Annotated in this window: 54 protein-coding genes and 2 pseudogenes (1 of these 56 cut by a window edge); 48 read left to right on the top strand and 8 right to left on the bottom strand. The window is 59.8% G+C overall.

From position 1 onward, the window contains the following. The 3 genes from F591_RS27625 to F591_RS0108340 form a co-directional block, all read left to right on the top strand. Window positions 1-335, top strand: partial view of a CidA/LrgA family protein gene (locus F591_RS27625; protein WP_019534141.1) — the 3' portion only. The gene continues 58 nt to the left of window position 1, outside the view; only the last 335 of its 393 coding nucleotides appear in the window; the start codon falls outside the window, past its left edge; the stop codon is at window positions 333-335. Further along, complete coding sequence (locus F591_RS0108345; protein WP_019534140.1) at window positions 332-1,024, top strand: LrgB family protein; 693 nt, start codon at window positions 332-334, stop codon at window positions 1,022-1,024. The genes F591_RS27625 and F591_RS0108345 overlap by 4 nt, the downstream gene beginning before the upstream one ends. A 112-nt stretch (window positions 1,025-1,136) precedes the next feature. Further along, complete coding sequence (locus tag F591_RS0108340) at window positions 1,137-1,346, top strand: hypothetical protein (protein WP_019534139.1); 210 nt, start codon at window positions 1,137-1,139, stop codon at window positions 1,344-1,346. A gap of 112 nt (window positions 1,347-1,458) precedes the next feature. Here F591_RS0108340 and F591_RS0108335 read toward each other — a convergent pair whose 3' ends face one another. Beyond that, window positions 1,459-2,364 carry a carotenoid biosynthesis protein gene (locus tag F591_RS0108335; protein ID WP_019534138.1) on the bottom strand — a complete coding sequence of 302 codons (906 nt, stop codon included), beginning with the start codon at window positions 2,362-2,364 and terminating at the stop codon, window positions 1,459-1,461. 745 nt (window positions 2,365-3,109) lie between these two features. On the opposite strand from F591_RS0108335, the gene F591_RS0108330 reads away from it, so the two are divergent. The 18 genes and pseudogenes from F591_RS0108330 (at window position 3,110) to F591_RS0108245 (ending at window position 21,336) form a co-directional block, all read left to right on the top strand. After that, window positions 3,110-5,359: a DEAD/DEAH box helicase gene (locus tag F591_RS0108330; protein WP_019534137.1), complete on the top strand. Its 2,250-nt coding sequence runs from the start codon at window positions 3,110-3,112 to the stop codon at window positions 5,357-5,359. A 59-nt stretch (window positions 5,360-5,418) separates the two neighbouring features. Further along, window positions 5,419-5,571 (top strand): annotated as a pseudogene (locus tag F591_RS0108325) (DapH/DapD/GlmU-related protein); the annotation flags it as partial. Window positions 5,572-5,577: 6 nt separating this feature from the next. Continuing rightward, the gene (locus F591_RS27620; RefSeq protein ID WP_019534135.1) at window positions 5,578-7,329 is read left to right on the top strand and encodes a ribonuclease H-like domain-containing protein; all 1,752 of its coding nucleotides are present in this window, start codon (window positions 5,578-5,580) and stop codon (window positions 7,327-7,329) included. Window positions 7,330-7,404: 75 nt separating this feature from the next. After that, entirely contained in the window at window positions 7,405-8,214 is an 810-nt protein-coding gene (gene mutM, locus F591_RS0108315; protein WP_026326464.1) for a bifunctional DNA-formamidopyrimidine glycosylase/DNA-(apurinic or apyrimidinic site) lyase, read from the top strand. A gap of 19 nt (window positions 8,215-8,233) precedes the next feature. Continuing rightward, entirely contained in the window at window positions 8,234-9,073 is an 840-nt protein-coding gene (locus F591_RS0108310; RefSeq protein WP_019534133.1) for a deoxyribonuclease IV, read from the top strand. Further along, window positions 9,070-9,411: a cyclic-phosphate processing receiver domain-containing protein gene (locus F591_RS0108305; protein ID WP_019534132.1), complete on the top strand. Its 342-nt coding sequence runs from the start codon at window positions 9,070-9,072 to the stop codon at window positions 9,409-9,411. The genes F591_RS0108310 and F591_RS0108305 overlap by 4 nt, the downstream gene beginning before the upstream one ends. Window positions 9,412-9,459: 48 nt before the next feature. Next, the gene (locus F591_RS0108300) at window positions 9,460-10,218 is read left to right on the top strand and encodes an ABC transporter ATP-binding protein (RefSeq protein WP_040741313.1); all 759 of its coding nucleotides are present in this window, start codon (window positions 9,460-9,462) and stop codon (window positions 10,216-10,218) included. Continuing rightward, on the top strand, window positions 10,218-11,297 hold the full coding sequence (locus F591_RS0108295; protein WP_019534130.1) for an SAM-dependent methyltransferase: 1,080 nt from the start codon (window positions 10,218-10,220) through the stop codon (window positions 11,295-11,297). The genes F591_RS0108300 and F591_RS0108295 overlap by 1 nt, the downstream gene beginning before the upstream one ends. An 86-nt stretch (window positions 11,298-11,383) precedes the next feature. Next, the gene (locus F591_RS0108290; protein WP_019534129.1) at window positions 11,384-11,851 is read left to right on the top strand and encodes a DinB family protein; all 468 of its coding nucleotides are present in this window, start codon (window positions 11,384-11,386) and stop codon (window positions 11,849-11,851) included. Between the two features lie 394 nt (window positions 11,852-12,245). After that, entirely contained in the window at window positions 12,246-13,367 is a 1,122-nt protein-coding gene (locus F591_RS27615; RefSeq protein WP_019534128.1) for a P-loop NTPase family protein, read from the top strand. Further along, window positions 13,354-14,619 carry a TadA family conjugal transfer-associated ATPase gene (locus tag F591_RS0108280; RefSeq protein ID WP_019534127.1) on the top strand — a complete coding sequence of 422 codons (1,266 nt, stop codon included), beginning with the start codon at window positions 13,354-13,356 and terminating at the stop codon, window positions 14,617-14,619. Before F591_RS27615 ends, F591_RS0108280 begins: the two co-directional genes overlap by 14 nt. Beyond that, a complete protein-coding gene (locus F591_RS0108275) occupies window positions 14,579-15,535 on the top strand; it encodes a type II secretion system F family protein (protein WP_019534126.1) in 957 nt (318 codons plus the stop codon). The genes F591_RS0108280 and F591_RS0108275 overlap by 41 nt, the downstream gene beginning before the upstream one ends. A 23-nt stretch (window positions 15,536-15,558) precedes the next feature. Continuing rightward, complete coding sequence (locus tag F591_RS0108270; protein ID WP_026326462.1) at window positions 15,559-16,419, top strand: type II secretion system F family protein; 861 nt, start codon at window positions 15,559-15,561, stop codon at window positions 16,417-16,419. Between the two features lie 21 nt (window positions 16,420-16,440). Next, on the top strand, window positions 16,441-16,665 hold the full coding sequence (locus tag F591_RS0108265) for a Flp1 family type IVb pilin (RefSeq protein WP_019534124.1): 225 nt from the start codon (window positions 16,441-16,443) through the stop codon (window positions 16,663-16,665). Then, a complete protein-coding gene (locus tag F591_RS0108260; RefSeq protein WP_245581001.1) occupies window positions 16,637-17,716 on the top strand; it encodes a hypothetical protein in 1,080 nt (359 codons plus the stop codon). The genes F591_RS0108265 and F591_RS0108260 overlap by 29 nt, the downstream gene beginning before the upstream one ends. Window positions 17,717-17,805: 89 nt before the next feature. Further along, a complete protein-coding gene (locus tag F591_RS0108255) occupies window positions 17,806-20,025 on the top strand; it encodes a hypothetical protein (RefSeq protein WP_019534122.1) in 2,220 nt (739 codons plus the stop codon). A 121-nt stretch (window positions 20,026-20,146) separates the two neighbouring features. After that, complete coding sequence (locus F591_RS0108250; protein ID WP_019534121.1) at window positions 20,147-20,809, top strand: TadE/TadG family type IV pilus assembly protein; 663 nt, start codon at window positions 20,147-20,149, stop codon at window positions 20,807-20,809. After that, window positions 20,806-21,336 (top strand): A24 family peptidase, encoded by a 531-nt coding sequence (locus tag F591_RS0108245; protein WP_019534120.1) that lies wholly within the window; start codon window positions 20,806-20,808, stop codon window positions 21,334-21,336. The genes F591_RS0108250 and F591_RS0108245 overlap by 4 nt, the downstream gene beginning before the upstream one ends. A gap of 64 nt (window positions 21,337-21,400) precedes the next feature. On the opposite strand, the pseudogene F591_RS33520 reads toward F591_RS0108245, so the two are convergent. Further along, a pseudogene (locus F591_RS33520) lies at window positions 21,401-21,607 on the bottom strand (hypothetical protein). A 133-nt stretch (window positions 21,608-21,740) separates the two neighbouring features. On the opposite strand from F591_RS33520, the gene F591_RS0108240 reads away from it, so the two are divergent. Further along, entirely contained in the window at window positions 21,741-23,531 is a 1,791-nt protein-coding gene (locus tag F591_RS0108240; RefSeq protein WP_019534119.1) for a DUF6382 domain-containing protein, read from the top strand. 126 nt (window positions 23,532-23,657) lie between these two features. Then, window positions 23,658-23,948 carry a Dabb family protein gene (locus tag F591_RS0108235; protein WP_019534118.1) on the top strand — a complete coding sequence of 97 codons (291 nt, stop codon included), beginning with the start codon at window positions 23,658-23,660 and terminating at the stop codon, window positions 23,946-23,948. Between the two features lie 10 nt (window positions 23,949-23,958). Here F591_RS0108235 and F591_RS0108230 read toward each other — a convergent pair whose 3' ends face one another. From F591_RS0108230 to F591_RS0108225, 3 genes are all read right to left on the bottom strand, one after another. Continuing rightward, a complete protein-coding gene (locus F591_RS0108230; RefSeq protein ID WP_026326460.1) occupies window positions 23,959-24,393 on the bottom strand; it encodes a hypothetical protein in 435 nt (144 codons plus the stop codon). Between the two features lie 108 nt (window positions 24,394-24,501). Beyond that, window positions 24,502-24,726 (bottom strand): hypothetical protein, encoded by a 225-nt coding sequence (locus tag F591_RS32665; RefSeq protein ID WP_083935380.1) that lies wholly within the window; start codon window positions 24,724-24,726, stop codon window positions 24,502-24,504. A gap of 162 nt (window positions 24,727-24,888) precedes the next feature. Beyond that, entirely contained in the window at window positions 24,889-25,227 is a 339-nt protein-coding gene (locus tag F591_RS0108225) for an ASCH domain-containing protein (protein ID WP_019534116.1), read from the bottom strand. Between the two features lie 86 nt (window positions 25,228-25,313). On the opposite strand from F591_RS0108225, the gene F591_RS0108220 reads away from it, so the two are divergent. The 11 genes from F591_RS0108220 to F591_RS0108170 all read left to right on the top strand — a co-directional run bounded on the left by F591_RS0108220 (window position 25,314) and on the right by F591_RS0108170 (window position 36,532). Next, the gene (locus F591_RS0108220) at window positions 25,314-26,399 is read left to right on the top strand and encodes a M42 family metallopeptidase (RefSeq protein ID WP_019534115.1); all 1,086 of its coding nucleotides are present in this window, start codon (window positions 25,314-25,316) and stop codon (window positions 26,397-26,399) included. Between the two features lie 6 nt (window positions 26,400-26,405). Further along, window positions 26,406-28,331, top strand: coding sequence for an ABC-F family ATP-binding cassette domain-containing protein (locus F591_RS0108215; RefSeq protein ID WP_019534114.1), 1,926 nt, complete (start codon window positions 26,406-26,408; stop codon window positions 28,329-28,331). Window positions 28,332-28,534: 203 nt separating this feature from the next. Then, the gene (locus F591_RS0108210) at window positions 28,535-30,148 is read left to right on the top strand and encodes an ABC-F family ATP-binding cassette domain-containing protein (RefSeq protein WP_019534113.1); all 1,614 of its coding nucleotides are present in this window, start codon (window positions 28,535-28,537) and stop codon (window positions 30,146-30,148) included. Window positions 30,149-30,275: 127 nt separating this feature from the next. Beyond that, entirely contained in the window at window positions 30,276-30,596 is a 321-nt protein-coding gene (locus tag F591_RS31935; RefSeq protein WP_019534112.1) for a thioredoxin family protein, read from the top strand. A gap of 28 nt (window positions 30,597-30,624) precedes the next feature. Then, window positions 30,625-31,011, top strand: coding sequence for a kinase-associated lipoprotein KapB (kapB, locus tag F591_RS0108200; RefSeq protein WP_019534111.1), 387 nt, complete (start codon window positions 30,625-30,627; stop codon window positions 31,009-31,011). A gap of 23 nt (window positions 31,012-31,034) precedes the next feature. Further along, the gene (locus F591_RS0108195; protein ID WP_019534110.1) at window positions 31,035-32,432 is read left to right on the top strand and encodes a sensor histidine kinase; all 1,398 of its coding nucleotides are present in this window, start codon (window positions 31,035-31,037) and stop codon (window positions 32,430-32,432) included. Then, window positions 32,425-33,120, top strand: a complete 696-nt coding sequence (locus F591_RS0108190; protein ID WP_019534109.1) for a response regulator — start codon at window positions 32,425-32,427, stop codon at window positions 33,118-33,120. The genes F591_RS0108195 and F591_RS0108190 overlap by 8 nt, the downstream gene beginning before the upstream one ends. A gap of 99 nt (window positions 33,121-33,219) precedes the next feature. After that, window positions 33,220-34,296: a Gfo/Idh/MocA family protein gene (locus F591_RS0108185; protein WP_019534108.1), complete on the top strand. Its 1,077-nt coding sequence runs from the start codon at window positions 33,220-33,222 to the stop codon at window positions 34,294-34,296. A gap of 9 nt (window positions 34,297-34,305) precedes the next feature. Continuing rightward, complete coding sequence (locus F591_RS0108180; RefSeq protein ID WP_019534107.1) at window positions 34,306-34,962, top strand: trimeric intracellular cation channel family protein; 657 nt, start codon at window positions 34,306-34,308, stop codon at window positions 34,960-34,962. Between the two features lie 2 nt (window positions 34,963-34,964). Continuing rightward, window positions 34,965-35,477 (top strand): hypothetical protein, encoded by a 513-nt coding sequence (locus F591_RS0108175; protein WP_019534106.1) that lies wholly within the window; start codon window positions 34,965-34,967, stop codon window positions 35,475-35,477. 326 nt (window positions 35,478-35,803) lie between these two features. Further along, on the top strand, window positions 35,804-36,532 hold the full coding sequence (locus tag F591_RS0108170) for a YhcN/YlaJ family sporulation lipoprotein (RefSeq protein WP_019534105.1): 729 nt from the start codon (window positions 35,804-35,806) through the stop codon (window positions 36,530-36,532). A gap of 106 nt (window positions 36,533-36,638) precedes the next feature. Here F591_RS0108170 and F591_RS0108165 read toward each other — a convergent pair whose 3' ends face one another. After that, on the bottom strand, window positions 36,639-36,953 hold the full coding sequence (locus F591_RS0108165; RefSeq protein WP_026326458.1) for a winged helix-turn-helix transcriptional regulator: 315 nt from the start codon (window positions 36,951-36,953) through the stop codon (window positions 36,639-36,641). 108 nt (window positions 36,954-37,061) lie between these two features. Here F591_RS0108165 and F591_RS0108160 point away from each other — a divergent pair, with 108 nt between their 5' ends. The 12 genes from F591_RS0108160 (at window position 37,062) to F591_RS0108105 (ending at window position 49,938) form a co-directional block, all read left to right on the top strand. Next, window positions 37,062-37,547 (top strand): acyl-CoA thioesterase, encoded by a 486-nt coding sequence (locus tag F591_RS0108160; RefSeq protein WP_019534103.1) that lies wholly within the window; start codon window positions 37,062-37,064, stop codon window positions 37,545-37,547. 135 nt (window positions 37,548-37,682) lie between these two features. Further along, window positions 37,683-38,471, top strand: a complete 789-nt coding sequence (locus F591_RS0108155; RefSeq protein ID WP_019534102.1) for a TIGR00266 family protein — start codon at window positions 37,683-37,685, stop codon at window positions 38,469-38,471. A gap of 57 nt (window positions 38,472-38,528) precedes the next feature. Beyond that, window positions 38,529-38,801 carry a hypothetical protein gene (locus F591_RS0108150; RefSeq protein ID WP_019534101.1) on the top strand — a complete coding sequence of 91 codons (273 nt, stop codon included), beginning with the start codon at window positions 38,529-38,531 and terminating at the stop codon, window positions 38,799-38,801. 144 nt (window positions 38,802-38,945) lie between these two features. Next, window positions 38,946-40,679 carry a sensor histidine kinase gene (locus F591_RS29490; protein WP_019534100.1) on the top strand — a complete coding sequence of 578 codons (1,734 nt, stop codon included), beginning with the start codon at window positions 38,946-38,948 and terminating at the stop codon, window positions 40,677-40,679. After that, window positions 40,676-42,226, top strand: coding sequence for a response regulator (locus F591_RS0108140; protein ID WP_019534099.1), 1,551 nt, complete (start codon window positions 40,676-40,678; stop codon window positions 42,224-42,226). Before F591_RS29490 ends, F591_RS0108140 begins: the two co-directional genes overlap by 4 nt. A 327-nt stretch (window positions 42,227-42,553) precedes the next feature. After that, window positions 42,554-43,279 (top strand): ABC transporter ATP-binding protein, encoded by a 726-nt coding sequence (locus F591_RS0108135; protein ID WP_019534098.1) that lies wholly within the window; start codon window positions 42,554-42,556, stop codon window positions 43,277-43,279. After that, on the top strand, window positions 43,263-44,306 hold the full coding sequence (locus F591_RS0108130) for an efflux RND transporter periplasmic adaptor subunit (protein WP_245581000.1): 1,044 nt from the start codon (window positions 43,263-43,265) through the stop codon (window positions 44,304-44,306). The genes F591_RS0108135 and F591_RS0108130 overlap by 17 nt, the downstream gene beginning before the upstream one ends. A gap of 26 nt (window positions 44,307-44,332) precedes the next feature. Further along, window positions 44,333-47,233: an ABC transporter permease gene (locus F591_RS0108125; protein WP_019534096.1), complete on the top strand. Its 2,901-nt coding sequence runs from the start codon at window positions 44,333-44,335 to the stop codon at window positions 47,231-47,233. A 16-nt stretch (window positions 47,234-47,249) separates the two neighbouring features. Next, on the top strand, window positions 47,250-48,143 hold the full coding sequence (locus F591_RS0108120; protein WP_019534095.1) for an ATP-binding cassette domain-containing protein: 894 nt from the start codon (window positions 47,250-47,252) through the stop codon (window positions 48,141-48,143). Between the two features lie 96 nt (window positions 48,144-48,239). Continuing rightward, a complete protein-coding gene (locus F591_RS0108115; protein WP_019534094.1) occupies window positions 48,240-48,731 on the top strand; it encodes a metallophosphoesterase family protein in 492 nt (163 codons plus the stop codon). 24 nt (window positions 48,732-48,755) lie between these two features. Further along, complete coding sequence (gene ytxJ / locus F591_RS0108110) at window positions 48,756-49,097, top strand: bacillithiol system redox-active protein YtxJ (protein ID WP_019534093.1); 342 nt, start codon at window positions 48,756-48,758, stop codon at window positions 49,095-49,097. Window positions 49,098-49,125: 28 nt separating this feature from the next. Beyond that, window positions 49,126-49,938 carry an alpha/beta hydrolase gene (locus F591_RS0108105; protein WP_019534092.1) on the top strand — a complete coding sequence of 271 codons (813 nt, stop codon included), beginning with the start codon at window positions 49,126-49,128 and terminating at the stop codon, window positions 49,936-49,938. A 27-nt stretch (window positions 49,939-49,965) separates the two neighbouring features. On the opposite strand, the gene F591_RS0108100 is transcribed toward F591_RS0108105, so the two are convergent. Then, a complete protein-coding gene (locus F591_RS0108100) occupies window positions 49,966-55,095 on the bottom strand; it encodes an AAA family ATPase (protein ID WP_019534091.1) in 5,130 nt (1,709 codons plus the stop codon). Between the two features lie 74 nt (window positions 55,096-55,169). Beyond that, a complete protein-coding gene (locus F591_RS0108095; RefSeq protein ID WP_019534090.1) occupies window positions 55,170-55,604 on the bottom strand; it encodes a MarR family winged helix-turn-helix transcriptional regulator in 435 nt (144 codons plus the stop codon). A gap of 241 nt (window positions 55,605-55,845) precedes the next feature. Between F591_RS0108095 and F591_RS0108090 the strand changes: the two genes are divergently transcribed. Both F591_RS0108090 and F591_RS0108085 read left to right on the top strand, forming a co-directional pair. Continuing rightward, window positions 55,846-56,751, top strand: a complete 906-nt coding sequence (locus F591_RS0108090; RefSeq protein ID WP_019534089.1) for a TIGR01777 family oxidoreductase — start codon at window positions 55,846-55,848, stop codon at window positions 56,749-56,751. Beyond that, the gene (locus tag F591_RS0108085; RefSeq protein WP_019534088.1) at window positions 56,748-57,059 is read left to right on the top strand and encodes a hypothetical protein; all 312 of its coding nucleotides are present in this window, start codon (window positions 56,748-56,750) and stop codon (window positions 57,057-57,059) included. The genes F591_RS0108090 and F591_RS0108085 overlap by 4 nt, the downstream gene beginning before the upstream one ends. Window positions 57,060-57,258 lie beyond the last annotated feature (199 nt).

Genomic DNA, 57,258 nt, shown 5'->3' with positions numbered 1-57,258 from the left:
AATCCGGACTGCAATTGCCGATTCCGGCCAATGTGCTCGGAATGCTGCTGTTTACGGCGGCTTTGTTCTTGAAATGGGTCAAGCTGGAATGGGTGGAGGAGGCCAGCGCTTTTCTCATCCGGCACATGCTGTTGTTTTTTGCGCCTTTTGTTGTCGGCACGATGGTATTTTTTCCTTATATCGGCGAGCATGCGCTGCAAATCATCGCTTCCTTGCTGTTGAGCACCTTCGGGGTGTTGCTTACGACAGGCTGGTCGGCTAAAGCTGTCGACGCCGCATTCGGCAAGCGGCGGCCCGGGAAAAATACAGGGGCGAAGGAGGATATTTCGGGATGAGCTTATCCGAGCTGGTGCATGAGCCGCTGTTCGGCGTGACGTTGACCGTAGCGGCATACGCCGCGGCGCTGAAGCTGCATGAACGATGGCCGCGCATTCATCCGCTGTTTGCCGCCTCCGCCGCCATCGTCGTCCTTTTGCTGGCGAGCGGAATTCCCTACGAATCATACCGGATCGGCGGAGATTATATCACCTTTATGCTCGGTCCGGCGACAGTGGCGCTGGGCGTGCCGCTGTACAAAAACGCCGCCCGCGTCCGCTGCCACGCTGCGGCTATTCTTGCCGCCGTCACGACCGGATCGGTCAGCGCGATCTTGCTGTCGGCCGCTCTCGTCTGGAGCCTCGGCGGCTCTATGGAGCTGATCATCACGATGATGCCGAAATCGGTCACTTCGCCCATCGCCCTCGAAATTTCGCGTCAGGCCGGCGGCATTCCCGAGCTGACGGCTGTGTTGACCGTGCTGACCGGACTGATCGGCAGCATGTTCGGGCCGGCGCTGCTGAGAGCGGCCGGCGTCCGCGACGATATCGCGCTTGGGGCGGCGATCGGCACTGCCGCGCACGGTATCGGCACCGCCCGCATCATGCGCGACTCGGAGCAGGCCGGAAGCGTCGGCGGCTTTGCGATGGGCGTCGCGGCCATCGTCACTTCGCTGCTCTTCATTCCGCTGTATGCTTGGCTGCAATAAGCCCTAAGCCCCGCAAGGCTTGCTCCCTCTCCAAAGGCAGGCCATGCATGAAACGGAACGAAACAGGCAATGATACAATCCGTGTTTCATAGCAGGCACAGGAGGGATCGGCATGGATTTCACCAGTCAGGATATCGCCGTCATTGAGCAAGCTTTGCAAATGGCCGCACGATCGATGGGTGACGAGTCTAAGGCGCGTCCGTTTTGTGAGGTACTATTGAAACTGAAGGCGAAGGCCGCGGCCGCAGAGGCTCTGTTCGACAAGTCGGCCGAGCGCGACGGCTTTCGTTTCGATTATGACGATTCAGCAGTCATCTACTAACAGACAGTCCGAACAACTGCAATGCCAGCCTTTTGGCAGCCGAACGAGACCCGGCTCCAGGCCTGAAGAGGAGCCGAACGGGTCTTGTTCGCGTTTGCGGCTATTTCCGGATTTAACGCGGTCGCGGCCGGGCGCCGCGGGCTTCGCTTCGCACCGACCGGCGTTTCCACAGAAACAGCAGCGCGAGCAAGGCGGCGTTCAGCGCGGCCGCCCCCCACAGTCCCGAACGAAGAGCCAATGTCAAAAACATCGATTCGGCCGTAACCAGAAGCAGCGATGGAATCAAGGGCGTTCCTGTCGCAGCGCGCTTCCCGGCTTCGAAATATTCGTCATGCACATAGTTGACGATGCTCAAAATTAGCAGGGCGGCAATCCACCAGCACACCAAATTGCTGATCGGAATCGCATACGAAGCCGCGGCCCCTTCCGCGCTTCCGCCGGCCGGCAGCTGAGACAAGGTCTCGCGCCGCTTCTGGCCTGCCGCCGGAGCGAGCAGCAAAGCGAGCGCTACCGCCATCGTCGCTCCCCACAGCGCGGGCAGCAGAAACAGCCGCGTTCTGCGGTTGCGGCGCTCGCGCAGCATGCGCCGCTTGTCCGGCGATTGCGACTGCGCCAGCGTCATGCCTTGCCACAGCGAAGGATCGGAGCGGACCGGGGCCAGCGCTTTGGCGATGACTAGCAGCATGCACCAGGCAAGCGGAACTGCCAGCGGCACGCCGAAGACGAGCGGCGCGAACGAGGGACTGTAGCCGTAAGGGCCGAAGCCGTATCCTGTATGAACGCCGATCCACTCTGCCGCATACGACAAGCTGCCGCAGACGACGAATAAGACGAGCGCCTGCCGGATGCCGTACTGCGATACATACCAGAGCAGCGCCGTTACGCCTCCCAAAATAAAGCAAACGCTGCTGGCCCACTCCAGCCACAATGCCGCGTGGATGACGGCCGCCAGGGCGAAGCCGCCTACGAACGAGAACGAATACAGGACGGTCAGCGGCGAAAGCCAGCGGATCAGCATGGCGCATGCCGCTCGTCTGCGCCAAGCGGTTTCAAGCCGGTGCCAAGCGGCGCCGATTCGGCGCCGAGCCGGACGAGGCCGCATGGCTTGGCCTGTCTGCCGCTTCGGGCGGTTCGCTTCCGGGGAACAGTCATACAGATCACCTCGACGAATGGGGTAGTCGATGAGCCGGCCGCACCTTCCGCCTGTTAATCGCCCAACCGTTACCGTTATTGCAGGCGCTTTTCGGCCGGCCCGTCTGGCAGAACTTGTACGGAAATGCCGTCAATCTATGTATATAGGCCATCCGGACGAATGATACGAAAATTATCGTAAAAAAGACCTTGCCTTCGGCAAGATCCTTTAATGGTGCAAACCTAAACATTGCTGCAGGGGGAAGCTTAGCCGGCGGCCCCGTGCTTCGTGTTAACGCAGCCCCTCCCCGGGCACATGGGCCGGCCCGCTCTCCGATCATCTGGTTGGCCGCCTCTCCCCGGGCTCAACCCTCTCGTTTTAGACCTGTAAAGGATTTAAACTTTCTGATATTGAAAGAAAAACGTCTATCGAAGTCCATTCAAGGATGAGCGACCGCGGCTTAGCGGTTGTTTTTCTTGGTACAGCAAGTCGCACTTCGCTTTATCGCTTTAGCGAAGTTAAACTTTCAGTAACGAACAAATAGCCGGGGGCTTTATTAATCCGCGCTTGAAGTTTATAATGGGGGGAACAGCAGTTCTCAGTTTGGTTTTCGCAGTTTGGAGAGGATACGATGTTTCGCAAAAAGTCGTTAGCCCAATTCATCGAAGAGTTGAAAGGGCATGAGCATATCGTGCATTGGCACGAGGTTGAACCCCGGGAGGCGAGGTTGCGGCCGATGCCGGACAGCGTGGACGGGCGCATTCAAGCGGCTCTGTCCAAGCGCGGCATCAAGCAGCTGTACACCCATCAATATTCCGCCTACGAAACGGTGCGCAAGGGGGAGCATATCGTCGCCGTTACGCCGACCGCTTCCGGCAAAACGCTGTGCTACAACCTGCCCGTGCTGCAGGCGATCGCCGAAGACGACAGCAGCCGCGCGCTGTACTTGTTTCCGACCAAGGCGCTGGCGCAGGATCAGAAGAGCGAGTTGAACGAAATCATCGCCGAGATGGGCATCGATATCAAAAGCTACACTTACGACGGCGACACGTCTCCGGCGATTCGCCAGCTCGTCCGCAATGCCGGGCATATCGTCATCACGAACCCGGACATGCTGCACTCCGCGATTCTGCCGCATCATACGAAATGGGTCAGCCTGTTCAGCAATTTGAAATATATTGTCATCGACGAGCTTCATACATACCGCGGCGTGTTCGGCAGCCATGTGGCCAATGTCATCCGGCGGCTGAAGCGCATCTGCCGATTTTACGGAAGCAGCCCGCTTTTTATATGTACGTCTGCCACGATCGCCAACCCGCAAGAGCTTGCCGAGCAGTTGACGGGAAGCCCGATGCGCCTCATTGACGATAACGGAGCGCCGAGAGGGAGGAAGCATTTTGTTTTTTATAACCCGCCGATCGTCAACAAAGCGCTCAACATCCGAAAAAGCGCCACAGTCGAAGTAAACCGCCTGGCCAAGCAGTTTTTGGCAAGCAAGATCCAGACCATCGTCTTTGCCCGCAGCCGCGTAAGGGTCGAAATCATTTTGAGTCATCTTCAGGAGCTGGTGAAGGACGAGATTGGCAAGCAGTCCATCCGCGGCTATCGCGGCGGATATTTGCCGAAGCAGCGGCGGGAGATCGAACGCGGCCTGAGAAACGGGGAAATTTTGGGCGTCGTCAGCACGAACGCCCTGGAGCTCGGGGTCGATATCGGACAGCTGCAGGTGTGCATCATGACAGGGTACCCCGGGAGCGTAGCGAGCACATGGCAGCAGGCGGGACGGGCCGGAAGGCGTCATGGCGAGGCGCTGGTCGTGATGGTCGCCGGCAACACGCCGATCGATCAGTACATTGTGCACAATCCGGAATATTTTTTCGACCGCTCGCCGGAATCCGCGCGCATCAACCCGGAAAATCTGATCATTCTCGTCGATCATTTACGATGCGCGGCTTACGAACTGCCCTTCAAAAAAGGGGAGGAGTTCGGACCGCTGGATATCGAGGACATCCTGGAATATTTGGTGGAGGAGCGCGTGCTGCACCGCTCGGGTGAGACATTTTACTGGGCGAATCAATCGTTCCCGGCCAGCGAGGTCAGCCTGCGCTCGGCAGCGCAGGAAAATGTCGTGATCGTCGACCAGTCCGACGTGGCGAATGTGAAAATTATCGGGGAGATGGACCGTTTCAGCGCCATGACCCTGTTGCACGACGAAGCGATTTATTTGCACGAAGGCATGCAGTATCAAGTTGAAAAGCTGGACTGGGATCATAAGAAGGCTTATGTGCGGGAAGTCGATGTCGAGTATTACACGGATGCGAATTTGGCCGTCAAGCTGAAGGTGCTGGACATAGACAGAACAAATCAGAGACGGGCATCCGCCTTGCATTTCGGCGATGTCGTCGTGAATGCGATGCCGACCATTTTCAAAAAAATCAAGCTGAGCACGTTCGAAAATATCGGGTACGGGCCGATTCATCTGCCCGAACAGGAACTGCATACCAGCGCGGCGTGGATCGAGCTGGCCGAGACCGATCCGCAGCTGGGCACCAACATCCTGGAGCAGCTGCTGCTTGGCATATCCAACGTGCTGAGGCACATCGTCCCGGTCCATGTCATGTGCGACCGCAGCGACATCCACGTCGTGTCGCAGATTCGCGCCGAGTATACGCAGCTGCCCACGATTTTCATCTATGATCATTATCCTGGCGGCATCGGGCTGGCCGAGGAAGTGTACAAGCGGTTCGACGAAATCAAGCAGGCGGCGGCAAGCCTGATCCGCCAATGTCCTTGCGAGGACGGCTGCCCTTCTTGCATCGGTACGGAGATCGAAGGACCGAATGCGAAAAAAATGAGCATGCAATTGCTGGATTTATTGTGAAGTTGCACACTTGTATGCAGCTGCACAGTGTGAAGCTGGCACACCTGATTTTGGTAACAATGTGGATTGGCGGCAGCAGCGTCATCTTGCCCGGCGTCAGCATTGGCGATAATTCCATTGTTGCCGCAGGCTCCGTCGTCACCAAAGACGTCCCGGCAGATACGATGGTAGCAGGCAATCCGGGCAAAATCTTGAAACACATTACGGAGTGATGTCTGATGAGCTCGCTCAGGGAACGGCTGCAGCGGCAGCTCAAGTCGAGGTCGGCAGAGTCCGCGCCGGCAGAGGCCAAGGCGTCGGCAGCGGAAGGCAATAAGCCGTGCGGCGGCCAAGCGGCGGCAGGTGAAAGGGGACATTCGGCGGCAGCGGAAGGGACGGCTGGGGTCAGGCCGGTTGCGGATGAAGCCGCTGGCAGGCCGGTCGCGGATGAAGCTGATGGCAGGCCGATCACGGAAGAAACCGGCGGCAGCGGGACGAAGGAGCTGCAGTCGGAAGGCGGCGAATGGACGCCGCTCGCGGCGGCGCTGCATACGGCGGGGGAAGGTGAGTTCATCCTGCGGCGCAAGGCGTACGAGCCGGAGCATCGGCACGGCCGCTACCGCCTGGGCGATCTGCGCGGAAGAGTGCTTGCTCCGCTGCTGAGCAAGGGAACGTCCGCGTCTCCGCGGCGTGGGGCCGGCCAAGCGGCTGCGCGCGAAGATAGCGCCGGGCCGGGCGCAGAACGCAGCGCCGCGCTCTCTAACGACACAGGCGGCCGCGCCGATGAACGCAGCGCGGCATGGGACCGGCTGCTGTTCCTCGATACGGAGACGACCGGTCTCGGGCTGGGCGCAGGCAATGTGCCGTTTATGGTTGGCCTCGGCTTTTGGGAGGAAGGCCGGTTTATTGTCGAACAGCTGCTGATTCGGCATCCCGGCGAGGAGGAGGCGATGCTGAAGCATGTGGCGGCACGGCTGGCCGAACGCCCGTATCTCGTCTCGTACAACGGCAAATCGTTCGATTGGCCGATTCTGAAGAGCCGCTACGTGATGAACCGCATCGCGCAGCCGGACGAGCCGCTGGGACATATCGATTTCCTGTATCCGTCGCGCAGCTTGTGGAAGCATTCTTTGCCGTCGTGCCGGCTCGGCCAGGTCGAGGAAGACCGGCTCGGGGTCGTCCGGACTGACGACGTGCCCGGTTCGCTGGCCCCTGCTCTTTATTTCCAATATTTGGCCGAGCGGGACCCGCGGATTCTGCGTCCGGTATTCGAGCACAACGAGCTGGACGTGCTGTCGCTGGCGGGGCTGGCGATCCATTTTTCCCGCATTGCGGAGGGGGAGGCGGAATGGTCCGAGCTGCGCCTCTTCGGGGCCGACGAGATCGTTCGCCACGGGCTGTGGCTGGAGAAGACAGGGCTGCACAGGCAGGCCGACGAACTATTGGAACGGCTCGCCGAAGATTTGACGGCGGAAGGAGCGGAGGCTGCCGGCGCAGCGGCCGCGCTGCTGCCGCTGGCCGCCTTTTTCAAGCAGCGTCGGCGCAGCGATGTCGCCTGCCGGCTGTGGCGGCTGTACATATCGGAGCGGGCAGAGCGGTTCGTTCCGTCGCTCGAGCCGTACATCGAGCTGTCCATGCATTACGAGCACAAGGAGAAGCGCTACGACGTGGCGCTGCAGTACGCCGAGGAAGCGCTGGATGCGCATTTGCGCCGGGAGCGGTTCCCGTCCGGCGGAGCCGGCAGGCGGCAGCGGGAGGCGGGCCGGGCAGGCGCGGCGGGCAAAGAGCGCAGCGAGCTGGCCAAACGGATCGAGCGGCTGCGCCGCAAGCTGGAGCGGGAACGGCAGCGCCAGGCGCAGCGCGCGGGCGGCGGGGAGTCCCGAGGCGGCGACAGGCTCTATGCCGCCTCTGCCGGGAAGGGACGTTCTTCGCGCAAGGCACGGGCCTCTGACGCACCGCAGCAGCAGGAGCTGTTTCTGGAAGGCTTTTGAAGCCGGCTCTGCATGATTTCCCTGGCAACAAGGAAGTCTAGGGAAAGAATGGTGCGTTTGGGAGGGATCAAGCCGATGCCGGAATTGCCGGAAATGGAAACATACCGCATGCTGCTCAGCGAATTGGTAGTCGGCAGGACGATCACCAATACGGAGATCGAGCGGGTGAAATCGATCAATACGGACCCGGATGCGTTCCGCCGGCGGATAACGGGACAAGCCGTTACCCGCGTGGAGCGGCGGGCCAAGCATCTGCTGTTTCATTTGACGGGCGATCAGGTGCTGTTGCTTCATTTGATGCTGGGCGGCATCATGTTCTTCGGGCGTAAGGAGCGGAAGCCGGACAGGACAGTGCAGGTGACGATCAGCTTTGGCGCAGAGCATCTGTACTTTATCGGGCTGCGGCTCGGCTATTTGCACCTGTACCGCCCGGAGGAGGCGGAGCAGCGGCTGCGCAAGCTGGGGCCGGACCCGTTCGATCCGGCATTGACCGCCGAGCGGTTCGCCGCGCTGCTGCGCGCCCGCAGCGGGACGCTCAAGAGCGCGCTGACCGACCAGAGCGTGCTGTCGGGCATCGGCAACTGCTACTCGGACGAAATATGCTTTCAGGCCAGGCTGCTGCCGGCGCGCAAGCCGGCGTCGTTGTCCGCAGTGGAATGGGATGCGCTGTTTCGCGCGATGCGCGAGCTGCTCCGGGAAGCGGTGCAGTACGGCGGCTATATGGAAATGCCGCTGTTTCAAGGGGATGCGCTGACGGGAGGCTTCGACCGCCGCTGCCGCGTGTACGACCGGGAGGGCGAGCCGTGCGCGCGCTGCGGCGGTCTGATCGAGCGCCGGAACGTTTCGTCGAAAAAATCGTTTTGCTGCCCGCAATGCCAGCACTGACGCGGAAGGGGAGAAGACGATGAAAGCAGGCTGCCACATCAGCATTCGCGGCGGATATTTGGCGGCGGCCAAGACGGCCGCGCAGATCGGTGCCGACGCCTTTCAATATTTTCCCAAAAACCCGCGCAGTCTGGCAATCAAGTCGTTCGACCGCAAGGATGCCGAGCTGTGCGCGGCATTCTGCCGCGAGCGCGGGATTGCCAGCATCGCCCATACGCCGTATCCGACGAATATGGCGACGGATGAAGGGGAGCTGCGCAAAGCGACGGTCGCTTCCCTCCGCAACGATCTCGAGATCGCCGATGCATGCGGTTCGGTCGGCATCGTCGTGCATTTTGGCAAATATAAGGGAAAAGACTCGTTACAAGGCTATAAAAATATTATACAATGTATGAATGAGGTGTTGGCTGACTTTTCAGGACAAGCGCTGCTGCTGATCGAGAATCAGGCGGGCGAAGGATCGGGCATGGGCACGACGCTGGAGGAGCTGATGCAGGTGCGCAGCTTGTGCGAGCGGCCGGAGCTGATCGGCTTTTGCTTCGATACGTGCCATGCTTACGCATCCGGACTGTGGCCCGCCGGCGAGGACGGCTGGAGCCGGCTCCAAAGCCATGCGGCGACGCTCGGTTATTTGTCTCTGCTGAGGGCGGTGCATCTGAACGATTCCGTCTACCCGCGCGGCATGGGCAAAGACCGGCATGCGCCGATCGGCCGGGGAGAGATCGGGGAGCGGCGGTTTATCCCGCTGCTCAGGTACTTGCGCTCCGCTTCGCTTCCCGTCGTGCTGGAGACGCCCGTGCTCAAGGGGATGACGCACGCCTCCGAAATCCGCTATGTGAAGGAGCTTGCGGAGCGATGATTCACGTATTTTTGGATGATGCCCGCCGCTGTCCGCCCGGCTTCGTCCATGCCCGCAGCGCGGAGGAATGCCTGCTGCTGCTCAAGGAATGCGAGGTCGACGTGCTGTCGCTCGACTACGACCTCGGCTGGGGACAGCCCAGCGGCATGGACGCCGTGTGCGGTCTGATTGCCGCCGGCCGCTTTCCGCGCCGCATTTATTTGCATACGTCGAGCGATGTCGGTCGGCAGCGCATGTATCAGGCGCTGTACGCGGCCAGGCCGGACGGCGTGCAGCTTTTTAACGGTCCGGTGCCGGAAGAGACGCTCCGGGAGATCGCCCGGGCCAGCAAGCCGTAAATCGTAACAGAACAGGTGTGATGCAGATTGTCGCAGCAAGTCGTTGCCATGCGCAATATCGATTTTATTAGAGAAGGAAGAACGATTTTATCCGACGTGAGCCTTACGATCGGCTCCAGCGAGCATTGGGTCATCCTCGGCAAGAACGGTTCGGGGAAGACGACGATGCTTGAGCTGATGAACGCTTACCAGTTTCCGAGCCGCGGCAAAGTGGAAGTATTGGGCCGCACTTACGGGGAATGCGACGTTCGCGAGGTGCGCAGGCAGATCGGCTATATCAGCCAATCGCTGTTCGAGAAGCTGGGGGCGGCGGACCCTGTATGGGAAGCGGTAGCGACGGGAGCTTTCGCTTTTTTGCGGTTTTACGAGGTAATTCCTGCCGCCGTGAAGGACAAGGCGCACGCCATGCTCGAGCGGGTGCGGCTCGGCCATGTGGCGAACCAGCCGCTGGCCACGCTGTCGCAGGGCGAGCGGAAGAAGGTGCTGCTGGCGCGGGCGATGATGTCCGACCCGCAGCTGCTCATTATGGATGAGCCGTGCTCGGGCCTGGACTTGTATGAGCGGGAACGGCTGCTGGCCGATATTGAAGATTTGGGGCGGGGAGATTTAACGATCGTGTACGTTACGCATCACATCGAAGAAATTATGCCGGTATTTACGCATGTCGCGCTGATCGAACAGGGCAGAATCGTCGCCTCCGGCGAAAAGCGGAACGTGCTGAACGAAGAAAATTTGCTGAAGGCGTACCAGGTGCAGGTCAAGGTTGACTGGTTCCACGACAGGCCCTGGATCAAGGTGCTCGGATGATGGGCAGCGCGCATTCGGATCAAGTGACGTCGGCTGCGCAGCCAGGGGCGAACGTCTTTCGGGCGATCGGCACGGCCAATCGCGGATATGGCCAGCAGGCGCAGGAGGAAGTGCGGCGTTTGTTCGAGACGAAGGTGTCGTTTCGCTGGATATTGCCGAACGAGACGTTCATGATGGAGGCGGACGCGGCGTTCGCGGACGGTCTGGAGCGGATCAAGCGCAACGAGCCCGTCTTCTTGCGGCATCTGCAGCCGGTGAACGCCGAGATCGATTGGGACGGGGACGAGGCTGCGCTGCTTGAAGGCATTCGCTCTGTTATCCGCGCGGCAGGCGATATGCGCTCAGGCCTGCGGGCGGCCGTGCAGATCCGCAAGGGCGAGCGCGTCCCCGAAAGCGCAGTCCCGGGGCAGCTGAAGCCGGCGATCGATCGGCTCCTGGCGGACGAGTGGGGCGTGGAGCCTGTCGTTCGCGAAGCGGACCGGATTTTGTCCTTGTTTCTGGAGGCAGGCAAGGCGTTCGTCGGCTGGTCCCGGCCGGAGGACAATCTGTCCGACTGGCCGGGCGGCGCGGTCCGCTTCCGCCGGGAGGAAGGCCAAATTTCCCGGGCCAAGTTCAAGCTGCTTGAAGCGGAGCTGGCGTTCGGACTCGACCTCGCCGGATACCGGTCGGCGCTCGATGTCGGGGCGGCGCCCGGCGGCTGGACCTCGCTGCTGCTGGAGCGCGGGCTCAAGGTAACGGCCGTCGATCCGGCGAAGCTGGACCCGTCCCTGCTGCGCCATCCCCGCCTGACCTACTATGGCCAAAGAGCGGACGAAGTCTCATTCGCTGCGGGATCCTTCGATCTTCTCGTCTGCGATATGAGCTGGAGTCCCCACCAAATGGCCAAGCTCGTCCTCGGGCTCGCTGACGCGCTGCAGCAGGGCGGTACGGCGATTATAACGGTCAAGCTGATGCACAAGAAGGCGCTGCAGACGATCCGCGAAGTGACCGGCGTGCTGGAGACGGCGTTCTCGCTGCAAAAAGCGAAGCAGCTGTTTCACAACCGGGAGGAATTAACGCTGTTTTTGTTGAAAAAATAAGGCACAGGCCGCTTGTGCCCGATTGCCCTCGCCCGGCGGCGCGGCAGTCGGACACGGGCGGCATATCCGATCAGGAGGCGAAAGAAATGGAACAGCTTATTCAGCATTACGCATCGGGCTACGAGCGGCTGACGGCCGCACTGGAAGGCGTGTCGGAGCCGCTCTTGTCGTATAGGCCGGGACCCGGCAAATGGAGCATCAAGGAGGTCGCCGTTCATGTAGCTGATGCGGAGATGGTGGCCATTCACCGGATGAAGAAGGTGATCGCCGAGGAGAATCCGCTGCTGTTCAAATTCGACCCGGATGCTTGGGCGGGCAGGCTGGACTATGCTTCGCTCGATATGAATGTGTATTTGGAGATGTTCAGATTGCTCCGCGCCGGCATGGTTCCCGTGCTGCAAGCGCTGAAGCCGGAGGACTGGGAGCGGACAGGCATCCATAACGTGGCAGGCAAGCAGACGCTTCGCGACATCGTCCAGATGTTTGCGGAGCATGTCGACTCTCATGTCGCTCAAATCGAGCGGAACAAGCAGGCATATGCGGCCCAGGGCTGACCGTGTCCCTAAGCTTTGCGCCTGATCCCTGATCAAGCTGGACAAACCGGACGGCTGGACGGCCGGGCGCGGCCAGATTTGGCATAAGACAATATTTTGCAATCGCCTATTGATTTTTTGCTAAAGTCTGCTATAATTCAGTTTGTAAATTCATCCATAGGAACCAAGCGGAAGCACCGCTGTGAAAGAATGCAATTTCTTTCCGGCGCGTGCTTTTTTTGTTTTGCTTGCGGTTTGGGGAGAGGGGGCTGATGAAGACCGACAATCCGCTGCTTGCGTGAACATGTTTATGTTCAGCTTTGGCATCGCGCGGCGATGGCGAAATGCTGAAAGAGGGGCGAGCCTGCTCGCCTCATCCAATGAAACTGCGAAGAAGGAGGTGTCCGCCGATCGAATGAACAGACTGCCGCTCATTGTGATCGATCCTGACGATTATTTTTGCGAAATGCTCACGGCGTATGTTCGGGTATCGGAATATGCTGATCAATATCACGTTAGCTGCTACCAGGATCGGGGGACCGGCTTGGAGGGCTTGAGCCTGATGAAGGAGCCGTTCGTTCTGCTCGTTCACGAATCGTGCCTGCCGCTGCCGCCGGAGGCCGTTCGCGGCACGGCAAAGGTTGTCGCGCTAAGCGAGCGGGAAGCGCAGGACAGTTCGGCTGGCTGCCCCGTTCTGTGCAAGTATCAGCCGCTCGACCGTCTGCTCTCCGCGATCGCGGCCCAGACCGGCGAATACCGCCAGCCGGTTCGGGACGGTTCGGGCTCCGGGGCGCAGGTCGTCGCCTGGTATTCCGCAGCAGGCGGAAGCGGTAAAACGACGGCTGCCGTGCATGCGGCCCGCCGCTGCGCCATTCGGGGAGAGCGCGTCTTCTGCCTTTGCCTGGAGCGGCTCCCGTCCTATGCGAAATACCGCATCGACAGCGACGAAGAGGCGCTTTCGCAATTGTTGTACTACTTGCGAACGAACCCGCCGGCCGCATCGGCCAAGCTGGAGCAGTGGAAGCGCAAGCAGCCGGAATGGAAGTTCGATACTTTGCCTCCGTTTCGCAATACGGAGCAATGGGAAGATATGGATGGGGAGGATGTAAGCCGGCTGATCCGCCTGCTGCAGGCGTCGGGAGCGTACGATCGCATTTTTCTCGATCTGGACAGCCAGCTTCACGGACCGATCGCGGAAGCATTGCGCTGTGCGGACCGCATTATTTGGCTTGTATTGGACGACGAGGTGCATTTGGGCAAATGCGCGCTGCAGCTAAGCGGGATGAGCGGAATGAACGCGTCTTTCGGCTTGCGGCAAAAAACGAGCTTCGTCGTCAACCGCTGGATCGGCCGCGAGGTAAACAACATGTCGGCGTACGGCATTGAGATCGCGGAACGGCTGCCGTATGTGCCGGAATGGAAGGCCGCTGCCGATCCGGAGCGACGCTATTCGCCGCCCTTTGCGGAGCGTGCCGCCGGCGTGTTGGATGCTTTCGCTGCCAGCGGCGGGCAGGTGAACCGTCATGTCCGCGCATGAAGTGAAGAGGCGTCTGCAAGAGCAAATCCGGGAGCGGCTGGATTTGGGGATATCGCTGACGGACGCGGAGCTCAGGGAGCGGATCGAGGAAGAGGTGTTCGCCTATGCCCGGCAGGCGCATTTGACCGCAGCCGCGATGGAGAAGCTGGTCGCTGCGCTGTTCCATTCCTTCCGCGGGCTGGATGTGCTGCAGCCGCTGGTGGAGGATCGGTCGATCACGGAAATCATGATCAATTCGCACGACCGCATTTTCGTGGAAAGAGACGGGCAGGTCGTGGAAACGGACATCCGCTTCGATAGCCGGGAGAAGCTGGAGGACGTCATTCAGACGATCGTGGGCAAGGTGAACCGGGTCGTGAACGAATCGAGCCCGATCGTCGACGCCAGGCTGGCGGACGGCTCCCGCGTCAACATCGTGCTGCCGCCTGCGGCCTTGAACGGTCCGGTCATGACGATCCGCAAATTCCCCGAGCGCCCGCCGTCGCTGGACGATTTGATCGCCTGGGGGGCGTTGTCGGAGGAAGCGGCCCGCTTTTTGACGGACCTGGTTAAGGCGAAATTCAACATCTTTATCAGCGGGGGGACGGGCTCGGGCAAAACGACCTTTTTGAACGCGCTGGCCCAGCATATCCCCGGGGACGAACGGGTCATTACGATCGAGGATTCGGCCGAGCTGCAAATTCGCGGCGTGCCGAATCTCGTCAGCCTGGAGACGCGCAACGCCAACTCCGAAGGAAAGGGGGAGATTTCGATCCGCGACCTGATCCGGACGTCGCTGAGGATGCGGCCGAACCGGATCATTGTCGGCGAGGTGCGCGGAGCCGAAGCCCTGGATATGCTGCAGGCAATGAACACTGGCCATGAGGGGAGCTTGTCGACCGGGCACGCCAACTCCGCGGCGGACATGATGAGCCGCCTGGAGACGATGGTGCTGAGCGGAGCGGAGCTGCCGATCCAGGTCGTGCGCAAGCAGATCGCTTCGGCGCTCGATATCGTCGTGCACCTGCAGCGAATGCGCGACCGCAGCCGCAAAGTGGCCGAGATCAGCGAGGTGCTCGGACTGCGGGAAGGCGAGGTGGAGCTTCGCCCGCTCTATCGGTTCGAGGAAAGCGGCGAGGACGAAGGCGGACGGCTCCGCGGGGAGCTCGTTCGGACGGGCCACCGGCTGCACAACGTGGAGAAGCTGCGAATGGCAGGCATCGCCTGCGGCCATGAACATGATCGGAATGGAGGGAGGGACGGAGCGCCGTGACGCCAGCAAGCATAATATTTGCAGGCCAAAGGGCGAAACGGCGCCTGCGAACCGTATGCGCAAGCTTGCCGCTTTTTTGAAACCGAATCATCTTGTCCGCATGGCGAAGGGCAGCCGTAAGACCAAGGGGCCCGGTGCCGGGGGAGTGCCGGGCGTCCCGGACCTTGCCGCAACGCTGCCCCGCTACGACCGGTACGAGATGAGCCTGGCCGAGACGGTCCTCACTGCGCTGGCAGGGGCGGTCATCGCCGGTCTGATCGGCGTCGTGTTCTACAAGCACGCGGCAGCGGTCATTCTGTTATCCAGCGCCGGACTGGCGTTGCCGGCGCTGCGCCGAAAGAGCGTGATTCGCTCCCGCAAAGCGCAGCTACAGCAGCAGTTCAAGCAGCTGCTGGCCTCGCTTTCGTCATCTCTCGCAGCGGGCAAATCGGTGGAATCGGCCTTTCGCGAGGCGCTGGACGATTTGAAGCTGCTGTATCCCGACCCGCGGACGATGATCGTGCAGGAGCTGGAAATCATTAACCGCCGCATCGACAACGGGGAAAATCTGGAGCAGGCGGTCATGAATTTGGCGGTGCGCACGGAGTTGGAGGATATCCGGCAGCTGGCGGAGGTGCTTCTCGTCTGCAAGCGCTCCGGCGGCAACCTGATCCAGGTCGTGCGTCGTACGGCCGGGATTATCCAGGACAAGCTGGATATACAGCAGGAGATCAAGGTGCTGTTGGCGCAAAAAAGATTCGAGGCCAACGTCCTGGCGATGGCGCCCGTCGCCATGATCGGGGTGCTGTCGATTACGACGCCCGACTATATGGAGCCGCTTTACCGCTCCGGAGGCGTGCTCATTATGACCGGAGCGCTGGGTGTGTTCATTGCCAGTTTTCTGATTATTCGCAAAATGATGTCGATCCAAATTTAACGGTAGCGGTGATAACCATGTTGATGCTGTTCGTGTTGGAAGCGGTGGGGATGGCTGCGCTGCTCGCCGTCTCGCTGCCGAAGTACCGGCCTTGGGTGCGTGAGAACGGCTTGTCGTTTCGGGACGGCTGGTTCGCCGCCGCCGGCTTATGGACGATCGACCGGCTGCGGCTCATGGACCGCCTGTCCGAGCTGACCGGCAAGGTGCATGCGGTCATGGCGGGACTGTACGGCCGGCGCGAAGCCGGGGTGCGAACCAAATGGTTCTACGCCTGCATCTGGTCGTGGATGGCGGCTGCGCTGCTGTTTTCTTCGCTGCTCGGCTGGGCGGCGGATAATGCCGAGATGCCGGCGTACGGAGCGGCAATCGCCATATTCATACCGCTTGTGCAGTACAAGCGGCTTACGAACCGGCTTGAGCAAAGAAAGCGCGCCATGCTGCTGGAGCTGCCCGAGGCGCTGAACCGCATCATGCTGCTGGTTAACGCCGGCGAGACGGTGCCTCAAGCGCTGCAGCGGATCGTCGAAACCAGGGAGCTTAGCGGCGCAAGCGCGCATCCGCTGTGGACAGAGTTGTCCTGGGCCGTGCGGGCGCTGCAGATGAACGCATCGTTCCCGAAGGTGATGGAGGAATTCAGCAAGCGCTGCGCGCTGCAGGAGGCGGCCATGTTCACCACGACGCTGCTGCTCAATTACCGGCGCGGCGGCGACGAGCTGGTCATGTCGCTCAAGGAGCTGTCCTTCACGCTGTGGGAACGGCGCAAGGCGCTGGCCAAGACGTTGGGCGAAGAGGCATCGTCCAAAATGGTGTTTCCGATGGTGCTGATCTTTTTTGCGGTGATGGTCGTCGTGGCGGCGCCTGCGCTGCTCATGATGAACGGGTAAATACAGAGGAGGATGGGACAAATGAAGCTTCGATTGCAGGAAAGCTGGAAACGATTTTGGCACGAGGAGGACGGTCTGGGCACGCTGGAAATATTGCTGATTGTAGCCGTTCTCGTCATCATTGCGATCGCGTTCAGGAAGTGGATCATGAAGTGGGTCGGGGATCTGTTTAAATCCGCCGATACGGAAATTACGAACCAGTCAGGTTCGATTAGCGATGATGCGAGCAGCATTAGTCCGAAATAACGGAAGCCAGCGGGAGAAGCTGGCTGCTGCACGCCGCATGCTCAGAAGCTGCCGCAGCGCTTTCGCCCGGCTGCGGCGTTCCGCCGCCGGCAGCTTCACGCTGGAAGCGTCGCTGATTCTGCCGACGATCCTGATCGCTTCGGTGCTGCTGCTCTTTATCGCGCTATTCGTCTATCATCAGGCGTCGCTGTATCAGTCGGCAAGCCTGACCGCGGAGCGCTCCGCGTTCGTCTGGGACAATTCGGCCAAGGATCATGCGACGGGCTATGTCGAGCCCGGCCGCCATGATCCGCTGTATTGGCGGCTCACGAACGACAACGCGCTTCATCTGTTCAGCTTCCTGCTCCCGATCGATCCGGTGCGCGTTGCGCTGCCGGCCGCAGCGGGAGGCGGGTCTTCTGCTCCGGCCGACAAGCTGTCGCAAGCCGCCGCCCGTCTCCCAAGCAGTTGGAAGGGCGAGCTGCGCTTCAGCAACCGCGGTCTTATCCGCGATATCGAGGTGTATCTCGCCAGGCCCTTTCACTCTCCGGCGTATCGCATGAACCGATGGGGAGCCGACGAGGTTCGCTCGGACGCGGCGGCGGTTGTCGTCGATCCGGTGGAAACGGCGCGATTGACCGATTTGACGCGATCGTTCATCGGAGAAGTCAAGGACCGCATCCGGCCGTCCGCGGCGAAGCAGCTGATGAAGGAGCCGCAGTCGGTGCCGAAAGAAAGAACGGTCATATCAAGCCACAATGAGGCGGCGCGATATTTGCGCGGACTCGTCGGGGGGACGGCTCAGAAGGTGGAGGTGAAGCCCGGCATGGTGCGGGAGATCGACGCGCTCGATGCCAACGGCATCGCGCACCAGGCTTTCTACACATTTACTGAGAAGCAGCTGCGCGAGGTGCAGCTGCCGAAGGATGCCGAGCTGCTGCGCAGCGGGGCGAAAATCAGCGGCGTCGTCTGGCATTTTTTCGAAACGAAGAAAGGGCAAGTCAAGCTGTCCGCTGCCTTCCGCAACGAGCTCGCCCGCAGCGGCATCGTTGTCGTCATTCATAACAGGTAGCCGCCGGTGTCTGAAAGGGGGGAGCGCCTATCAACGGGAAATGGACGCGCTGGCGCAAGGAAGAGCGGGGAGCCGTTTCCGTCTTTCTGATGCTGCTGATCGTCCCGGTATTTTTGTTCTGCGGCGTGCTCGTGGACGTCGTGCGCTGGCGAGCGGCCGACCAGGAGGCGGAGCTTGCCGTGAAAGCAGGCGTCCGCTCGACGCTCGCGGGATTTTCCCCGCAGCTTCAGAGCTACGGGTTGTACGGCCTGACCTCGGGAGCGGACGCTTCCGGCGAAGTGTTCAGGCGGGTCGTTAGCGGCAACTTGTCCGAGGCGGCGGAAGGGCCGCGCTTCCGGCTGCTGGACCACCGGCTTGAAGCGGAGGGCGCCAGCCTGACGCCCGTCTATTCGCTCGCCAGCCATGCGGTATTCAAGAGACAAATATTGGAGGAGATGAAATACCGGGCGCCGATGATCTATGCGCTTGACGTATTCGACAAGCTGAAGAAGACGAATGTAACGTCAGGACTCGAACAGGCGTCGACGTTCGCCGACAATGCCGCCAAGATCGAAGAGCCGCTGGAGGAAAGAGACCAACAGCTCGACAAGGCGTGGGCCGCGCTGGAGGCGATCAACCGGATAGCGGGCGACGTCTATCCGTTCTATAAAACGCAGCTTCGCGACCTGAACGCGCTCAGTGACAAAATCGGCATCCATACGGTGGAGAACGTCAGGGCATCCCTGCGAACCGCTCAGCAAGAGGTGGAGAAGCTGGACAAGCAGATCAGCAGCATCGATCGCTCCATCGATTCCCTCATCCGCTCCGGCGCTGAAGCGAGGGAATCGATTCGCCGGCTGTCCGAGACGCGCAGGGAGCTGATCGGCGAGCTGCGGGAGGCGTCCGCCAAGGTGAGCGAGCTGGAGAGCTTGCTCGCCGATTTGCTGCGGTATGCAGAACTGCTGGCGATGCTGAAGCTGAAATCCGATCATGACGACAGCGAGCTGCAGAAGCAGTTCGCCCGCTTCAAGGAGGCGATGGCGGAAGCCAAGAAGGCAAGCGAGCAGCTGAACGAAGCGCTGCGGAGCGCTGCCGAAGGAGCATCCCCAGGCTATGCCGCCGATCAGGCGTTCGGCAGCGTTCATCTGATCGCTCCGGAGGAGCTGGACCGCTACGAAAGCGATGTCGCCGCAGCCGTCTCGCTGTTCTCGGCATTAAAGGCCCAGCTTCAGGACGGTCTGATGTTCACGGCGCAAAAATATACGGCAACGGATAAGACGCTGGAATCGTTCCGGCAGCAGGTGCAGAGCGTATACGAGGCGCAGAAGGGGAAGGAGGCCGAACGCAACCGGAACCGGCAGGCGGCGGCCGATTCCAAGCGGGAGAGCCGCTCCGCCGTACAGAATGTGCTGGATGAAGTCAAGCGGGTGATGGGAGCCTGCTCCCTCGCCTCATCGGTTGACCCGTACAAGGAGCATTATGTCAAGCTGCTGGGCGATTCCTCGCAGGGGACGGGGGGGTCTTACCATGCCTATATGGAGTTGAACGCCCTGGAATCCGCTCCGGAGCCGCTCCCCGACATTGATCTGGATGACCCCGACCGGGCCGGCCTCGGCGCGCTGAAGCTCGTATCGGGCCTCGGTTCTCTGCTAACGGATATTCGGGACGAGTTTTATATTGACGAGTTCGCGGTCAGCAAGTTCAGTTACCGCACGCTGGGACTCGAGAAGCTGCCGGACGGCACGCCGAAGCCGATCAACGAGCTGTCGCAGCCGCAGTCGCATCCGCTGCAAAACCAGGAGGTCGAGTTCCTGATCTACGGCTCCGGCTCCTGCGCCGGAAATCAGTCGCTAGCTTATGCGGAAATGTTCGCATTCCGCCTTGCCATACGGACTGCGGAAGCGCTGCTCTCCCCGAAGAACGAGCTGCTGGCTGCAGGGTCGCCGCTGGCCGTCCTGCTGGCCGCCTTGGCAGAGGGCGCTATAAAGGCTCAGCAGGATATGATCCGGCTCATTCAGGGCGAAGCGGTTCCCGTTGCGGAGAAGCTGGGAAGCATATTTACAATGGCTTACAAAGACTACTTGCGGCTGTTTCTGCTGCTGCACAGCCGCGATTCCGTCCTGCTGTCGCGCATGCAGGCGCTGATTGAGCTGAATACGGGCATCGATCTGCGCCAGGCGGCTTCATACGTATCCGGACGCGCGGAGACGTCGTTCCGGCTCTGGTTTTTGCCAGGCGTCATGAAGCTTTACGGCCATGCCGGATTCGCGGGATGCGAGGTGGAGGGCAACCGCTGCCGTATCGTCAAAACCGCGGATATCGCCTATTAGACGCCTATGACAAGCGGTTCCTTCGTCAATCGGGCGTCACCTGCGGTGCCAGAAAATTCGGCTCGTGTGATATTGCCGAATTTTCAAGATAGGTTTGGCGGAAAGGGGAAGATCATTTCCGATGAAGCTGAGAGGAGAAGACAAGGGAAGCATCACGCTCGAGGCGGCGCTTGTGCTCCCGCTGTTCATGTCGCTGATTATGGTTCTCGTCGCTTTCGTACAGATCGCGCTCGCGGAGATGGCGCTGCAGTCGGCCGTATCGAGCACGGCCAAGGTCGTCGCCGCCAATCTGTATCCTGTCGATCTATTGTACCAGCAGGGCAAGGAACAGTGGTCGCAAAGCAGGCCGGCCGCCTGGCTGAACTATGTGACGAGCCGGGTAGAGAGCGCCCGGCAGACGGCGATCGAGGCGGAAACGTTCGTGGACGACTACAGCCGCTGGATCCCCGAACCTGTCGTGAAGCTCGTCGCCTGGGAACGAACGAAGCGGGAGGCGCTGGAGAACTTGGGCACGGAAGCCGGCGAGGCGGCGAAGCGGCAGGCGGAGGAAGCGATGTACGGCGCTGCGCTTCCCGTCTTGTCCAGCTTTGCCAACCCGCGAAGACTCCATCTTGAGGGACTTAAAGTGACCGATCTTGAATTTCCGAGCTTCGACAATAAAGACAATGCGTATTTTGGACTGGAGGCGCAGTACGAGATGAAGCTGGCAGTGCCGTTTTATCGGAAGACCATTGTCATCAAAAAAAGGGCTGTGGAGCGGGCCTGGATCGGAGGAAGTTCATGACGGCGGCGGGAGCAATCGCGGCGCTGCTGCTGCTGGCGTCGTTCATCACCGATGTCCGTTCGAGAAAAATACCGAATTGGCTGACGGCGGGCGGCGCGGCGGCCGGTGCGGCTGTTCACGCTATTGCGGACGGCTTAAGCGGTCTCGGTTTTGCCGCTGCAGGCTTTGCCTGCGGCTTCATTCCGCTGCTCCTGCTGTATGCGTGCCGCGCGGTAGGCGCGGGTGATGTCAAGCTGTTCGGCGCATTGGGAGCGCTGACCGGAGCGGGGTTCGTCCTGTATGCAATGGCTGCTTCCTTGCTGTTCGCAGGGTTGCTGGCCGCATGCATTCTGTTGTGGAAACGGGACTGGGTGGCCAGAGTCTGCATGCTCGGCATTTCCGTCTGGCGCATCGCTGTGCGAAAAGACTGGACACAAATCCGCGAATGGCGAGAGGATACGGAGCAAAAACGTTACACGCAGTTTCCGTTCATGTGGGCGGTTTTGCCCGGGGTGTTGTACGCTTTGTGGCAGTGGAGCAGCGTCTAGACGCTGTTGGCGAGGGAATCGTTCCAACTTTTTAAGATAGATGCCTATGACAGGCGATCCTTCGTCATCGGTCGTCGCCTGCGGTGCCAGAAAATTCAGCTTGTAGATAAAGCTGATTTTTCAAGATAGTCAACAAATGTTGTATTTTGTACAACAAAAACGGGGCAATCAACCCTATTTACGGCTCAATGTTGCACTTTGTGCAACATTTCGGACAATGTTCCCGGGTTTGAAGCCCAACACGCCCAAATTGTTGTATAAAATGCAACATTACCCTTCCTCTGCTGCGAAGAGGGAGGAAAATGTTGCATTTTTTGCAGGATTTGTCGCTATCAGAAGATGAAATGAGCTGCTCACCCTGGGCTATTTTCAAGATTCATGGCGAATAAAGGAGGTCAGAATTTATGACGGCTGCGGCCATACAAGGATTTGCCGTCGAATATATCGAGCGCCACGGTCATTTTATGATGTTAAGCCGTCCGGACGGCTTGAAGCAGGAGGAGCTTCATGCTTTTCAGCTCAAAATGGTTGCGGCCAACCGCATTCCGCGGCAGCTGGAGCTGCAGACGGAAAGCATGAACGGCGACCTGCGGCTGGTCTATAACATAACAGGCAGACGAATGCTGTCGCAAAGGCTGCGCGCGGAGAAGCTGCCGCTGCTCCGGTATTTTGGCCTGCTTCACGAGCTTGCCGATATTTTGGACGATAGCAAGGTATACATGCTTCGCGCCGAGGGGTATGTGCTGCACGAGGATTTCATTTATTGCGGAGCGGGGCTGGACGACCTGTATTTGACATATGTGCCGCTTGCGCGGCGCCAAGACGGGGAGTCTCTTGCCGGGGAACTAATGCAGCTGGCCTCGCGACTGATCCGTAAAGTTCCCGAGCTGAGAGGCAGCGGCTATCAGGAGCTGATGGACTATTTGCAGGACGAAACGTTCCACTTTGGCGGGATGAAACAGCTTCTGCAGCGTCACATTCACATTCTCGAGAAGGAAGAATGGGGCGGGCGGCAGGAGGTGCCGTCCGAAAGCTTTTCCGCCACACGCTCTGCCGGCTCTGAGGCTGTAGATAGGAAGCGCCCTGCCGGAGAGATGCCGGAATCCTCGTCAGCATCCACGCCGTCATTCACGTCGTCATTCACGCAGCCGTCCTCATTCGCTGCCGCCGGTTCGGAATGGCCGGCCAAGGATGAGGGAGCTCCTCTGCCGTTTATGCCGGACGAACCGGAGGCGCCTGGCACAGCGGGGCAACGACCGAAAAGCAGACGGACCTTGCTCGTTGCGGCCGGTTTTGTGATCGGCTTGGCTCTGATCTGGAAACTGTACGCCGACAAGCCGACGGAACCGATGCTGTATATATGCAGCGGGCTGTCTCTGTTCGCCGTGCTGGGGGCTTACTTGCTGCTGAAGCGCGGTGCGACCAGGGATAGCGATGACGATGTGGACGATAGCTCCGAATGGAGCGCGGAGCAGCCCCATCCAGCAGCGGAGGAGCCGGAGCGAGTGGGCGAGATGCTGTCGCGAATCGGGCTGATGGAAGTCGGCTTGTCGTCCGTCAGCCCCGGCGTCAGGGAGAGGCGCAGCGAAAGCGACATGCCTGGAGCGGGCTCGGGCGGTGCGAATGCGTTCCCTTCATTCGAAGGGAGCGCTAACGCTTCGACAGCGCACGCCGTAGAAAGAAGAACCGCCGTACCATCGTCGTCCCACGCCGCATCGCCTCCATTCGCTGAAGCCCTGCCGGCTGTCGCAAGGAGAAACGCCGTGCCGTCATCATCCGCTGCTGCGTCTAACCCGTTCGCTGAGCCGCCGGCATCGGCCGTGACGACGCTGCTGGCGCCGCCGGCGGCGACCGTGCTGCTGAAGCCGCTGCCGGGAGCCGAACGGAAGGGAAAGACGCCGTATCTGGAAACGACGAAAAACGGGCAGACCGAAAAGATCGCGCTTCGCAAATCCGTCTTCGTATTCGGCCGTCAGGGGCATGAGGTCGATTACGCTTTGGACGACGCCGGCATCTCGCGGATTCATGCGGAGATCGTCCGGGAGGACGGGAATCTTGTCGTCAAGGATCTCGGCTCGCGCAACGGAACTTCGCTGAACGGGGAAACGCTTGTTCCATACAGAACGTATCCGCTGCAGGATGGCGATGTCATCGCTGTCGCCAGGACGGAGTTCGTGTTCAAATCCGGCGCTTGAGGCAGGCAAGTCTGCCTGGCGCAGTACAATCGCGCTTTCGCGAGAGTGCGCGAAAGGCTATAAAATGCTATAATTCGGAAAGGAGGCTTATCCGCCCGAGAAACCGAGGAAAAGAGGAAGAAACCGATGATTACCCACGTAGTGCTCTTTAAGCTGAAAGACCGCTCCCCGGAAGCGATTCAGGAAACGGCTAATGTGCTCAGAAATATGGAAGGCAAGATCGACGTGCTCCGCCATATCGAAGTCGGCCTGGACGTATTGCATTTGGACCGGTCTTACGACATTGCCCTGATTACGAAATTCGATTCTTTGGACGACTTGAAGGCCTACGACGTCCATCCTGTGCACGAGGCCGTCAAGGCGCATATGAAGAAGGTGCTGGACGGCACCAGCGTGTGCGTCGATTTCGAAAGCTGAGACAACCCGCTTAAACCCATAGGCCGGGCTTCATGATCATCAGCCAGAGCATGATGAACAGCACGGTCAAATAAATATACAGCGAGCGGGCCAGTTTGGCGAGCAGCGCCTCGCGCCCCTCGCTGCCCTGCCGGAGCTTGCGGATCGTCGGCGAGAAAGCGCGCGCCATGAATAACAGCGAAGCGAACAGCACGGCGAGCGTTGCCGCAATCCATGGCGTATGCCATGGCCATCCGCCCAGCCACATCAGCAGCAGGCCGGAAGCGACCAGCACATGTCCTGCATGTTTCGACAAGCGAACGGCGGCATGAAACAAGTCCAGTTGAGCTTCGAATACCGGGCCTTTGGCCGAACGAAGCTTGCGCATCAACGGAATCAATAAAATAAACGGTCCGATAGAGACCATCGCACTGACGGCGTGAATAAATACGATCCATGGATACATATGATTTCTCAGGTCCTCTCGCAAAATTGACGCCTTGGCGAACGAATCCTTCGTCATCGGTCGCCAACTTCGGTATTGAAAAATCAACTTGTACACAAAGCTGATTTTTCAAGATAGACTCCCATGCCGCTGGCGCAGTACCATCAGATGATGAAAACGAGCCAGCGTACCGGGGGCTATTTCCACGAGATCCAGCAAATGTTGTATTTTGTACAACAAAAATGGGGGGATAACCCTTATTTGCGGCTCAATGTTGTAAAAAGTGCAACAATTTGGGCGATATTCCCGGATTTGGAGCCAACCGCCCCTAAATTGTTGCACAAAATACAACATTCTCCTTCTTCTGAGACGAAGAGGCCGGAAAATGTTGCATTTTTTGCAGGATTTGTCGCCTCATGTGCCCGGTGTAGCCCGGGGAGGGGCTCCAGTGCCGGCGCAAGATAGTAAAACAGTGTAGCGGCTGTATGTTTTATACGGCTACACTGTTTTTGCATATTACACGGCCCGGAATTCGTGAACCCACACCTTCATGTGCGGCAGCCACGGCATGCCGGGATGCATGGACAAAATGTAGCTTTTGTACGCTTCAACGGTTTCGAAGCCTTCCGCACGGGCGTGGTCGTCGGTCAACTCGCCCAGCGACTGCTGATACACCCGGGTGACCTCGAACCGCTTGCCTTCGAGCTCCATGATTTCGCCCGGATCGGCATAACGGCCGTTGCGCCGGGTTGCGGTTTTCTCGCCTTTGAGCACCTTGTCAATATCGTCCTTCACAGTGACCAGACGCTCGATGGCACAGGTTTTGGGCGGCAATGTTTGGTTCGTTTCGCTCATACAGTTCTCTCACCTTTCTATATCATGGAATCCCATGGTAAGCTTACACAATTACGGCTGCGGAAGCAAATGGAAGGGGTAATGAAATGTCCAGAACGGATTCGATCGTTTCGAAAATCAATCAAGCTTATGTGCTGGAGCTGCTGGAGCGGCTGCTCGCCGTGCCGAGTCCGAGCGGCTATTGCCGGGCGATTATGACGCTGCTTGCCGGCGAGGCGGAGAAGCTCGGCTTTCCGCTCAGCTTCACGCCCAAAGGCAACGGCATCATCACCGTGCCGGGGGCGAGCCGGGAGCGCGCAATCGGCCTGTCCGCCCACGTCGACACACTCGGGGCGATGGTGCGGGCGATCAAGCCGAACGGCCGCCTGCGGTTTACGCTGGTCGGCGGCTATATGCTGGGCTCGGTCGAGAATGAATACTGCACGGTACATACGCGGGACGGACGGACTTACGAGGGCACGATCATGACGATGAAGCCGTCGGTGCACGTTTATACCGATGCCCGCGATCTGAAGCGCGAGGAGGCGGTGATGGAGATTCGGCTGGACGAGCCGGTTCGCGGCGAGGAAGACGTCCAAGCGCTCGGCATCTCGCCGGGGGACTTCGTATCGTTCGACCCGCGCACCCGCTTTTTTCCGAACGGGTTCATCAAATCGCGCCATCTGGACGACAAGGCCGGAGTGGCGGCGCTGTTCGGGCTGCTGGAGCTGATCTCGCGCAGAGAGGCGGCGCCGGCCCGCACGCTCCGCCTGCTCGTCAGCACCTATGAAGAAGTGGGCCACGGAGCGTCCTGGATTCCGGGCGACGTCGAAGAGATGATCGCAGTCGATATGGGGGCGATGGGCGACGATTTGAGCTGCACCGAATTCGACGTATCGATCTGCGCCAAAGATTCGTCCGGCCCGTACGACGAAGCGATGACGACCCGCCTGATCGAGCTGGCGAAACGGGAGGGACTGAGCTATGCGGTCGATATTTATCCGCATTACAGCTCCGACGCTTCCGCAGCGCTGCGCGGCGGCAGCAACATCCGCGCGGCGCTCATCGGCCCCGGCGTTCACGCGTCGCACGCCATGGAGCGGACGCATCGCGACGGTATCATGAATACGATCGCACTGCTTGCAGCCTATGTCGCCGATCCGGCCGCACCTTACGGAACGCAGGAGGACTGAACCACATTGAATATATTGACGGTAGAGAGCTTGACCAAAACGTATGGCGATAAAGTGCTGTTCGATCATATCGATTTTCAAATCAACGAGAAGGAGCGCATCGGCCTCGTCGGCGTGAACGGCACGGGCAAGTCGACGCTGCTCAAGCTGCTGGCCGGCGTCGAGCCGATGGAAAGCGGCAGGCTCATTCACGCGAACCGGTTCAGCGTCCAGTATTTGCCGCAAAATCCGGAATTCGATCCGCAATCGACCGTGCTGGAGCAGGTTTTCCACGGCGACGCGCCGCTCATGCAGACGCTGCGCGAATATGAAGGGGCGCTGGCCGAGCTCGAGCTGAATCCGGCCGACGAGAAGCGGCAGGCCAAGCTGTTCGCCGCACAGCAGCGAATGGACGCGCTGAACGCCTGGGAGGCGGGGACGGCGGCGAAGACGGTGCTGAGCCGGCTCGGCATCCGGCAGTTCGGGCAGAAGGTTGGCGAACTGTCCGGCGGCCAGCGCAAGCGGGTCGCTATGGCCCGGGCGCTGATCCAGCCGGCCGATCTGCTTATTTTGGACGAGCCGACCAACCATATTGATCATGAGACGGTGGAATGGCTCGAGGACTTTTTGGGCAAGTGGCGGGGAGCGCTGCTCGTTGTCACGCACGACCGGTATTTTCTGGACCGCGTGACGAACCGCATCTTCGAGCTGGATCGCGGCAAGCTGTACAGCTATGAAGGCAACTATGCCGCCTTCCTGGAGAAGAAAGCGGAGCGGCTGGAACGCGAGGCAGCCGAGGAGGACAAGCGGCAAAACCTGCTGCGCCGCGAGCTGGCCTGGCTGCGCCGGGGAGCGAAGGCGCGGACGACGAAACAGAAGGCCCGCGTGGACCGCGTGAAGGCGCTTATGGACAAGAAGGCGGACGGGCCGGGAGAGAAGCTTGACATCGCATTGGGAGCGTCCCGCCTCGGCAAGAAGGTGATCGAGCTGGAGGATGTCGGCAAGTCAATGAACGGGCGGCCGCTCATCCGCGGGCTCGACTGCATCGTCTTGCCCGGCGACCGGATCGGCGTCATCGGGCCGAACGGCAGCGGCAAGTCGACGCTGCTTAATCTGCTGGCCGGGCGGCTGACGCCGGACGAAGGAACGATCGTCACCGGACCGACGGTCAAGCTGGCGTATTATACGCAGGAAAGCGCGGAAATGGACGACAAGCAGCGCGTGATCGAATATATCAAGGAAGCGGCGGAGTCAATCCGCACGGCGGACGGGCGGGTCATCTCTGCGGCGCAAATGCTCGAGCGCTTTCTGTTCAGCCCAAACCAGCAGTGGACGCCGATCGGCAAACTGTCCGGCGGCGAGAAGCGTCGCCTGTACCTGCTGCGGACGCTGATGGGCGAGCCGAACGTGCTGCTGCTCGACGAGCCGACCAACGATCTCGACATCCAGACGCTGACGATTCTTGAGGACTATCTCGACGATTTTCCCGGTGCGGTCATTACGGTGTCCCACGACCGGTATTTTCTCGACCGGACGGCCGACCGGCTGCTCGCCTTCGAGGGAGACGGCAAGGTGCGGCATTACATCGGATCATATTCCGATTATTTGGAGAAGCGCAAAGAGGAGATCGGCGCGGCCAAGGACGAGAACGAGCCGCGCCGGGAGGACAGCCGCAAGCAGAGCGGCGAAGCCGGCGGCCGCAGCGCCGAACGACCGCGCAAGCTGTCGTTCAAGGAGCAGAAGGAATGGGACGAGATCGAAGGGCGCATCGCCGGTCTCGAGGAGCGTTTGGCGCAAATCCGCTCCGATATCGAGCAAGCGGGCAGCGATTACGGCAAGGTTCAGGAGCTGTACGGCGAGGAGCAGCGCATCGGCGCCGAGCTGGAGCAGGCGATGGATCGCTGGGCGGAGCTGTCCGAGCTGGTAGAGAAGATCGAAGCGGCCAAAAGATAAGTAGGAATGGCGGCGCTGTTATGCTATAATAGGAATTTGGAGCTTGGCTAAATAAACCTGTGCCATATTCAAGATAGACGCCTATGGCGAGCGCTTCATTTCGTCATCAGTCGTCACCTTCGGCGCCTGAAAATTTCGCCGAAGGACTTCGTCGAATTATTTTCGTCGAATTATTAAGTATAGAAAGTAGGGATTCATCCGAAATGATTACGGTTACGAATGTCAGCTTGCGATACGGCAAGCGAGCGCTTTTCGAGGATGTCAATATCAAATTTACACCAGGCAACTGCTACGGTCTGATCGGCGCGAACGGCGCCGGCAAATCGACTTTCCTGAAAATATTGTCCGGCGAGATCGAGCCGACGAAGGGCGAGGTCAGCATCACTCCGGGCGAGCGGCTGGCCGTACTCAAGCAGAACCATTTTGAATTCGACGAAGTGGAAGTGCTGATGACGGTCATCATGGGGCATACCCGCCTGTACAAAATCATGGAAGAGAAGAATGCGCTGTACGCCAAACCGGACTTCTCCGAAGAGGACGGCATGCGCGCCGCGGAGCTGGAGGGCGAATTCCAGGAGCTTGACGGCTGGCAGGCGGAATCCGACGCCGCTGAGCTGCTGCTCGGCCTGGGCATTCCGACAGAGCTGCACAATGTCAAAATGAAGGAGCTCGACGGCAATCAGAAGGTGCGCGTGCTGCTGGCGCAAGCGTTGTTCGGCAACCCGAACATTCTGCTGCTCGACGAGCCGACGAACCATCTGGATCTGGAATCGATTCAATGGCTGATCAACTTCCTCGGCAAGTTCGAGGGCACAGTCATCGTAGTTTCCCACGACCGCCACTTCCTGAACGAAGTGTGTACGCATATCGCCGATATCGACTTCGGCAAAATCCAGATGTACGTCGGCAACTACGATTTCTGGTACGAATCGAGCCAGCTGGCGCTCAAGATGGCGCGCGAACAAAACAAGCGGATCGAGGAGAAGCGCAAGGAGCTTGAGGCGTTCATCGCCCGCTTCAGCGCCAACGCATCCAAGTCCAAGCAGGCGACCTCCCGCAAAAAGCTGCTGGAGAAGCTTACGCTTGAAGACATCCGTCCGTCGAACCGCAAGTATCCGTTTATCAAGTTTACGCCGGAACGCGAGGCGGGCAAGCAGCTGCTGACGGTAGACCGTTTGTCCAAAACGGTGGACGGCGAGCTGGTCCTCAACAACATCAGCTTCGTTGTGAACAAAGGCGACAAGATCGCGCTGGTCGGCCCGAACGGCATCGCCAAGACGACGCTGTTCCAAATTTTGATGGGCGAGCTGGAAGCGGACTCCGGCGAATACAGCTGGGGCGTCACGACGAGCCAGGCTTATTTCCCGAAGGAAAACTCGGCCTATTTCGACAACGATCTGACGCTGGTCGATTGGCTGCGCCAATACTCCAAGGACCAGGACGAATCGTACATCCGCGGCTTCCTCGGACGCATGCTGTTCTCCGGCGAAGAAGCGTTGAAGAAGGCCAGCGTGCTGTCCGGCGGCGAGAAGGTGCGCTGCATGCTGTCCAAAATGATGATGAGCGGCGCCAACGTGCTGCTGCTGGATGAGCCGACGAACCATCTGGACCTCGAATCGATTACGGCGCTCAATAACGGGCTGATCGAATTCGACGGCACGATGCTGTTCGTGTCGCACGACCATCAGTTCGTGCAGACGATCGCCAACCGCATCATCGAGATTACGCCGAAAGGCTTGATCGACCGGACGACGACCTATGAAGAATATTTGGCGAATGAGGATATCAAAAAGCAGCGCGAGCTGCAGTACGCCTAAGATTCGACTTTGGCGGCTGCGCGAAGGAAAGGATGAGCCGGGACAACAATCCGCTCGTCCTTTCCTTTCGTTATATGCGCCCGGGTATGCGTCCGTTTCTCAAGCCTCGAAAGGAGGCCGCCCGCGAATGAAACTGCCGGAACGCACTCAGGCGGAGCTTGTCCATGCCGTGCGGGACACCGTCGTATATGTCTATACTCCGTTATGCGGCACGTGCAAAGCCGGCGAACGGATGATGGAGGTTGTGGCCGAGCTGGCCGGGACGTCTCCCGGCGCGCCCGAATTCGTCAAGCTGAACATCAACTGCGCTTACGGGCTGGCCAAGCAGTGGCGTATCGAGAGCGTCCCGTGTATGATAAGAATCAGGGAAGGCAGGCTGGCCGGCAAGCGCTACCGGCTTGGGGGCGCAGACGAGCTGCTTCTCTGGGTGAACGGCGAAAGCAGATAATGGCATAAACAAGCTAGGGGGGATACTTATGCATCAGCGATCATGGGAGGTCGGGACGCGGGTGACGGCTTCCTATAAATCGGGCGAATATATCGGCGAGATTGCGGAAGCATCGAACGGAGCGAAGCAGGCTGTGAAAATACTCGCCGTGATCAAGCATCCGACGCAGGGAGACCTTCATCATCCGATGGACCCGGACGTGCCATTCTTTCACCAGCGCCGGGCGCTTGCGTATCAAGAGATCGCCCTGGTGCCCGGCGAATCGATTCGCCCGTATGACGGGGAGGTGCCGGAATACGGCGCCTCGCTGCAGACGGCGCTGGAGCAGGAGCGGCAGCGTCTCGAGCGGCTCGTCCGCTGGGCCGAACGGTGCTGCGAAGAGCTGGATCAGCTGAGAAAGGAATACCGGCTGTAAGCCGGTTCAGGTAAGCGCCAGCCATGTTCTTCGCATTGATCGGATTATGGACGATCGGACTGCTGCTGATCGCAACGGACCCGAAACGACCCGCAACCCGCTGGAGCAGCGGCATCACCTTTACAGGAGGAACGGGAGCGCTGGCGGCGCTCATCGGGGAGCGGTGGCGCCCGTATTGGACAAGCCAAGGTTGGCTATCCAACGAACAGGCGGAATGGCTGTGGAGAGCGGAGCGATTATGCTCGTTCGTCTGCTATTACGGACTGCCGTACACTTTTCTCATGTTCGCCATCGTGTATTCCCCGGGCTATGCCGAATGGCGGGGCAAAGGCTGGCTGCCGTGGGCGCTGCTCGTTCCCGTCCTGTCCTCTTTCCTGTACGAGCCGGCAGGGAACGCGCCGATTCCGTACCAGTACGTCGTCTGGTGGGCGCCGGCGTATATCGCGGCCGGGACCATTTTGCTGGTATTGGCGGTATGGAAAGAAAAAAACTCGTATTTCCGCAGGAGCCGGCTGCTTACATTCATGGCGGCGGTTCCGCCGCTTATCGTCGCGTTGTTCACGCTCTACCTGCTGCCGGCATGGCTGGGCGATTACGACTGGTGGCGGTACAATACGTGGATTATCGCCTTTACCGTCGCCGTCGTCGTCGTGTCCAGCTTCCGGTACGGCTTCATGGGACTGCAAATATCGATCCAAAACCAGCGTCTCGACTACACCCTTCGCGCCATTACTTCCGGAACGGCGATCCTGAACCATGCGATCAAGAATGACGTCGGCAAAATCAGGCTGTTCGGCGAGAAGGTCAGAGCCGAAGCGGCAGCCGGCAGGCTCGACCCCCGGCAGCTGTCGGCCGACATGGACATTATTTTGCAAGCTTCCCGCCATATCGACGAGATGGTCCGGCGCATTCAGGGTCAGACGCAGGAGATGGCGCTTCATACGGAAACTGTCCGCTTGTCGGAGCTGCTCGCCCAGAGCGTGCGCATGCTGTCTCCCGGACTGGGGGCCAATGTTCAGGTGGAAGAAAAATACTTGACAGAAGGCATCGTGCGCGGCGACCCGGTGCAGCTGGCGGAAGTGTTCACCAATGTGATCACGAACGCCTTCGAAGCGATGCCGGACGGCGGCACGCTGACGATCCGGCTGACCGAGACGAAGCGGAAGATCGTTGCGGAATTCAAGGATACCGGCACAGGAATGGACAAAAAGCAGCTGCGCCGCGCGTTCGATCCTTTTTATACGACCAAGGCCGGAAAAAAAATGAACTTCGGTCTCGGCCTGTCTTACTGTTATAATACGATACAGAAGCATAAAGGCTCGATGAGCATGCACAGCAAGCCAGGACAAGGCACCAGCGTATTCATCCAGCTGCCGAAATTGAAGCGTGCCGCCCGAACAGGAGGAGAGAGCGTTGGTTAACGAAGGTTATGCCGAACACGTTCAAGGACAGGACCGATTGCGGATTCGCGTCGTTCTCATCGAGGACGATCCCGATTGGCGGCGCGGTTTGGCGGCTTACCTGAGCCGGGAGCCGGATATCGAGGTGGTCGGCGAGGCGCAATCGGGCCCCGAAGGGGTCGAGCTGCTGGAGAAGGTCGAAGCGGACGTCGTGCTGCTGGATATTATGATGTCGGATTCGCCCGAAGGGCTATGGGCTGCGGCCGAGATCGTGAAGTGCAGCGGGGCGCGCGTCATCATGCTATCGTCGATGGAGGAGAAAGAGCTCATCTTCGAAGCGTTCAAGGCCGGCGCCGTCGATTATATGGTCAAATCTGATTTCCAGGAAATTCCGCAGGCAATTCGCAGCGCTTATGCCAATCGGAGCGCCATTCACCCGAGTGTCGCTGCGCAAATGAGAGAGGAATTCCGCCGCTTGAAACAGTTGGAGCATGAGGTGCGGGTGAAGGAACTGCGCAGCCTGCTGACGCCGACGGAGCTGCAGGTGCTGGATCTGATCGAAAAAGGGCACACCCAGACGCAAATCGCCGAGAAGTTCGTCGTGTCCATTCGGACGATCAAGGTGCACGTCGGCAATATTCTGAAGAAGCTCGGCGGAAAAAGCAGCAAGGAAGCGGCGCAGAAGGCGAAGGATATGGGGATTTTGTAACGATGGCCGGCCATGCGGCTGTCGTTATTTTTGCATATCCAAGGCACTCGACTTATGGTATATTAGGACTGTTTGAATGATTACATGGGGGAATTTTCGATGAGCGCAAGCGACAAAGTTCGGATCGGCGTCATTGGCGCCGGCAATATCGGAAATGTGCATATAAACGGCTTCAAGGCGCTGCCCGAGGCGGAGGTTGTCGCGGTAACGGACGCTTACCGACCGCTGGCTGAAGCCAGAGCGAAGGAGCACGGCATTCCGCGCCTTTACGGGGATTACCGTGAAATGCTGCAGGATGCCGGCATCGATGCAGTCGTCGTCTGCGTGCCGAACGACATGCATGCGCCGATCGCTGTAGAGGCGATGGAGGCCGGCAAGCATGTGCTGCTCGAGAAGCCGATGGCCATCAATGCCGATTCGGCCAAGCAGATCGTACGGACGCACCGGCAGACGGGCAAGGTATTGATGATGGCTCACCAGATGCGCTGGGAGCCGCTCAATCTGCAGGTGAAGGAGCAGGCGGACAAAGGGGCGTTCGGCCGCATTTACAACGTAAAGACGGGCTGGTGCCGCCGCAAAGGCATCCCCGGCTGGGGCACCTGGTTTACGCAAATGGCCAAATCCGGCGGAGGTCCGCTGATCGACATCGGCGTTCATATGCTGGATCTGTCCCTTCACCTGATGGGCAATCCGAAGCCGGTGTCCGTATTCGGGACGACCTACGCGGAATTCGGACCGAAAAAGCGCGGCATCGGCACCTGGGGCAAGCCGGACTGGAACGGCACGTACGATGTGGAGGATCTCGCCTCCGCGCTCATTAAGATGGAGGACGGCAGCACCTTGACGCTCGATGTCAGTTGGGCGGCGCATACCGATTTCGTAAGCAACGGGCCGTACGTCTACTTGATGGGAACCGAAGGCGGGGCTGCGCTGACCAACGGCAAGGGGCGGCTGTTCACGGAATTGTTCGACCGCACCGCCGATGTCGAGCTGACTGTTCCGAGCGACGACGAAGGGGCGCGGAGCCGGATGAGCCGTCATTTTATCGAGTGCGTCCGGGAAGGGAAGGAGCCGATCACGTCGGCGATGTCCGGTCTCGCCAACTCGCTCGTACTCGAGGCGATCTACGAATCTTCGCGTACAGGCAACCTGGTGCAGCTGGATTGGAGCGTGTAATCGGGCGCGATGGACGGATGGCTTGAGCTAAACCTGCAGTTTTTCAGCATCATCGGCACGATCGCCTTTGCCGTCTCGGGGGCGGTCGTAGCGATGGAAGAGGAATATGACATCCTGGGAGTATTCGTCCTTGCGTTCGTCACAGCGTTCGGCGGCGGCGTTGTGCGCAACGTATTGATCGGCATGCCGGTGACTTCGCTGTGGAATCAAGGATTTTTTCTGAAGACGGCCTTGATCACGGCGCTGCTCGTGTTTTTGCTGCCGGCGCTCTGGATTCGCCGTTGGAAAACGTGGGAGGCGCTGTTCGACGCGATCGGGCTGGCGGCCTTCAGCATCCAGGGGGCGCTCTATGCGACGCAGATGAATGTGCCGCTCAGCGCGACGATCGTCGCGGCGATGATGACGGGCATCGGCGGCGGCATCATCCGCGACTTGCTCGCCGGGCGCAAGCCGCTCGTGCTGCGGGACGAAATATACGCGGTCTGGGGCATGCTGGCCGGACTGCTGATCGGCCTTGGCTGGTTCCAGGGCTCGTGGGCGATGATGGGGCTGTTCGCCGGCATCGTCGTTCTGCGCATGCTATCCGTATTCTTCAAATGGAAGCTGCCGCGACGGAGCCTGAGGCTGACAGAGTCAAACCGAACCGCTCGGGCACAGGGGGAATAGCGATGATCGAACAAGAACAATCGTTCAAGGCGATGAAGCTTGTGCAGGCAGATGCGATCCAGGTGCGGCTGGAGCGGGTTCGTCTGCTCAAGGAAGACGCGCTGGAACTGTACGAAATCGCGAAGGACCGGTTGACCGGGGAGCATTATTTGCACTACGCCTACGTTCATCGCAACTTGGCAGCGGTCGGCCCGGGCGCCGGCGCCGAGGAATCGTTTCATTATCTGATGCCGCTGGACAGCGACGATGTGCTGGGCATTCTGTTCAGCGATGAGCCATACGAATATCCGGCTGCTTGGGACCGGCCGTATTTGCGCAACGGGCCGGAGGGAGCCTACGTCTGGTTCGATCCCGGCTACGCGAGGGACGAAGAGGAAAGCGAAGCGGCGGGACAGGACATTATCCGCCAGCTTCAGGCTTTCAAGTCGGCCGGCGATTTGTCCGAAGAAGCGGTTCGCCGGCTGCTGGAGGGAATCCGTCCTAACCGTCCCGGGAACCCGACTGACGCTGACTAAGACACAAGACGCCAACGATGCGACAAACCCCGCTGCCTTCTTGCCGAGGACGAGCGGGGTTTTAAACGTACATAAAGTTTAACTTTGCTAAAAAGAACCAGCGGCTTGTCTTGGCCGTCGTGCTGGCCGGCACGCTGCCGGCAATAAAGCGAAATGCGAATTTCTGTACCAAGAAAAACGGCCGCCAAAAGCGCGCTCCAACACATCCTCGGAAAGGACGTCGATAGATGCTTTTCTTAGGGCTTGGCCGGTCATTTGTGCATGTTTTGCGGCAGGATGATTCATCCTAAACGGGAACATTCGTCAATGACGGGAGGTACCTTAGGATGAAGCTGTTCAAGCCTTTTCGCATCGGACTGTGCGCCGCGGCCGCTGGCTGGCTGCTGCTGACCGCGGCATGCGGAGGCAATAAGCCGGAGCCCAGCCGGCCTGGCGGCGGCATGGAGGATGCCCGCACGCATGCGCTGTTCGACCGGGATTCGCGCAATAACGAAGATCCATCTCTCGGCGTCAAGCCGCATTGGGCAGCAATGCCGGGCAAGCACGAATCGCAGCCTTACGCCGGGCGTCAGACGCTCGATATGACCAACGAGCATGATTCGCAATCGTTCGGCTTTCATCCGCAGACGGCAGAGCGGCTGTCGCGGCTGCCGGGCATTGAGGCGGCGTATGTACTCGTGTCCGAAGCGAACGCTTATATCGCTGTCGTGCCGGAAGGACATCGTCCGGAACAGGAGGCGAGAGCGGAAATGATGCAGTATCAGGTGAAGCAGAGCGGGGGAGTCGGTTTGTTCGGAGCAGGCGATGCGGGCAGGTTCGACTGGACGGAGCAGGGCGACTTCCGCAACAGCGACGCCGACCGGGTCCGAAGCGAAGCGGCCCGCACGCTGCCTGGCAATATAGAAACGATCTACGTCAGCGCCAATCCGAACTTCGTCCAGCGCGTCCGATTCTATGAGAAGGAAGCACAGGAGCGGGGAGATCTCAGCGCCTATTACAATGAATTCAATACGCTCGTTCAAAGGGTGTTCCCGAGAGACGCGAATACGCGGTAACCAATGCGCGTCCGCAGCGTGACGGCTGGAGACTGCAGGGAGCGGCGGGACTGATGCGGGTTTCGCCAAAAGCCGCGCCCGGGAACGGCTTGCTGTTCCCGGGCGGTTACACCCATGTATCGCCCCACTGCTGCACGGCGTCCATGACGGGTTGAAGCGCTTTTCCCTTCTCCGTCAGCTCGTATTCGATGCGGACTGGCGTCTCCGGGTAAACGCGGCGATCGATCAGTCCCAGCGCTTCCAGCTCCTTGAATCGTTCGGCGAGCATCCGGTCGCTCATGCCGGGAATCATCTCGGAAATATCTTTAAACCGCCGCGGTCCTTGCAACAGCGCGCGTATGATCAGACCCGTCCAGCGCTTGCCCAGAATCTCGAAAGCGGCTTCGAATTTGGGACACATTCGATGACATTGTTCCGTCATGCTACTAATCACCTCTTTACGATATTTTATCATAATTTCACCATCAAATGTAAGCTTTTTTAATGGAATAACCTAACGAATAGTAAGTTGATAAGGGAGCGGATTTATTTGGAAGCCAAACCGGTGAGCCAGTCGCGCAGCATGATGACCGATATTATTTTCCCGTCCGATACGAATTATCACGGCACGATGTTCGGAGGCGTCGTGATGCGCTATATCGACAAGATCGCGACGATCGCCAGCATGCGCCATTCCCGCCGCGGCGTCGTCACCGCCTCCAGCGACAGCCTCGATTTCCTGGCGCCGGTCAAGGTCGGCGAGGCGATCATGCTGGAAGCTTTCGTCACCTGGACGCACCGCAGCTCGATGGAGGTATTTGTGCGCGTCGAATCGGAAAATTTGTTGACCGGCGAACGAAAGACGACGGCCACATCGTTTCTTACTTTCGTTGCGCTCGACGAAGATGGGAAGCCGACGCCCGTACCGCCGGTCATTCCGGAGACGGACGAGGAGAAGCGGCTGCACGAATCGGCGCCGGAGCGATACGAAGCGCGCATCAAGCGGAAGAACGCGAGAAATCGCGGCGTCCAGTAACCGGTTCGAGGGCAATCTTTTTCGGCAAACGGCGCCAGCTCCCGCCTTCCTGCAAAAATATTCAAAATCGGCGAAGAAAACGGCTATATCGCATGCCAGGTTATGGTATAGTGGATGCAGGAGGGGAATTTCCGAATGAATGCGCATGAAATAGATTACCGGATCAGCGGCAGCGAAATGCAATATGTCGAGATCGAGCTGGATCCCGGCGAGAGCGTCGTTGCCGAAGCGGGAAGCATGATGATGATGGACGAGGGCATTAGCATGGAGACGATCTTCGGGGACGGCAGCGGCGAGAACAAAGGCGTGATGGGCAAGCTGCTGGGAGCGGGCAAGCGGCTTTTAACCGGCGAAAGCCTGTTTATGACCGTATTTATGAACAGTGGCCGGGGCAAGCAGTCGGTTGGCTTCGCTTCCCCTTATCCGGGCAAAATTGTGCCGATGGATTTGTCCGAGCTCGGCGGCAAGGTCGTCTGTCAAAAGCATTCGTTCCTTTGCGCGGCCAAAGGAGTTTCGATCGGCATCGAGTTCCAGCGAAAGCTGGGAACGGGATTTTTCGGCGGGGAAGGCTTCATCATGCAAAAACTCGAAGGCGACGGCCTGGCCTTCGTGCACGCCGGCGGGACGATCTGCGAGAAGGTGCTGCAGCCGGGACAAATGATCCGCGTCGATACAGGCTGCCTCGTCGCCATGACGCGGGATGTTGATTATAACATCGAATTTGTCAAAGGCATCAAAACGGCTTTGTTCGGGGGAGAGGGGCTGTTTTTCGCCACGCTGCGAGGGCCTGGGAAAGTATGGCTGCAGTCGCTGCCGTTCAGCCGGATGGCCGAGCGGGTTATTGCGGCGGCGGGCGCGGGAGGCCGCAAGGAGGAAGGCAGCATTTTGGGCGGAATCGGAAACCTGCTTGACGGGCGTAAGTAAAAAACGATATCATTCTCTGTACAAGCAACCCTATTCTCGACAAAGAGGTGCAGGAATATGGCTTATCAACCGCAAGTAGCAAACGCGAAGATCGTCAGCCACAATCCGAAGAACGGATTGTTCGAGATAGTCGCGGAGCTTAAGGATCGGACCGTATGCCGCCTGTTTTATCAGAAGGAAGCGGATGGGGCCATTACTCCCACCCACATCAGCAGATTGCAGCAAGAACCGTGCCCGATCTGCCGCAAAGATTTTTTATGCAACTGCATGTCCCGCTTTATGCATGAAATTTCCGAGCAATCGGTGGACATCGCCGGCACGCCCCAATAATATTTTTGCCCGGGACGGCATGCCGCCCGGAAGCGAATGGACAAACCCGCGAGCCGCCGCTTGACACCCGGTGGCTTCGCGGGTTTGTTCGTTTTAACATGATCGGCTGGCCGATTCGGCCGGTGCGAAGGAGACGGTATCCGGATGCTTCGCCTGTTTGTTTATTTAGGCTCCGCTTTTTTGCTTGCATTAACCGGCATCGCTGCGTACATCTATGCAGGGGCGGCCGGATTCGCCCGCGAGCAGGGGGAGAGGGAGCTGCGCCTCTTCCACGAGCAGGCGGCCCTGCGCATGAGCCAGACGGTCGCCGCCATCGACAGCGCCGTCCAGGCGCTGGCCGCCGAGCCCGCCGCGCAGCGGTTCGCGTCGGGGCCATCCGTCCGGGAGCCGCAGGAGGAGCGCAGCTTGCGGGCGGAGCTGGACGCGCTGATCCAGCGCACCCTCGCGAAGCTTCCGGGCGATAGCGAGCTTTGCCTGGAGCGGCTGGAGGGAGGGCGCATTTGCTCCCCGCCCGTCGAACGTGCAGACGTAAGGCCCCTGGCTTCGCGGGAGGTGCCGGTTCCCGCGCGCGGCGAGCGGCTGCTGTATCCCGTGGAGGAACCGGCCGGACAGCCCGTATGGATTGCCGCGCAGCCTATTGTAGATCTGCGCTCCGGCGTCGTGACCGGAACGGTCATTTTCTCGTTCGACGGCAGCCGGCTGTGGAAGCCGTCCGCCGCAGAGAAGGTGTACGTCAAGCGCCATCGCGTCTTCGACCAGAACGGCAGCGTCGTCTTCCGGCAGCAGGAGCAGGAAGCGGCCCCATCCTTTTCGCTGGCCGAGGAAGCCGGCGAGTTCGTCCGCGCGGAGCACGGCTGGCTCATCTCCCAGCGCCGGCTGGACATTCCGTGGCTGTCCTGGTATTCGCGAGTCGAGGTGCCTGCCGAGACGTCCCGCTTCGGGCAGGAGCTGCTGCCGCGCACGCTGGCGCTCGCGTCAGCGGTCATCGCCGCTTGGCTTGGTGTAAGCGGTTTATTGTATCGGCGTTATTGGCTGCAGCCGCTCACGATGCTCCAGAGGCTGATGAAACGGGCCGAGCGCGGCGACTGGAAGGCGTATTGGCTGCATAAGGGAGGTCCGCTCGGCGGGCTGGGAGACAGCTACAACCAGATGCTGAACCGTCTGGAGGAGCTGATCCGGCAGGTGAAGCGGGAGGAAGCGTTAAAGAAGGAAGCGGAAATGGAAGCGCTCAAATACCAATTGAATCCTCATTTTCTATATAATACGCTGAATACGATCAAATGGGTGGCCAAAATGCACCGCACCCCGCAAATCGCCGAGGCGGTAACGGCGCTGGTGCGCCTGCTGCAGGCAAGCCTCGGCAAAAAGGGCGATTTTATCACGGTGAAAGAAGAGCTCGCGCTTATCTCGGATTACATGGAAATTCAGCGGTTTCGATACGGCGATCATATTCGCCTGGAGTGCGCGGCCCAGCGCGGGGCGGAGCAATGCCTCATTCCATGCATGCTGCTGCAGCCGCTGGTCGAGAACGCGATCATTCACGGCATCGAGCCGGCGAAGAAGGAAGGGCGCATCTCGGTGCGCGTCCGACTGGAGCCGGAGCGGGAGCTGCTCATCTGCGAGGTGCAGGATAACGGCGTCGGAATGAGCGAGCCCGAACGCGGGGGCGGCAAGGAGGCGGTGTCCGCTTCCGCTGGCGGCTCCCGGGGCGGCGGCCGCGAGCGGATGAGCGGCATCGGCCTGTCGCATATCAGGGAAAAGATCAGGCTGTATTACGGCGACGCCTATCATATGCATACTGTCGGCAAGCCCGGCGAAGGAACGATCGTGCGCCTGACGCTGCCGGCGCATCGAAACGAAGGAGCGGATGCGGGATGAATGTGCTGATTGTCGACGACGAGCCGATCGTCCGCGAGGTGCTGCGCACGATGATCGATTGGGAGGCGCACGGCTTGCGCTGGGCAGGCGAGGCCGGAGACGGCGAAGAAGCATGGGAGGCGGTACGCCGCGGCGGCATCGATCTGGTCGTGGCCGACATCCTTATGCCGAGAACGGACGGCCTGGAGCTGGTGCGGCGCATGCACAGGGAGGGCTGCGACGCCGCCGTCGTCGTGCTCAGCTGCATGGACGATTTCCACTATGTAAAGGAAGCGATGAAGCTGGGCGTCCACGATTATATGCTGAAGCCGACGATGGAGCCGGACGCGCTGGCGCAAATGCTGCTCGAGGCGAAGGAGGCGCTAACGGCAAGGCGCCGGGAAGCGGAAGAGCGCAAGCGCCGCGAGCAGCAGTGGGAATCGGCGCGCCAGACGCGCCTCGGCCTGGACATCCGGCGCGCGCTGGACGAGCGAACGGCCGATTCCGCTTTGCTTAAGGAGCTGTTCGGCGCGCCCGGCCATGCGGTTTACGCCAGCGTGATGCTGTGGTGGGCCTCGGACCTGCGCTTCCATCCGGCCGAGCGGATTTGGCCGGACGCGGCGGCGGCCGTGCCCTGCAGCCAGCGGTGCTGGCTGCTGCTGTTCGAGCAGCAGCCAGGCGGCGAGCCGGGCGCCGAACGGGTAAGCAGCAGGATGCGGTCGCTGGCGGAAGCGGGCGAGGAGCGCTGGTTCATCAGCGCGCTCGGTCCGATCGCCGATTGGCCTGCTCTGCTGGAAGCGGCCGACCGGCACGAGCATGAGCGCCGCGCCCGTTTCTACGGCAGCCCGGCCGAGCGCGCGGCGCCCCAGGCCGCAAGCCGCCGCGCCGCGCCGCCGGATTTGTCCGCGCTGCTCAGGGAGGAGCGGCACAACCTGCTGCGCGCCTTGTCGGGATGCAACCGCGAGGCGGCGGACCATTGGCTCGGCCGGATGCGGCGCAGGCTGGAGGAAGCGCGGCCGGAGCCCGAGCTGGTCTGGTCCTTTGCCCGCGAATTGCTGGAGCTGCAGGCGGTCTGGACGCGGCAGCGGGACAGCTCGTACCGGCTGGACGATTTCGAGCAGGAATACGGTCAGGCCGAAGCGGCCGCGCGCCATCTTGAGCTAAGCCGGCTGTTCGAGTGGTTGAGTGCCGCCGCCCACCGGCTGATCGCGATTCAGCTCGGGGCCCCCGCGGCGGCGGACATCCGCAACCCGTTCATCCGTAAGGCGCTTGATTTCATGCATCGAAGCTACCATATGCCGGTGAGCACGTCCGATATCGCCGACCACGTCAGGCTCAGCCGCAGCTATCTGAGCGATCTGTTCAGCCGGGAGACGGGGGAATCTTTAACCGAGGCGCTCACCCGCATCCGGATGGAGGCGGCCAAGCGGATGCTTCGCGACGGCTCGCACAAGGTGTACGAAATCGCCGAAGCGGTCGGCTTTATCGATGCCCGCGCATTTGCCAAGGCGTTCAAGCGCCATGTCGGCTGCACGCCGAAGGAATTCGTCGAGATGAGCGCGGACTGACCAGCTCAGCCCTGAAGCGAGTGGCGGCTCCGGCGGCAGAGCCGGGCTTAAATGCCGCGCGCCGGCTCGCTTGAGCTAACAAATAGACACTGATTGCGAACAAATCGGTGTCTTTTTTTGCGTCTTGAAAAAGCTTACATTGGATGTAGACGCCTATGACGAGCGATTCCTTTCATCATCGGTCGTCACCTGCGGGGTTGAAAATTTATCGGCGTATACCGCCAAATTTTCAAAATAGACAACGCTTACATTCGTCCGCAGCCGGATCTGCCCGCAGGGCTGAGACCTCGCGGAAGGGTGTGGCGCTTACAGACAAGGAGGTCTCGCATGCAAGTCGATGTATCCGGAATTCCGCAAAGGGTGACGCCGGACGAAACGCCGATCATCGAGGCGGTCGGCGTCGTCCGCACATTTGGCAAAGGCAGCGCCGCCGTGCATGCGCTGCGCGGGGCGAATCTGCGCATCTCCCCGGGACGGCTGGTGGCGCTCAAGGGAAGGTCGGGCTCCGGTAAGACGACGCTGCTCAATATGTTGGGGGCGCTGGATCGGCCGACGGACGGCGCGATTTATTTTAAAGGCAACGATATCACCCGCTGGAGCGACCGGCAGCGCAACGAGTTGAGAAGAACCGAGCTCGGTCTGATCTTTCAGTCGTTCGCGCTGGTGCCGTATATGTCCGCTTACGAGAATGTCGAATTCGGCCTGCGCATCGCCGGCGTTCCCGCTGCGAGGCGGAAGGCATATGCCGAGCAGGCGCTCGAGTTTGTCGGTCTGAAGGCGCGCATGAAGCACCGTCCGTACGAAATGTCCGGCGGCGAGCAGCAGCGTGTCGCGATCGCCAGAGCGATCTCCCATCGGCCGTCGCTGCTCCTGGCGGACGAGCCGACGGCGGAATTGGACAGCAAGATGGGGCTGCAGGTCATGAAGGTGTTCAAGGATCTCGTGCAAAAGGAAGGCATGACGATCGTCCTGACGACGCACGACCCGGCGATTATGGAAATCGTCGATCAAGTCTACGCATTGGAGGATGGGCACATTGTGGAGGAAGGGTAGTCGCGCCTTGCGCGCCATGACGAAGTCAGTGTGCGCTCTGGCGCTATCGGCGTCGCTTGCGGGCTGCAGCCTGCTGCCCAGGGAGGAGGAGGCGCTGAAGCCGCCGCTGGTCAAGCCGGCCAAGGAAAATTTCGAGCTGTATGAGGTAAGGAGAGGCTCGATCGTGAAGCAGGTGACGGGCGTCGGCACGCTCGCATCCGATAAGATGGAGTATTTGTTTTTCACCGAATCGGGCGGCCGGTTATCGAGCATGAATGTGACGCTTGGCAGCGAGGTCAAGAAAGGCGACGTCATCGCCCAGCTGGATACCGGCGACCTGGAGAACAAGATTCGCCAGCAGCAGATCGAGGTGGAGAAGGCCGAGATCATGCTGGAGAAGGCGAAGGAAGGGATGCTGGGCGACGCCAGAGAGATCCGGCTGAAGGCGCTGGACGTCGAGAAGGAGAAGCTGGAGCTTGAGCACCTGCGCCGGCAGCTGGAGAAGACGAAGCTCGTCTCCGGCGTGGACGGCATTGTCACCTACATCGAGCCGATCAAGGAGGGCGACTCCGTTCAGGCATACAAGCAGCTCGTCACCATCTCCGATCCGAAGCAAATGAAGCTGACGTACGAATTTGCGAATTTGGCCGATTTGACCGGCATTCAGATCGGGATGGCCGCCGAGGTCCGTTACAAGAACGCGACGTATGCCGGCAAGGTCGTGCAAATTCCGGCGACGGCTCCGCAGTCCGACGTCAAGGCGATCCAGGAAAAAAACGCCAAGTCCATCGTCATCGATGTGGCCGGTCTTCCTGCGGACGCGGCGATTGGCGAATCGGCGGACATCACCATCGTCACGGAAAAGCGCGATAATGTGCTGATCATTCCGCGGGTCGGCCTGCGCTCTTATATGGGACGGGATTACGTGCAGGTGATGGAAGGCGAGAGCCGCAAGGAAATCGATGTGGAGAAAGGCGTCGTCTCGGCGACAGAGGTCGAGATCCGCAAGGGGCTGAAGGAAGGGCAAAAGGTGATTTTGAACAATTGAGGTGACGCTTTGTGGCGTTAGTGGTCATGATGTTGCGCAAAATGGCGAAAAACAAATGGCTGGAGCTCAGTCTGCTGCTCGGGCTCGTCATTTCGGTCGGGCTGACGAGCAGCATGCCGATCTATACGGACGCCATATTGCACCGGATGCTGATCAAGGATTTGGAGCAGCTTCAGGAGACGAGCGGACAATACCCGGGCGTGTTCTGGACCTCCGTCTTTACGACGGGTGAGCTGGCGCCGGAGGAGGTGGCAACCCGGTTCCGGGAGGCCGACCGATATATGACGGAGGAGACGCACCGCCGCATCGGCCTGCCGATCAAGACCTATATGATCGAGAGGGCGACCGACCGCTACAAGCTGGCGCCGGCCGATCCGTCCAGGGTGGATGCGACCGTAAACCGGATGGTCGATGTCGTCGGCATGAGCGATCTGGAGCAGCATGCGGTATTGATCGACGGACAATGGCCGAAGCCGGAGCCAGTGAACGGCGTATACGAGGTGCTTGTCGTCTCGGACGCGCTGACGAATCTGAAGACGGTCGTCGGCAACGAGTTCGTGATCGCCGGCGACGCGACCGCCACGCTGAAATTCAAAATCGTCGGCGTCATCGACCGCAAGGAATACGACGATGTGTATTGGTACAACCATCTGTCCAATTACCGCAGCAGCTTCCTGCTCCCATTCGACCTGTTCGAGCAAACGTTCATGGAGGAAAGAACGCTTCCGGTCCGCTCCAGCATCTGGTACACGGCTATCGACTACAGCGCGTTCACGCTGGATGCGATTCCGCGATTCGTCTCGGCGTATCAGCAGACGGAGAATGAGCTGCTGGCAAAGTTCGGCACAGCCAACCTGAAGGCGAACGCGCTGCAGACGCTCGGCGGCTATTATGTGAAGGAAGCCAGGCTCAAGCTGATGCTTTGGTCGCTGAACGTCCCGGTGATGATCATGCTGGCCTATTATTTGTTCATGGTGTCCAATCTGATCGTGGAGCGGCAGAAGACGGAGATCGCCGTGCTGCGCAGCCGCGGGGCGAGCCGGATACAGATCGTGCTGAGCTATTTGGCCGAAGGAGTGCTGCTTGGCGCGGCGGCGCTGGCGATCGGGCCGCTGCTCGGCATGCTGCTGACGAAGCTGCTCGGCGCCTCCAACGGCTTTCTCGAATTCGTGCAGCGCGCCGCGCTCAAGGTGGAGCTCAGCCGGGAAGCGTACCGTTACGGCCTGCTCGCGGTGTCGGCATCGGTTGTAATGACCCTATTGCCGGTGCTCGCTGCCACCCGCGCGACCATCGTCGGGCACAAGCAGCAAATGGCCAGACAGCTCAGCCGCTCATTGTGGCATAAATATTATTTGGATATGGCGCTCGTCGGGGTCTCGCTGTACGGTCTGCAAACGTTCCGCGGCCGGATGAACGACCTGCAGTCGCTCGGGCTCGAGGCGGCAGACGTGCAGATCGATCCGCTGCTGTTCCTCGTGCCGGCCTTGTTTATTCTCGGCTGCGCGTTTGCGATCCTGCGCCTGTATCCGCTGCTGATCCGGCTCATCTATTGGCTCGGCCGCCGTCTGTGGCCGCCTTCGCTGTATTCGACGCTGCTGCAGGTTGGCCGCTCGACCGTGCAGTACCAGGCGATCATGGTGTTTTTGAGCGTCACCCTGGCGACGGGAATGTTCAGTGCCAGCGCGGCCCGTACGATCAATCAGAACGCCAGCGAAAAGATTTTGTACACCAGCGGGGCGGACATTGCGATGCAGATCAAATGGGAGAACGATGCGCCGCCGCCCGGCATGGAAGGGATGGAGAACGGGGAGGAGGAGGAAGCGGCCGACAATGCCGCCGATCAGCCGCCTGTCGCGCCCAAGCGGGTGCAGTTTTCCGAGCCGCCGTTCCTGCCGATCGCGCAGCTTCCGGGCGTCGAGCACGCGGCGAAGGTGTTCGTGAAGCAGGAGGCGGCCTTCACAGCTGGCAAGGAACGCGGCACGGCCACGCTGATGGGCATCGATACGGACGACTTCGGCATGACGGCGTGGATGCGCGACGGTCTGCTCGAGCACCATTTCTACGATTATTTGAATCTGATGGCCGGCGACCCGTCGGCGGTGCTGATCTCGCGATCGCTGGCAGATCAGTACGGTCTTAAGCCGGGCGACCATCTGTATGCCGGCTGGTCCGGCGTGGAGGATGCGATGTTCAACGTTTACGGCATCGTCGATTACTGGCCTTCCTGGAATCCGAATCCGCGCCTGGGCGCGTCAGCGTCGTCCGCGGCGCCAAGCGGCAACGCAAGCCCGAAAGCCAATTACCCGATGCTGATCGTTGGGCATCTGTCCTATATTCAGAACAATCTGGCGCTCGAGCCGTATCATGTGTGGCTGAAGCTGAAGCCGGACGCCTCGAGCCAGACACTGTATGAAGCGATGGAGGAGCGCGGCATTCCCGTTACCAGCCTGAAGGACGCCCGCCAGGAGCTGATCCGGGTGAAAAACGATCCGTTCCAGCTGGCGATCAACGGCGCGATGACGCTGGGCTTCCTGATCTCCATTATGATCAGCTTTTGCGGCTTCCTGCTCTATTGGGTGCTGACCTTGTCGAGGCGCGTGCTGCAGCTCGGCATTTTGCGCGCGATGGGCATCTCCTTCCGCCAGCTGCTCTCGATGCTGGTCGGCGAGCAGCTGCTCACGAGCGGAGCGGCTGTCGTCATCGGGCTGCTGCTCGGCGTTGCGACGAGCCGGCTGTTCGTGCCGATGTTCCAGCTGTCGCTGCAATCGGCCGGCCAGGTGCCGCCGTTCCAGGTCACCTTCGATCCGCGGGATCAGCAGCATTTGTTCATTCTCGTCGTCATCATGCTCGGCATTGGCCTGACGATTCTCGCCGCGATGCTGTCGCGCATCAAAATTCACCAAGCCGTCAAGCTCGGCGAAGATTAGGAGGATGCTTGCGCATATGATCCATTGTGACAATCTGGTCAAAATATACAAGGTCGCCGATCTCGAGGTCGTCGCTCTGCAGGGGCTTGACCTGCACGTCGAGGCAGGCGAGTTGATGGCGATCATCGGCAACAGCGGCAGCGGCAAATCGACGCTGCTCAATATGCTTGGCGGCTTGGATCGCCCTTCCGCCGGCCAGCTGACCGTGGACGGAAAGGATCTGCTGAAATTCACCGAAGCCGATCTGGTCAAATACAAGCGGGAAACGGTCGGATTCGTCTGGCAGAACAATGCCCGCAACCTGATTCCTTACTTGACGGCGCAGGAGAACGTGGAGCTGCCGATCTTGCTCAAGGGCCGGCGCAAGCGGGAGCGCGCGCTGGAACTGCTGGAGGCGGTCGGCCTGAGCCACCGCAGAAAAAACAGGCTGCACCAGCTGTCCGGCGGCGAGCAGCAACGGGTGGCGATCGCCATTGCGCTGGCGAATCAGCCCAAGATGCTGCTGGCCGACGAGCCGACCGGCTCGGTTGATACGAAGATGGCGAACCAGATTCTCAATCTGTTCCGCGAGCTCAACCGGAGCATGGGGCTTACGGTCGTCATCGTGACGCATGACCCGCTGCTGGCCAAAAAGGTCGACCGGGTCGTCGCCATTCGCGACGGCAAGACGTCCTCGGAGATGATCCGGCGCAAATCGTACGCCGACGAGCTGCGCGAGCTCGAGGAAGGAACGGCTGCGGCGGAGGAGGAATCGCATGTGGAATATGCGGTGATCGACAGGGCGGGACGCCTGCAAATTCCGTCCGACATGCTGCAGTCCGTCGGCATCAAAGACTCCAACAAGGTCAGAGTGCAGCTGGAGGACGGGCGAATCGTCCTGCTGCCTCCGGAGGAGAAGAAGACGTCGTAAGCCGAGAATGGACACCCCTTGCGGGTGTTTTTCTTTTTGGCCGCGTCTATGGTAAAATGAAGGAATCATTTGCGAGGGCGAAAGGGGGAGGTTGTCATGCTCATCGGCGTCGTATCCGATACGCATATGTACTCCAGAAGCCGGCAGCTTCCCAAAGCGTTGACCGACGGGCTGCGCGGGGTGGAGCTGATCGTGCATGCAGGCGATTGGACGAACCCGGAAGTGGTCGGGCTGCTGGAAGCGCTGGCGCCAGTCGAGAGCGTGGCGGGCAACAATGACGGCCCGGAGATTGTCGAACGGTTCGGACGCCGCAAGGTGCTGGAGCTGGCCGGTCGGCGCATCGGCCTCGTGCACGGCGACGGCTGGCGGGCGGCGCCCGATACAGCCTTCGAAGCATTCCGCGGCGAATCGGTCGACGCGGTCATCTTCGGGCATTCGCATACGCCCTATCTGGAGCGGCGCGAAGGCGTCCTGCTGTTCAATCCGGGATCGCCTACCGACAAACGGCGCGAGCTGCGGTATTCCTTCGGGCTGCTTAGGCTCGGCAGCGAAATCGTGGCGGAGCACCGATACTATGATCAAAAGTAATCTGAAGAGGGGCCAGGAAGCAAGATGATTCAATGGAAAGAAATTACCGAAGTTGAGCAATGGAAGCAAATATTCGAGGGGACGAGCGAACGGCCGGTCGTACTGCTCAAGCACAGCACGGCTTGCCCTGTGAGCACCAACGCGCTGAACGAATTTGAAGACTATTTGAGCAAGCAGCCGAATCCCGCCGCGGATTACTGGTTGGTGAAGGTGATCGAGTCGCGGCCGGCTTCCAATCAGATTGCCGAGGATACGGGCGTGAAGCATGCCTCGCCGCAAATTTTGTATATTAAGGATAAGGAAACGGTCTGGAACGCCTCGCACTGGGCGATTACCGTGGAACATATCACAGCAGTTCTCGATTGAGTATATACGCAAGGGAGGTACAAACCCGATGAGTGTGAAGCAGCTACCTTTCTTCTCCGGCGCCCTGTATTCGCGCCATACATGCAACGTCTACTTGCCGGCAAGCTACGACGAATCCGGCGACAAGCGGTATCCCGTCATCTACCTGCTGCACGGTCTGTACGGCAGTGAAGCGTACTGGCTGCAAAAATGCGCGGCGGAACAGACGTTGGACCGCATGATGAAGGAAGGCGGCTTACGCGAAAGCATCGTCGTGTTCCCGAGCGACGGAGGCTACGGCCACGGCACGTTCTACATGAACTGGTATGACGGTACGGGCCGATTCGAGGATTATTTTCTGTACGATCTGGTGCCGGCGGTCGAGGCGCAGTTCCGCACGCTGGCCGGACCGGACCAGCGGGCGCTGTGCGGCCTGTCCATGGGCGGCTACGGCGCGGTCATGCTTGCGCTGCGCAACCCCGCCATGTTCGGCACAGCCGCCAGCCTGTCGGGGGCATTGTTCTCTCCGGAGAGTGTAACGGAGTCCTTCCTCCGTTCCGAGGTATGCCGCATGTTCGGGCCGATCCGCGGCCCCTATGCGCGGCAATACGATCCGTTCACGCTGTCCGAAGCGCGGCTTCAGGAGCAGGCGGCGCCGAGAATCTATTTCAACTGCGGCACATCGGACTATCTGTATCCGGTTAACGTCATGTACAAGGCCCATCTGGAGCGAATCGGCTACGCCCACGAGTACGAGGAGTTTCCGGGCGAGCATAACGCCGACTACTGGACGGAGCATTTGCCGGATGCCCTCCGCTTTATCGAGAAAAGCTTCTCCTTATCGGCGGAGGCCCAAGCTTAAAGCGCCCCAAAGGCGACAGCGGGTCCTTCACGGCTTGCGTGACGGACCCGCTGTTAGTGGCACGGGGCGTTTTTTCTTTGGAATGGAGACGATAAACTCCGTGCCCGTTCCTTCCTCCGAGGCGCATTCGATCGCGCCGCCGTAATGCTGCAAGTAATTGTGCACGATATGCAGGCCGAGCCCGGAGTTGCTCGATTCCGGCTTCGTCGAGAAGCCTTTCTCGAAGATGCGCCTGCGCCGCTCCAAGGGAATGAAGGAGCCGCTGTTGAACACGGTGAGCCGGTAATGGTCGTCCCATTCCTCGATCGCGAGCCGCACCGTTCGCAGCGCATCCTCCGGCGGCACGGCTTCGATCGCATTTTTCAGCAAATTGTGGACGATGCTGGAGAAGTAGCTGATCGGCAGGCTGAGCTCCTCAAACGAGCAGTCGAGATCGCCGTTCACCTGAAGATCGATTTTCTCCGAGATGCAAGACAGGGACAAATTGTTCAGCACGACCCCGAGCACGGGAAATTTGACCGAGCCGGCGACCGATTGCTGGACGATCTCCTTGCACCACACCGAAATATACTCTTTGGCCATATCGGTCTTGTTCATCATCAGCAGCGCGTGCACAGTCTGCACATTGTTGATCAGCTCATGCTGCGCCTTGCGGATATTGAGCATCGTCGCCTCGGCTGACTGCGTCCACCGCTCTTTTTCTTCCAATTGCAGCTTCATATTTTTTTCTCTTTCCTCCAGGAGCTGCAGCTTGACGTTTTTGGATTCCAGGTTGGCGTACAGATGCGCATTCTCGATCAGCACGGCGAGCTCGGAGGCAAGCAGCTTCAAGGTGTTCAGCCGTTCCTCCCGGAACACGCGGGGCGCCAGGTTGTTTTCCAAATAAAGCGCGCCCGTTACTTTGCCGAGCCGGACGATCGGCAGACAGAGCACCGACTTCGGATGCCGGCTGCGGATATAAGGGTCCTTGGCAAACATCTTCGCCTGCGACGCATCGTTCAGCAGCACGACTTCCCCGGTGCGCACAGCGTACTGGACGACGGTCAGCGCCGCTTCTCCGCAATCCTCCGCCGGGGCCGATTGGAGAGCCGGCAGCGCCTGCGACGAATGCTTGGCCGCCTCCACATAGAGCCGGTCGTCGCGCATCGCCAGCAGCAGGCCTTTCTCCGCGCCGGCATTCTCCAGTACGATCGCCATGATGCTTTCCAGCAGCTTGTGAAAGCCTTCCTCATCGGCGATCGCTTTGCTCGCCTTCACCATCGTGGTGACGTCGATGGCGGCCTCTGCGGCCGGCGCGAGGCTGGCCAGGTCGGGATACCGCGCGTCCAGCTGCGAAACTTTGCGCATCGCTCCCCACTGCAGATAGAGTCTGCGGGCTTCCGACAAGTAAGCCTTGGCGATGTGAAGCCGACCGCTGCCCCGATAGTATCGGGCGGCGCATTCATGCGCCATCGCCTCGTGCTGCACGAAGCCGTGCTTGCCTGCGGAGCGGATAGCCAGGTCGTACGCTTCCGCCGCCTGCGCCTGTCTGCCGCTCACGCGCAGCCATTCGGCTTCCGCCAGCAGCTTCAGGTGCAGCATATTGTCCGGCGACTGCCGGGACCATCGCGACAGGAAGCGGACCGCTGCTTTCATCCTGCGCCTGTAGGCGCGCTGCTCCGCAGCAGTCGCTTGATCGTACAGCGCCGCCATGACGAGCGCGCTGTGAAAGTGATGCAGCTGCACGTGTATGAGTCCGAAGATGGATTTCAGCTGCGCTTCCGCTTCGTCGCAAATCGCCTTCGCCTGCAGGTAATCTCCCATTATGTACGACGCTTGCGCCTGCAGCGCGTAGTACGTATGCACCGTCGCTTTATTGCTCATGCCTCGCAGCGCGTCGATCTCCTTCGCCGTCATGAACGCCTGATCCGGCCCGGTCCCCGGCAAATCCGGGCACCCGGCTTCCTTCATATATCCGATGAACCGGACGATCACCGTAAAAATCTGAATCGCGTCGCGATCCTGCGCCTTGTGCAGGAAACCGCGGCAGCCTTCCGCTTCTGCCAGCACCTCGTTCAGATGGTCGCCGCGGAACAGCTGCAAAAACAGACTGAACGTGATCGAGTACCCTGCGTACACATAGTCGCCGGCATCGATGCCGAGCTGGTAAGCCCGCTTCTGGTAATCGATCGCCGAGGTGATATGCTCTCCCATATTGCTCGTAAAGCTGCCATAGGAGAAGTATACTTTCGACTTGGTCTGCGGATCGCCGATGAATTCGCACAGCTCCAGGCTGAGCTTGCCGAATTCCCGCCCTGCCTTCATCTGGCCAAGGACGGAGCTGAGAATGACGCCATAGGTCGCGTAGGCGAGGGGAGAGCCCTCGGAATGCCCGTTGACGAGCGAATAATTCACCATTTTGAGCATCAGATAGATGTACAGCTCGGAATCCAGGTAATAGGCCGGCGCGATCAGGTTGACCATTAGCCGCGTCAGCGCTTTATGCTCCGGATCGGTGATGACGGGGAGGTCGAGCAGATCTTCCGGCTTTCTCCCTACAAGATGCAGCTTCGTCTTCAGCACTTCCCACAAAATATGGCCTTTGCCAACTGGCGAGGGGAGAGCGAGGCGGAACAGGCGAAGCCCTTCGAGCCCCGTCTGCAGCGCTTTGGCATGCTCGCCCATGTTCGTGTATAGCACCATCATCAGGTTGTACGCATCCGCCTGGTCGAGGCGGGTTTTGGCATGAGTCAGCGCGATCTGAAATATTCGTCTCGACACCTCGAAATGCCCGCACAAATATTCATGCTCGGCCAGCTCCAGATGGAGCGCCATCGCCAGCTCGTAGTGACGCGCCCACGCCTTGTCGCCGAGCATTCGCTGCCCTTGGCGGGCGAAGGCGAGCGCCGTCTCGTAGGCGGCATTGCCCTTCGCCTTGCGGCAGGCCTTAAGGTTCAGCTCCGCCAGCAGCCGCTTCTCGTCGCTCTCCTTCATCAGCTCGGCGCCTGCGTTCAGCTGCCCGGCAATTTCGAAGATGCGCTCCGCCTGCATTTCGGCAGAGCAGTGGCGAAGCAGCAGCCGCCCGATGCGCAGGTGAATGTCTTTCTTTTGCCGGTCGGTGACCAGAGAGTAGACCGCTTGATGAACGCGGTCGTGCAAAAATTTATATACGGCGTTCGCCTGCTGCCCCTCGGTATACCGGCTGGCCGCCGCGGGAATGATCAGCCCGTTCGCAGCCGCGCGCGCCAAATGCGATGTCAGCGCCTCCGGCTCGATATCCGCGACCAGCGCAAGCGTGCCCGCATCGAACGAATGTCCGATGCAGGCCGCATATTGCAGCACGCGCTGCAGCGGCTTGTCCAGTCGCCGAATTTGGCCCACCATGAAATCGACGACGTTATCCGTAATATGCAGCTCTTCAATCTGTTCGGCGTCCCAGACCCATGCGCAGACGTCGTAATCGAAGCGGAGCCACTGCTGCTCGTGCAGCGAGCGCAAAAACTGACGGGTAAAGAACGGGTTGCCGTTCGTCTTCGCCATCACGAGGCGGGCCAGCTCCAGCGCCGGGCGGTGGAGAGGAAGCAGGGAATCGGCAAGCAGCTGCTCCAGCTGCCGTTCGCCCAGCGGCTTCAGCGCGATATGAAGCACGTTCGCCGCTCCTGTCTGCTCCATGCTCGCGATCGTATGCCGGAGAGGGTGCGATTCGGGGATATCCAGGTCGCCGCCGCGGTACGCTCCGATCAGCAAAACGTACCGGGGCAGACCTTCCGCGGTCAAATCGTGGATCAGCTGCAGTGAATCGGCGTCGGCCCATTGCAGATCGTCGATAAACAGCACGAGCGGCCGCTCTTTGGAGACGAACACGGACAAAAATTGCAGGATCGCCTGCGTGAGGCGGTGCTGCTTCTCGGCCGGCGGCAGCTTGCCGAGCTGCTGCTGCGGACCGAGCACCTGGGCAAGCTCGGGCAGCAGATCGATCAGCACCTGGCCGCTCGTGCCAAGCGCATCGGCGAATGCGTGCTGCCAATGGCGCAGCCGATTCTCCGGCAGCGTCAACAAATATGACAGCAGCTCGCTCATCATTTGCAGCACCGCTTGAAACGGAACGTCCCGTTTGTACTGATCGAATTTTCCGCTGACGAACAGCCCTTTTCCGCTTTGAAACGACTTTTGAAATTCCTGAATCAGGCGGGTTTTCCCCACCCCGGACACGCCATGCAAAAACACGATTTCGCCGCTGCCCATCGAGGCCCGGTGATAAGCGTTAAGCAGCAGCTGCAGCTCGTATTCCCTGCCGTATATCGCATCGGACAGGCGAAACTGGTCGTTGACCCGCCGCTCTGCAGGGAGCGCGTCGATATGCCCGTTCGCGAGCAGGCTGTCCAGGCAAAGCTCCAAATCTTTGCGCAGGGCGAAGACGCTCGGATAGCGCTCCTCCGGATGCTTCGCCAAACATTTGAGCACGATATCCGAAACCGCTTCGGGAATTTGGCTGAATTGTTCGCAAGGGGGTGCCGGCTGCACCGCCAAATGCTGATGAGCCCATTCGTTCTCGTCCGATCCGGCGAACGGAAGCATCCCGCACAGCATTTCGTAGAAAAGAACACCCAATGTATAAATGTCGCTTCTTGCATCGGCTTGCCGATCCATTCTTCCGAGCCGCTCTGGCGCAAAATAGGGCAGCAGCTCTCTGTCCGGCGGAAGTTCTGGCGCCCCTGACCCGGAGGCGCTTCCGGCAAGCGGAGCCAGTGCGAACAGATCGGTCAGCTTCGCCTTTTTTCGCTTAAAATCGACAAAAAAAGAGCGCGGCGAAAGAACGCCGTGAATCCGTTTCCGCAAGTGCAGCGAATGCAAGGCTTCCGTCATGGAAAGCGAGTATTCCAAAAAAGTCCTGACATCCAGCGGCCCGTTCTCGATCGCGCGAAACAGCGGGACCCCTTTGGCAGGCTCCATGACAAGAGCGTGGTGTCCGCCTACGGTTGTCCATTCCAGCGGCTTTAGCACAAACTCCCCGTCCAATCCGCTGGCGGCTTCGAGCTCTCGGCGCAGCGGAACCGGGCTGCTCATCGCTTTGACCAGCGCAGGCTTGCCCGTATATTTGTCAATGCCCTGATACCATTGCACCTGCCCAAATTCGCCCAATAGCTGGAGCGAATGTGTGTCGATGGTCCAAGCCAAGCATACCCCTCCGATAAAACTCCTAATTTCATATCATCTTACTTTGAATTGGAAAGCCGAACAAGCGTTAACGATCATTTGTTTTTCGGCAGCGCTTCGGACAGCTTCCTCATATAATTCAACAATTGAACTCGTTCCTCCTCGCTGAAGCGTTCGAACGGTTCCGACAGCGCCTCGACCCATTGCGACTCGGTCCGGCGAATCAAGTCCCGGCCCTGCTCCGTTAACGTGACGAGCTTGACTCTGGCATCGCCGGTGTCGCTTCCTCTGCGGACGAGGCCTGATTTCTCCAGCCGGTCGATCATTTGCGACATCGTGCTCGGACGGACGTCCAAATGCACCGCCAGCTGGCCGATCGTCGCCGAGCCGGTGCGGACCAGATGCTTGAGCAGCAGCCACTGCACCCGAGTGATCGCATTGCTGCGCTGGTCGAACACTTTGGAGCGGAGGTGCCGATTGATGGATTGCAAATAAGCGGTAAACTGCTCTAATGATTCTCTTGTTTCCATCCTCCGTTCCCTCCCTTTACCAATCATTATATAGCCAAACTAAATTTTTCGACAAGGGCGTACGCGAAGCGTTCGGCAAGCGGATGGAAGGGGCTGCTGCGTTAACGGCGGCGTCCGGCCGGCGGGGCGGGGAAGCCTGAACGGGAGTGCGGCGCCGTCTGCCGATGCGGTTTTCAAATTGTTCGCAGGACGCTTTTCAGATATAATAAGTGCCATATTGAAAATAAATGAGGGATGCAGCATGAAAGTGGCCATCGCGGGCGGCACGGGCTTCGTGGGCCAGCACTTGATCCGGTACTTTGTGGAGCGCAAAGATTCGGTTGTTGTCATTTCCCGCAACAAGCGGAAATCGGAGCAATCGCTCGTCCGTTACGCCACCTGGTCGGAGCTGGAAAAAAGCACAATGGCGCTGAGCGGCGTCGACGCGATCGTCAATCTCGCCGGCGAGACGATCAATCAGCGGTGGACGAAGGAAGCGAAGGAACGGATTTTGCGTTCCCGGCTGGATTCGGTCAGCAGGGTGGCCGACATCATCGGCAAAATGGAGCGAAAGCCCGTATTGATCAATGCGTCGGGCATTTCCATATACGGTTATTCCGAGACAAGCTCTTTTACGGAAGAAAGCGATCTGCAGGTGGTCGACTTTTTGTCCGATGTCGTCGATAAATGGGAAGCGGCGGCGGAGCAAATCCCCGATACGCGCGTCGTCCTGCTTCGGCTCGGCATCGTGCTGGGCAATGACGGAGGGGCTTTTCCGAAGATGTGCCTGCCGTTTAAGCTCGGCTTTGGCGGCAGAATCGGCAGCGGCAAGCAGGTGCTGTCGTGGATTCATATCCGCGATCTTTGCTCGCTGATTCATTTTTGCATCAAGCAGGAGGAGCTCGAAGGTCCGGTGAACGCCACTGCGCCGCAGCCGGTAACGAACGACGAATTCGGCCGCACGCTGGCCAAATTGCTGAAGCGGCCTTATCTTTTCCCGGTTCCCGCGTTTGTCATGAAGCTGCTGTTCGGAGAGATGTCGACGCTGCTGCTTCAAGGGCAGCGGGTTTTTCCGGAGTTGGCGCTGCGCCACGGCTTTCCGTTCGAGTACCCGGTGCTGGACCGCGCGCTCGCTGCGCTGCTGCAAGAGGGGGAGGCGAAGCGATGATTCCATACGGCTCGCCGGAAGTGAATGAGCTGACATTTGAGCGGCTGAGAGCCCGCGTCGAACGCAGGGAGGACGGGCAGTGGATCGACATCGAGGTACGCTTCGACCTGGCGGAAGGCACGCTGCCGGACGGGATCGGGGAGCTCACCGCGCTGATCATTTGCACCGCGCGCGGCGACATCGTCCAAATCGTGCCGCAGGATGAAGGCCGGGACTGCGAGTTCCAGTTCACCGATAATGAAAAAGCCCAGCTGGCCGCTTATTACGAAGCGGAAGTGAAGCCGCGTCTCGACGCGCAGCTGGCGTAATGGATGGCCTCCGGGCCCGCATCAAGCATGCGGGAGCGGGGGCTGTTTTTTTTAATTTTCAAGGGGACGCCTATGACGAGCATTTCCTTTCGTCATCGGCCGTTACCTGCGGTGTTGAAAATTCGGTCGGCGGAATATCGCCAAATTTTCAAGAGGGACGCCTATGACGAGCGTTTCCTTTCGTCATCGGTCGTCACCT

It is taken from the genome of Paenibacillus ginsengihumi DSM 21568 (assembly GCF_000380965.1).
GTDB lineage: Bacteria > Bacillota > Bacilli > Paenibacillales > NBRC-103111 > Paenibacillus_G > Paenibacillus_G ginsengihumi.
Note: the sequence above shows the minus strand (reverse complement) of the source record. Positions and strands in the feature narration are given on the sequence as shown.

Coding starts and splice junctions, on each gene's coding strand:
- F591_RS0108090 (WP_019534089.1), top strand. CDS start 55,846: ATGAAAGTGGCCATCGCGGGCGGCACGGGCTTCGTGGGCCAGCACTTG.
- F591_RS0108120 (WP_019534095.1), top strand. CDS start 47,250: ATGATCCATTGTGACAATCTGGTCAAAATATACAAGGTCGCCGATCTC.
- F591_RS0108330 (WP_019534137.1), top strand. CDS start 3,110: ATGTTTCGCAAAAAGTCGTTAGCCCAATTCATCGAAGAGTTGAAAGGG.
- F591_RS27620 (WP_019534135.1), top strand. CDS start 5,578: ATGAGCTCGCTCAGGGAACGGCTGCAGCGGCAGCTCAAGTCGAGGTCG.
- F591_RS0108210 (WP_019534113.1), top strand. CDS start 28,535: ATGATTACGGTTACGAATGTCAGCTTGCGATACGGCAAGCGAGCGCTT.
- F591_RS0108150 (WP_019534101.1), top strand. CDS start 38,529: ATGGCTTATCAACCGCAAGTAGCAAACGCGAAGATCGTCAGCCACAAT.
- F591_RS0108115 (WP_019534094.1), top strand. CDS start 48,240: ATGCTCATCGGCGTCGTATCCGATACGCATATGTACTCCAGAAGCCGG.
- F591_RS0108165 (WP_026326458.1), bottom strand. CDS start 36,953: ATGACGGAACAATGTCATCGAATGTGTCCCAAATTCGAAGCCGCTTTC.
- F591_RS29490 (WP_019534100.1), top strand. CDS start 38,946: ATGCTTCGCCTGTTTGTTTATTTAGGCTCCGCTTTTTTGCTTGCATTA.
- F591_RS0108245 (WP_019534120.1), top strand. CDS start 20,806: ATGACGGCGGCGGGAGCAATCGCGGCGCTGCTGCTGCTGGCGTCGTTC.
- F591_RS0108225 (WP_019534116.1), bottom strand. CDS start 25,227: ATGAGCGAAACGAACCAAACATTGCCGCCCAAAACCTGTGCCATCGAG.
- F591_RS0108095 (WP_019534090.1), bottom strand. CDS start 55,604: ATGGAAACAAGAGAATCATTAGAGCAGTTTACCGCTTATTTGCAATCC.
- F591_RS0108155 (WP_019534102.1), top strand. CDS start 37,683: ATGAATGCGCATGAAATAGATTACCGGATCAGCGGCAGCGAAATGCAA.
- F591_RS0108135 (WP_019534098.1), top strand. CDS start 42,554: ATGCAAGTCGATGTATCCGGAATTCCGCAAAGGGTGACGCCGGACGAA.
- F591_RS0108175 (WP_019534106.1), top strand. CDS start 34,965: ATGATCGAACAAGAACAATCGTTCAAGGCGATGAAGCTTGTGCAGGCA.
- F591_RS0108125 (WP_019534096.1), top strand. CDS start 44,333: ATGATGTTGCGCAAAATGGCGAAAAACAAATGGCTGGAGCTCAGTCTG.
- F591_RS0108270 (WP_026326462.1), top strand. CDS start 15,559: ATGCTGTTCGTGTTGGAAGCGGTGGGGATGGCTGCGCTGCTCGCCGTC.
- F591_RS0108265 (WP_019534124.1), top strand. CDS start 16,441: ATGAAGCTTCGATTGCAGGAAAGCTGGAAACGATTTTGGCACGAGGAG.
- F591_RS0108290 (WP_019534129.1), top strand. CDS start 11,384: ATGGAACAGCTTATTCAGCATTACGCATCGGGCTACGAGCGGCTGACG.
- F591_RS0108310 (WP_019534133.1), top strand. CDS start 8,234: ATGAAAGCAGGCTGCCACATCAGCATTCGCGGCGGATATTTGGCGGCG.
- F591_RS0108105 (WP_019534092.1), top strand. CDS start 49,126: ATGAGTGTGAAGCAGCTACCTTTCTTCTCCGGCGCCCTGTATTCGCGC.
- F591_RS0108275 (WP_019534126.1), top strand. CDS start 14,579: ATGAACATGATCGGAATGGAGGGAGGGACGGAGCGCCGTGACGCCAGC.
- F591_RS0108335 (WP_019534138.1), bottom strand. CDS start 2,364: ATGCTGATCCGCTGGCTTTCGCCGCTGACCGTCCTGTATTCGTTCTCG.
- F591_RS0108345 (WP_019534140.1), top strand. CDS start 332: ATGAGCTTATCCGAGCTGGTGCATGAGCCGCTGTTCGGCGTGACGTTG.
- ytxJ (WP_019534093.1), top strand. CDS start 48,756: ATGATTCAATGGAAAGAAATTACCGAAGTTGAGCAATGGAAGCAAATA.
- F591_RS0108305 (WP_019534132.1), top strand. CDS start 9,070: ATGATTCACGTATTTTTGGATGATGCCCGCCGCTGTCCGCCCGGCTTC.
- F591_RS0108220 (WP_019534115.1), top strand. CDS start 25,314: ATGTCCAGAACGGATTCGATCGTTTCGAAAATCAATCAAGCTTATGTG.
- F591_RS0108280 (WP_019534127.1), top strand. CDS start 13,354: ATGTCCGCGCATGAAGTGAAGAGGCGTCTGCAAGAGCAAATCCGGGAG.
- F591_RS0108170 (WP_019534105.1), top strand. CDS start 35,804: ATGAAGCTGTTCAAGCCTTTTCGCATCGGACTGTGCGCCGCGGCCGCT.
- F591_RS0108300 (WP_040741313.1), top strand. CDS start 9,460: ATGCGCAATATCGATTTTATTAGAGAAGGAAGAACGATTTTATCCGAC.
- F591_RS0108180 (WP_019534107.1), top strand. CDS start 34,306: ATGGACGGATGGCTTGAGCTAAACCTGCAGTTTTTCAGCATCATCGGC.
- F591_RS0108185 (WP_019534108.1), top strand. CDS start 33,220: ATGAGCGCAAGCGACAAAGTTCGGATCGGCGTCATTGGCGCCGGCAAT.
- F591_RS0108255 (WP_019534122.1), top strand. CDS start 17,806: ATGCTGCTGATCGTCCCGGTATTTTTGTTCTGCGGCGTGCTCGTGGAC.
- F591_RS0108340 (WP_019534139.1), top strand. CDS start 1,137: ATGGATTTCACCAGTCAGGATATCGCCGTCATTGAGCAAGCTTTGCAA.
- F591_RS0108240 (WP_019534119.1), top strand. CDS start 21,741: ATGACGGCTGCGGCCATACAAGGATTTGCCGTCGAATATATCGAGCGC.
- F591_RS0108140 (WP_019534099.1), top strand. CDS start 40,676: ATGAATGTGCTGATTGTCGACGACGAGCCGATCGTCCGCGAGGTGCTG.
- F591_RS0108235 (WP_019534118.1), top strand. CDS start 23,658: ATGATTACCCACGTAGTGCTCTTTAAGCTGAAAGACCGCTCCCCGGAA.
- F591_RS32665 (WP_083935380.1), bottom strand. CDS start 24,726: ATGTTGTATTTTGTGCAACAATTTAGGGGCGGTTGGCTCCAAATCCGG.
- F591_RS27615 (WP_019534128.1), top strand. CDS start 12,246: ATGAACAGACTGCCGCTCATTGTGATCGATCCTGACGATTATTTTTGC.
- F591_RS0108195 (WP_019534110.1), top strand. CDS start 31,035: ATGTTCTTCGCATTGATCGGATTATGGACGATCGGACTGCTGCTGATC.
- F591_RS31935 (WP_019534112.1), top strand. CDS start 30,276: ATGAAACTGCCGGAACGCACTCAGGCGGAGCTTGTCCATGCCGTGCGG.
- F591_RS0108295 (WP_019534130.1), top strand. CDS start 10,218: ATGGGCAGCGCGCATTCGGATCAAGTGACGTCGGCTGCGCAGCCAGGG.
- F591_RS0108085 (WP_019534088.1), top strand. CDS start 56,748: ATGATTCCATACGGCTCGCCGGAAGTGAATGAGCTGACATTTGAGCGG.
- mutM (WP_026326464.1), top strand. CDS start 7,405: ATGCCGGAATTGCCGGAAATGGAAACATACCGCATGCTGCTCAGCGAA.
- F591_RS0108260 (WP_245581001.1), top strand. CDS start 16,637: ATGATGCGAGCAGCATTAGTCCGAAATAACGGAAGCCAGCGGGAGAAG.
- F591_RS0108230 (WP_026326460.1), bottom strand. CDS start 24,393: ATGTATCCATGGATCGTATTTATTCACGCCGTCAGTGCGATGGTCTCT.
- F591_RS0108250 (WP_019534121.1), top strand. CDS start 20,147: ATGAAGCTGAGAGGAGAAGACAAGGGAAGCATCACGCTCGAGGCGGCG.
- kapB (WP_019534111.1), top strand. CDS start 30,625: ATGCATCAGCGATCATGGGAGGTCGGGACGCGGGTGACGGCTTCCTAT.